Source organism: Spirosoma sp. SC4-14 (genome assembly GCF_037201965.1).
Lineage (GTDB): Bacteria > Bacteroidota > Bacteroidia > Cytophagales > Spirosomataceae > Spirosoma.
In genome coordinates this window covers 1,684,461-1,742,131 of sequence record NZ_CP147518.1, presented here as the reverse complement: position 1 = coordinate 1,742,131, position 57,671 = coordinate 1,684,461, and the positions used below count along the sequence as shown (strand labels likewise).

The window sequence follows — 57,671 nt, the reverse complement described above, 5'->3', positions numbered from 1 at the left end:
ACAGGCATTGTTACCGTCACCAACGGAATCCAAAGCTTTACGTTCGCGGCTACGGTTACTCCCTCGGCTACATTCACTGCTGTGTTTGATGGCCTTCTTTCCGATGGCAACAGCCATACAATTGTTGCCAGTTTACCGAATTGCTCTACACTGACAACAACTTATACGGCCCCAGGCAGTTGTACTCAGGTAGCAGGCTCACAGCTAAGCCTCTTCAAACAGGTCGACAAATCCAAGGCCTATATGGGCGATACGCTGTCGTATACATTGATTTTAACGAACATTGGCTCTACAGCAGCAACGAATGTAGTGGTTCGAGACTCAGCAACAACAGGACTGACGTATGTAGCCAATTCAGCAACAGCGCCTGTTGGCACTACCTTTACAACAGGAGTAACCACAAATACCTGGCTTATTGCTACCCTAAGCCCTGCACAAAGCCTCACCCTGACGCTGAAAGCAAAGGCCGATAGCACAGGTATTCTGCATAGCACAGCAACGATTCCTGGAGATACGGCAACCGTTTGTACCACCATACCAGTCAAAGTCTGCGCTGGCGATGAGTATCTCTACCGATTAACAGCACCGCTAGGATACGCTACCTACCAATGGTATAAAGATGGGCAGGCCATTCTGGGAGCAACCACCAATAGTCTTGACGTATCGACTCCAGGCTCTTATAGTCTGGCTGTTGATAATGCCATCGGCCAATGTCCTGACTTCAGTTGCTGTCCGTTTATCGTTGAAGAAGATAGTCTACCCACCTTCCAGGCTATAGCCATTCCGGCTACCTGTATCGGTAACAAGCCACAAACAAATGCTCAACTTGTTCTTAGTAACGTCCAGACAGGTTATACCTATCAGTACTCGGCAGGAGCCACATTCGACGAAGCAGCTCCTTTATCAGGATCGGCGCAGGTAATTCCGGTGGGTGGGACGATTGCCAGTAATCTACCTAGTCCGGCCGTAGCGCAGGCTTATACAATTCGGGTCTATAATTCGTCGGGCTGTTATACGGATGTAACAGTGCTCTTACAACCCACCGTATGTGGCTGTCCGGCCGAAATTTGTGTTCCATTCGTGATTCAGCAAACCAAACGCGGGCCCCGAATTGGCGATGCCCGATAGTAGTCGGCGCTGGAGTCATAAATTCACTAATACGTAAAGCCCGATTCCGGGCTTTACGTATTAAAACCGGTGTATTTTTTCGGAGTTTGATTTAACGTTTAATACCCGCTTACATTTTTATCAGCCAGCCTCCAATACGGCATAAGTTTTGATAAGGCTGTTTTCAATTTTCATAAACTTACCTTTATAAACTTAAATGGGTCAATGGAGTAATATATTAAACTTGGGAATAGGCATATCTGCAAATACACCTTAGTGGCATAGAACTTGTCATGGGCCATGCTATCAATAACGACATAGTCTGGTACTAATCAACCATGAGATCTCTATATCATCAACTAAGCCTAATCTGTCTTTTACTCATTGCGTTTCAAGATCAGGTATTTAGTCAGATTCAGTTAGCACAATACGCCAGTAATGCCATTTCAGCAACTGGCAGGCCTTTGGCCGAAGCCTTGCAGACAACGGCTACTTGTAGTATCTCGGCAGTAGCAGTGGCTGGCACCTGTGCCGCAACTACGAATATGTATTCAGCTACGGCCACTATTACGGTGAACAATCCAACAGAAGGTATACTCACCATTACCGATGGCGTACAAAGTCAGGTCTTTGCTACGACCTCGGGTGGATCTGCCGTATTTACAGTAATCTTTCACGATCTAAACTCCGACGGTGTCAATCATTCCGTTGTGGCTTCGTTGCCTGGTTGTGCAACAACATCGGCGAACTATCAGGCACCAGCCTCCTGTTCAACAGACCCAATTCACAGCCTCACCGCAACGGCCAGTATAAGCTCCTGCGATCCGGCAACAAACACATATTCAAATACGGTGGTTATTGGCATAACCAATCCAGTAACGGACATTCTTACCGTTACTGATGGCGTAAAAAGCTTAACCATGGCAACCACCCCTGCCAAATCAGCAACCTACACCGCCGTTTTCACCGGACTGCTTTCCGACGGCGGCCCGCACATTGTTACGGCCTCACTCCCAACCTGTTCGAGCACAACCGTTGGCTATACTGCTCCCGTGTCCTGTTCGGTGGTCTGTGTGCAACCCGTAGCCTCAGCAACTGCCGTCAGCCCAACCTGTAGTGCAACCAGTAATGTAGCCAATTCGAATGGTCAGCTACTGATCTCAGCCAGCAATGCCGACAAAATAGCCTTTAGTGTGGGGGGCAGTTTTTCAGGAACGTATGCATCGGCGCAGTCTTATGCAGCATTACCGACACGTGGTAGCGGAAAAGTGCTGGTATCAACCTTGAGTAATCCAGGTACCCCTCAACCCTATACAATTCGGTTCTACGGTACCGATTCAACTTGCTTTACGGACGTTGTAGTACAGCTACAACCCATAACCTGCACTTGTCCACCATCGGCCTGTGTGCCTATTGCCGTTAACCGAATTCATTAATCAGAACAAGAAAGTATACAGTTCGCTTCTGCTTCAACATTTCCATAAAACCATTATTGCGGCTCAGGACAGGTTAACGAATGTATCCTGAGCCGCAATAATGGTTTTATAGCTATACCCCTCTTTACGTTTGCGAACAATAAACGCAGGCACCCTCAACTTTTAAGTTGCCGATTTTGTTATCACCACAAGCCAGATACTATTTCATCTGTTATCTTTGCGGCTTCATTTAGCCGTCAAGCTATATTTCTATTATGTTATCGATCAGCAATTTACAAGCCTTTATTGGCGAGAAGCAAATATTAAAAGGCCTCGACCTGGAAGTCAATGCCGGTGAAGTTCACGCAATTATGGGCCCCAATGGGGCTGGCAAGAGCACCCTGGCATCTGTTCTGGCCGGTCGGGAAGATTATGAAGTAACGGGAGGTAGCGTATTGTTTGATGGCAAAGACCTGCTCGAAATGGCTCCTGAAGAACGGGCCGCCGAAGGTATTTTTCTGGCCTTTCAGTACCCGGTCGAAATTCCGGGCGTAAGCACAACCAACTTTCTGAAAACGGCTATGAACGAAATCCGTAAATATCGCGGACAGGAATCGCTCGATGCCGTTCAGTTTCTGAAACTCATGAAAGAGAAAATGAAACTGGTCAACATCGATCAGTCGTTGCTGAGCCGTTCGCTGAATGAAGGCTTTTCGGGCGGGGAGAAAAAACGGAACGAAATTTTTCAGATGGCCATGCTGGAGCCAAAACTAGCCATTCTGGACGAAACCGATTCAGGTCTGGACATCGATGCGCTGCGAATTGTGGCCGACGGGGTTAATAAACTTCGCTCACCAGAACGCGCAACCATTGTTGTAACGCACTATCAGCGCCTGTTGGATTATATCGTTCCCGACTACGTTCACGTCCTGTATCAGGGTCGTATTGTGAAATCAGGCCCTAAAGAACTGGCCCTCGAACTCGAAGAAAAAGGGTACGATTGGATTAAAGCCGAAGCACATGTATAGTTTTCAGTTTACAGTTTTTCTGTTTTCAGTGGCTGACGCGAGATTATTCTTGCGCTTCGCGCGCTGAAAACTGTAAACTGTAAACTATAAACCACAAACTGAAAACTTTCTGATACATGACTCCCTCCTACGCATCATATAACGACTTTAAGAACCAGCTTCTGGCCGCTTTTCGAACCAACGAAGAGCGTATGAATGGGGAAAGTAAAACTCCTCTTCATCAGCTCCGAAAAGCCGCCCTGAATCAGTTCGACCTATTAGGCTTTCCAACCATTCGCCACGAAGAATGGAAATATTCGAACGTTAGTGGCTTGTTTAAAGAAGCGTTCGTTCTCGACAGTGCGGCCAGCGTTACGGCCGCCGATCTGGCTCCGCTCGAAATTCCGAATCTCGACGGCAATATCCTTTATTTTGTTAACGGACGCTATCAGCCAGAACTGTCACATATTATAAGCCCTGCCGATCAGATCCAGATTACAAGCTTTGCCGAAGCGGTTAAAGCCAATCCCGATCTGGTCAATTCTCATTTTGCGCAATACGCCGATTTTAAGGACAATGCGTTTACGGCGCTGAACACGGCACTGGCCAGCGATGGCGTTGTGGTGAACGTGCCAGCCAACACGACCGTCGAACAGCCGATTATTCTCCGGTTCATTACCGACGCCCGCGATCAGAATGTTGCTTCGCAGCCCCGCAATCTGGTTATCGTTGGTAAAAATGCGGAAGTAATGATGGCTGAGTCGTACCGGACACTGGGCGAACGGGCCAGTTTCGTGAACGTTGTTACCGAAATTGTGCTGGATCGTGAGGCCCGAATGCAGTATTACAAAGTACAGAACGAAACCCAGCAGGCCTATCATATTGGCACTACCCAGGTAAGCCAGTCCGACAATAGCCATTTTTATTCGGCAACGGTAACGCTAAACGGTAATTTTGTTCGGAACAATCTGAACATTGTACTCAACGGCCAATATGCCGAAGCGTTTATGTACGGTCTGTATACGCCCAACGGCCGTCAGCATATCGACAACCATACGCTGGTCGATCATGCCATGCCAAACTCCTACAGCAATGAGCTGTATAAAGGTATGCTGGACGATACTAGCACGGGGGTATTCAACGGTAAGATTTTTGTTCGGCCCGATGCCCAGAAAACCAATGCCTATCAGTCGTGTAAAAACGTAGTGCTGTCGCCCGGTGCATCGATGAACACCAAACCGCAGTTGGAAATTTTTGCCGACGATGTGAAGTGTTCACATGGCACCACAACTGGTCAGCTAAACGACGAAGCACTTTTTTATATGCGGTCGCGGGGTATTCCGAAAGATGAAGCCCGGACGCTGCTGCTCTATGCCTTTTCGCAGGATGTTCTGAGCCAGATAAAAATCCAGCCCATTCGCGAATATCTGGAACGGGTCGTTACTGAAAAGTTAACGAAATAAATTTATTCTCCGCTCATAATCAGCCGGTCAGATTGTTTTTGAACCCTCTGACCGGCTGATTTGCTTTTGAATCTCCCCATTGAGCGTAATATGTACTACGTTCAACCGATGAAGGCAAACACACCCATCTGTTTTTTTAGATAGCCGCATTTAACCTATTTTAGCAATTCTTTTACTTGGTTTATGCGGACGTTTTTTCTCCTTTTACTTTTTGAATTCATTGGCACAGTAAGCCACAGCCAGTCTGTACAATTTTCCTTTGAAGGCGACTCAACCACTATCCCGCTGGTTCGCGATAGTTTACGCGGCATTTCGGGGCTGGAAATCATACCGGCCACCAACGAATGGCATCTGGTCAGCGACCGGGGCTGGCATTTCATATTTAGCAATATCCAATCCATCCGCGATCTGGGCGATAGCTCACATCTCCTAAAAGCCGAAAAAACACCGTTCTGGTTTGAGAGTATCCGCTTCAACCCACAAACCAGCACCTATTTCTGGACCGACGAATATGAGTTTACGACCTCCCTGCTTTTTGGCAAAGCCGTAAGCGATAGTACCCGACAGATTTTGCTAAGGATGCCACTCCCCGGCTCGAACAAAGGGCTGGAAGGCATTGCTCTCACGCCATCGGGCACGCTTTGGGTAGCGCCCGAAGCCGGTTGGGAAGGCGAAACCCGCATGAATCAGGACACCATTACCTTCTTTCGGTATGGCAACCCAACCGCCAGCGACCCGGCGGTCGAGCGGTATAAATACCCCATCGACCGCTGTGCTTTTGCACAGGGCGAAGAGCGGCTGGGCGGCATTTCGGAAATTCTGGCCGTCGACGATACTCGGCTGCTGGTGCTGGAACGGTGCTACGATGCCAGCCAGAAGCAGGTTACGGCCAACATTTATCTGGCCACGCAGCACGACGAAAATCATACGTTAGTGAAAGAACTGGCCTTTAGTTTCAGCCAGCAGTTTCCGGGCATTGTCTGCAATCTGGAAGCAATGGCCTGGGCTGATGCTCAACACCAAACCCTGGTGCTGATTGCCGACGACAACTTCCGCCGAAACCGGACGCTGAAAAATCAGATCATTGTTTTGAAGAGACGATAACGACTCAATTAGCGCCCAACACAATCTTTCGAATCCCGTTGAGGTCGCTTACGTAGAGAACGCCCTTCGAATCGAAAGCCAGATAACCCGGATAATTGAACGTAGCCTGATCGCCAGCACCGTCGCCCTTGCCGATCTTACCCGTTCCGGCTACTGTACTCACCACGCCATCCGGCGTAATTTTCCGAATAAAATGCTCATCGGTGATGTAAAGATTACCGGCCTTATCGACCACCGAAGCGTTCGGACTCCGAAACAGGGCCACATCAATCGGCCCGTCGACATGACCATAAATACCGGCACAGCCTGTGTAGCAATAATTAATGCCATCGACGGTTGAGCGGGTAATGCCTTTTTGCGCATCGACCACATAGAGGGCTTTCTGCAAGGGATTATAGGCGATGGAATTAGGGGACACTAACGGACTGGGAATATAAACCGTACTGTTAAACTTGTTGCCTAACAACAGGCGAACGGTTCGGTCGGGAGCCACTTTCCACACACTTTTTTGACCACCATTATGAGATGTAACGTATAGATTCTGGTTGTCGTCTATGGTCAATCCGTCAGGATTAATCAGACCAAGCGAATCATAGGAAATCAACCCAGCTTTATCGGGTGCTACCCCTACAACCGTGCTCACCCAACCATCGGGCGTAATTTTGCGAATGGCGCCGGGCTGAGTAACATACAAATTACCGGCCGCATCGAACGCCAGTGCATCGGGCCCACCAAACACCGCTTCGGTTCCCAACCCATCTCTTAATCCTTCCTCCCCCGAACCAGCAAACGTGCTGACAACCCCATCAGGCGTTACCTTACGTATACGATTATCCCGATAGTCAGCGACATAGAGATTGTCAGACGCATCAAAGGCAATTCCCCATATACTTCTAAACATTGCTAAATTAATAGTAAGCGTACTAACCTGATTTAAACTAGCAGGCACCACAGGTTCAGGCTCGTGCTTTTTACAGGAGCTGAGACAAATAGACATAGTGAAGAAAAGAATCAGAATTCGTCTCCATCTGTGTATAACCAATAAGGTGTTACTTTTCCTCCATAGCTCAGTAACGCCCTGGGTGGTTAAATAAACGTTCATAAGATTGATGGCATGAGATTAACAAACACTCAAGTATATATCAAAACCACTTTTATGAATACACTTTAAGCGAAGTTTAATATCTATTATAACCTTTTTAGTATACAACAAAAGAAGACTCTTCTGTAAACACGCTGTCTGCCACCATCTTCTGCCCTACCCGAACCTAAAGCCCCTTTGTTTGCGTTTTCAACATGACCGTATGGTCAGCATTGATTTTAATGACCTCTTACCTCATGCAGTCGGCTTTAGAACGTACTCTCGATATACAAAAAATTCGCCGGGACTTTCCGGTTCTCGATCAGGAAGTCAACGGGCGTCCGCTGGTTTACTTCGACAATGCCGCGACGAACCAGAAACCACTGCCGGTTATTCAGGCCTTAACGCATTATTACGAAGGCTACAATGCCAATATCCACCGGGGTATTCACCATCTGGCCGAGCAGGCAACAGCCGCTTTCGAAGCGTCGCGACGGGCTATGCAGGCATTTCTGAACGCCAAACACTGGCAGGAAATCATCTTTACCTACGGCACTACGGATGGGATCAATCTGGTAGCGCAGACCTACGGCCGCCGGTTTCTGAACGAGGGCGACGAGATCATTATCTCGACTATGGAGCACCACTCCAACATTGTGCCCTGGCAAATGCTCTGCGAAGAAAAAGGCTGTGTGCTGAAAGTCATTCCGATCAACGACAAAGGCGAACTGCTGCTGGACGAATACGAAAAACTGCTGTCGGAACGGACTAAATTCGTCTCCTGTGTACACGTATCCAACGCGCTTGGCACAATCAACCCGGTCAAGACAATCATCGACAAAGCGCACGAAGTTGGCGCCGTAGTTCTGATCGACGGGGCACAGGCCAGTTCACACCTCGACCTCGACGTTCAGGCGCTCGATGCCGATTTTTATGTACTCTCAGCTCATAAGCTCTATGGCCCAACAGGAATGGGCGTTCTTTACGGGAAGAAAGAAATTCTGGATTCGATGCCTCCTTATCGGGGTGGTGGCGAAATGATTAAGGAAGTTACGTTTGCCAAAACGACCTACAACGATATTCCCTATAAGTTTGAAGCCGGTACGCCGAACATCGCCGATGTGATTGCAACAAAAACGGCGCTGGACTATATGGCTGATCTTGGCAAAGAGAACATAACCGCTCACGAAAACGACCTGCTTCAGTATGCCACCGAGCAATTGAGCGAGCTGGATGGCTTACAGATTATTGGGCAGGCAGCCGAAAAAATCAGCGTTATTTCCTTCATAATGGAGGGCATTCATCATCAGGACATTGGCGTTATTCTCGACCAGCAGGGCATTGCCGTTCGTACGGGGCACCATTGCACCCAGCCGCTCATGCAACGTTTCGGCATTACCGGAACTACGCGGGCTTCATTTGCGGTTTATAACACCAGAGATGAAGTCGACCGGCTTATTCAGGGCCTGCGCCGGGTGCAGAAAATGATGTTGTAACCGGCCTAAAAGCCAAAACGGACTTAAATGACAATTAACGAAAAACAGGACGAGATCATCGATGAATTCGATTTGTTCGAAGACCAGCTCGACAAAACGCAATACATCATTGACTTAGGTAAAAAATTACCGCCCATGCCTGAATCAGCCAAAACCGACGAAAATCGGATTATGGGCTGCCAGTCGAAGGTATGGGTGGATGCCGAACTGAAAGACAACCGATTGTATTTTTACGGCGACAGCGAGCCAACCGCCCAGATTTCGAAAGGGCTGGTTAGTTTGCTGATTCGTGTTTTATCGGGTGAAAAGCCCGAAGATATAGCCAACGCCGACCTTTATTTTATTCCCAGGGTTGGCATGGGCAATTTAATTACATCGTTGCGCGCCGGTGGGCTTGCGTCGATGATCGAACGAATGAAAGCCTTCGGCCGGGCCTATTCGCAACAACAAACGGTTTAACCAAATAGTAGCTACTTTCAAAACGTCTTTCAATGATGACCGACGAAGAATTAAAAGAACAGGTTGTGCTTGCACTCAAAGGCGTGTATGACCCCGAAATTCCGGTGGATGTCTACGAGCTGGGCCTGATCTACGACATTAAGATATTTCCGGTCAACAACGTCTATATTCTGATGACGCTGACCTCGCCTTCCTGCCCATCGGCAGGTTCTATACCGAGTGAGATTGAAGAAAAAGTTCGGGCTATCGAGGGCGTCAACGACGTAAGCGTCGAACTTACCTTCGATCCGCCCTACTCCACTGAACTCATGTCGGAAGTTGCCAAGCTCGAACTGGGCTTTATGTAATCGAACTAAAAACTGTAAACTATAAACGTTAACTTATGTATCCTCCTCATTTGCTTGTTCCCATGCGGGAAGACCTGACGAGCGTTGGGTTTGAAGAGCTCACCACCGCCGAAGACGTGGTGAACACAATGGAAAATGCGCAAGGCACCATGCTGGTTGTTGTGAACTCAGTATGTGGCTGTGCGGCTGGTGCAGCTCGTCCGGGTGTTAAAGCAGCGGTGGCCGCCAGCCCCGTTAAGCCCGATAAAATGGTGACGGTATTTGCCGGTGGCGACCAGGAAGCAACGGCAAAAATGCGGGAATACCTGCTACCTTATCCGCCGTCGTCGCCTTCAATTGCTATTTTTAAAGATGGCGAGCTGGTTCATTTCATTGAACGGCACCACATCGAAGGTCGGTCGGCGCAGATGATCGCTCAGCACCTCGAAATGGCGCTGGAAGAATTCTGCACGCCCGCCAACGCTTAAGCGGTTATACCCGCATTTACGTCCGAGGTACTGAAAGTCGGGTTGTTTGCTTCGCTCTACAACCCGGCTTTCGGTCCTCGGTCTTTTTTTTCTCGACTAATACTATCTCCCACCATTGCCTTACCGCCCTCTTTTTTTACGGTCCTTCGTTGGTCATATCGGCTAACTTATGTTTCTTACCCGAGAGTTTTACGGTTTCTGTTAGCTTCACAGGCATTTCAATCAATAGCCTCCCCAAAGAACTTCGCCAGATCAATTACACTATCAATTGTTGATCAATTACTTTCTTCCACACTCATCTGCAACCCATCAAAACAGGCAATGTAGCTGCGCTATCGACGCGGTCCTCAGCCATCCAGGATAACCAGCAAATTCGGGATCAATGGTGCAAGTGGCTATCTATAAGTCCCGCAAACCAGGATGCATATGACCCAGACGTGTTTTTCTCTCATTTAGTGTGCTCTTGCAGCTTCTTAACAGAAAATGCGTCCTTGTTTTGTGTCATCGGCTGGCAGCGGCCAATTGCACGAAACAACTAATCGTTCATCATGCTCACAACACGCAAACGCTTTCTTTGCTTCTCATTTCTGCTTCTAGTATCGTTCTTCAGTAAGGCTCAACAAACAGCAAGTACAAAAGCAGCCGACGAAACCAGCCCCTATAACATCCAGGATAGTGTCCAGATCACAACCCGAGATGGAGCTATAATATCGGCCATAGTGGTTCAAAAGAAAGGCATAACACAGCCGTTGCCCGTTGTTCTACAGTTTACCATTTACGTGCGCGACAAAGGGCGGGATCTGAAATCGTTGAAAGAATCGGCCGACAACGGGTATGTGGGCGTTATTGCCTACACACGCGGGAAACGGTTCAGCCCCAACGCCATCTACCCGTATGAGTATGAAGCGACTGACACCTATGAGGTAATCGACTGGATTAGCCATCAACCGTGGTGCAATGGAAGCGTGGGTATGTTTGGTGGCAGCTATAATGGCTTTTCGCAATGGGCGGCCTGTAAGAAAATGCACCCTGCCCTTAAAACCATCGTGCCCTATGTAGCCAACCGGCCGGGCATGGGCTTACCGATGGAAAACAACGTGTTTGTCAACCCCAATTACGAATGGTCGTTCTACGTCAGCAACAACAAATACCTCGATACCCTTGTCGGCAATGACCGAAAGCGATTTCGGAAAGTAATGTTCGACTGGTGGCAAAGCGGGGTAGCTTATAACAAGATGGACAGCCTCGACGGAACACCCAACCCGTGGTTTCAGCGCTGGATCAGCCATCCCGACTTCGACCGCTACTGGCAGAAAATGGCCCCTTATGAACGTGATTTTGCCCAGATCACCATTCCTATTCTGGCGTTCGACGGCTATTACAACGATTCTCAAAACTCAAGTCTGTATTACCTCAGAGAGTTGCAGAAGTATAGTCCTCAAACGCCCTGGTATCTGGTTATTGGACCCTATGGGCACTTTGGAACGCAGATTGGTGGCGAACACGTGATTAACGACTATTCCGTTGATTCCGTCGCGTTGTTCGACATTAAAAAAATAACCTATCAATGGTTTGATTACATCCTGAAACAGGGCAAAAAGCCGGACATTCTGAAAGATAAAATCAACTACGAGGTTATGGGTGCCAATGAATGGCGCAGTGCCCCGTCGCTCGACAAGATGCACAATGGCTTTTTAACCTTTTACCTGAGCGACCAGAAAGTAGACACGGTTTATGCCTTACGTTCTAAAAAGCCATCCGCAACAGGCTATTTGTCGCAGCAGGTCGATTTTGCAGACCGCCAAACCAGCAACAACAACTACTACCCCGATCCCATCGTGCGAAAAGAAATAGACACCAGCAATGGCTTTGTCTTTGTCAGCGAACCCCTGTCAGAATCAATGCTCGTGAACGGTTCTTTTCTGGGCCAAATGAACATCAGTATCAATAAAAAAGATGTAGACATCGGCGTTACGCTATACGAATTGACACCGACCGGCGATTACTTTCATCTGTCGTACTACATCGGTCGGGCGAGTTATGCCAGCGACATCACGAAACGATCCCTGTTGAAACCCGATAAACAAACGACCATTGATTTTTCAAACACGCATCTGGTCAGTAAACAGCTTACTAAAGGTAGTCGGCTCGTGGTAGCTGTCAACGTGAATAAAAACCCGTTCTCCCAACTGAATTATGGAACCGGAAAAGAGGTAAGCACCGAATCTATCCTGGATGCAAACGAACCGCTACGCATAAAATGGTACACCAATAGCTACCTCCGTGTACCAGTCTGGCGCTAATCTATCCTACCATAAATCTCACGCAAGCTCGTCCGCAATTGCATCGCGGATGCACGAGGTTCACGCATGTTATGCAATTCATTCTTGCATCGCAGACGCAAAGTTAAACCATCCGCGATGCAATCGCGGACGAGCAGTGGAGCAGAGAAAAAGGCTCAATTATTACGGTGTTTCGATGCCAATAACGTTCTGAATTCGGCCGGGTTCAATATAGGTATAGGAAGAAAAAGGTCCTTGATTTTTCGGAGGTCAAGTATATGTTTATCCGGCCGTAACGAGATAATCAACATTTGCGCCAATAGTACAGTCCACAAATTTGTTATCGTCAGGATCAGCGTCAATTAGATCAGCGTCAATTAACTGATACTTGTAGGTTGGCTCAAATCGTCGTGTGTTTTCGGCAATCAGCAGTATTGATGTGATGATTTTCGCAGTTCGTTATACTTACAGCAGAGCATCTCCGTATACTCTGTCATTATTTCATTGCTGAATACCCAGCAAAATTCTCCATTAGCGAAGCTGCCATAAACCCAGCGGGTTTCACCAACTTTTGCGATAGAGGATAGCAGCACATTGGTGTTAATGACCGCCTGAATCATATCTTCTTGCGAAGCCGTTGCCGGTGCTCGATCCGATTTTCAAAGTGTGCGTCTAAGGCTAAATCGTTTGCGGTTATTCCTTTTTCCTTCACTACCTTGTTCATCTCCTCATCTAATTCTGTATTCAGGTGCTGAAAAAGCTCCAGCAACACCATTTGTGCTTCGTTTAGTTTAGCTGGCGTTTTTCCTGTTTGTATAGTACCTGATAAGTAGGGTGTCTTCTTTCAAAGATTCACCATTTATCACAATTTACAAAAAAACGTTGCAACAAGATGACCTCAAGAGCGTCTTGTTTATTCAACAACCCTATTAGATCGTCCCCTGCTCGTCGGCGATTGGATCGCGAATGAACAGCCAACAGCATATAAAACTTTAGTAAAAAAACTTGTGTAGCCAAATAACTACATATATATTTGTAGTCAAATGACTACACAATGAACTTACGACGAGACGTATTCCAGGCCATTGCCGATCCAACCCGGCGGGCTATCCTGCTGCTGGTAGCCACGCAGGCCATGACGGCTGGTGCCATAGCTGCCAACTTCGACACCGCCCGACCGACCGTTTCCAAACACCTGCATATCCTCACTGAATGCGAATTGCTGAAACAGGAGCAGACCGGGCGGGAAATCTATTATCATATCAATGCCCAAAAGATGAAGGAAGTCGCTGACTTTATCGAGCCGTTCCGCCAGATGTGGGATGACCGATTTAACAAACTGGAAGCTATCATGAAGAACTATCAAGCCAAACCCTAGAGTCAGATGGAACGAAAAACCAGCGTCCATGCCGAAGACGGAAAACAGGATTTAGTGATTACGCGGGAGTTTGATTTACCGCTGGAATTACTGTTTAAGGCGTATGTTGAGCCCGGCATTGTGGAGCAATGGATGGGCACGAAAGTGCTGAAACTCGAAAACAAAAAGCACGGTAGCTGGCAGTTTGAAACTACTGACCCAAAGGGGAATAAACACGGGTTCAGTGGGGTTTACCATGAGTTTATACCAAATCAGAAAATCACCCGAACCTTCGAAATGGAGAATGCGCCCTACGGTGCCCAGCTTGAATTTCTGGAGTTCGAAGCTCTCACCGACCACACCAGCAAACTGACGATGCAAGTGGTATACCGGTCGGTCAGCATCAGAGATCAGGTGTTACAACTACCCTTTGCTAAAGGCATCAACATGGCGCATAATCGTTTGCAGGAAACCATAATAAACTTATTCCCTCATGACAAAGCGCAATAGAATCATTTACTGGGTAGCTACCCTTTGGCTGGCTCTGGGAATGCTGTCGACCGGAGTCGCTCAGCTAGTAAACGCGAAAGAAGGACAGGGTGGTGTCGACATGATCACGCACGAGGGCTATCCGGTATATCTGTTACCCCTGCTGGGCATTTGCAAAATTCTCGGCGTTGTCGCTGTACTTATTCCTGGTTTTCGGTTGGTAAAAGAGTGGGCCTACGCTGGCTTCTTCTTTATCATGTCGGGCGCTATTTTTTCGCATATCGCGTCCGGTGATTCGATCAGTTCAATATTACCTGCCTTGTTACTTCTGGTCCTGACGATGGTATCCTGGTACTTCAGGCCTGAGAGTAGAAAACATAGTTTCGTTAATCAGTAAGCAATATGAGTTCTATAAAGCAATTGTCGCCCGAACAGCGGGACGGGCTACTCAGTGGGTTAAAAGCCCGTTTTGAGAAGAATATGAGCCGCCATACTGGCCTCAACTGGGCGGCTGTACAGGCAAAGCTGGAAGCCAGTCCAGAAAAACTGTGGTCGCTTCAGGAAATGGAAAGCACCGGTGGTGAACCCGATGTGGTTGGTCGGGATGCCCGTACCGACGAATACATTTTTTACGATTGTTCGGCCGAAACGCCCAAAGGCCGCCGAAGCATTTGTTACGACCGGGAAGCGCTGGAAGCGAGAAAAGAGAATAAACCGGCTAATAATGCGCTGGATATGGCAGCTGCTATGGGCGTTGAACTGTTAACGGAAGAGCAATATCGGGAGTTGCAGACACTGGGGAAGTTCGACCAGAAAACGTCGAGTTGGATTAGTACCCCTCCGGCTATCCGAAAGCTCGGCGGGGCTCTCTTTTGCGACCGTCGGTACGATACGGTTTTTGTGTACCACAATGGTGCCGAATCTTACTATGGCGTTCGGGGTTTCCGGAGCTCGCTTCGGGTATAATTCAGGATTAGGCATAGAGGTTTTAAAAACTTCTGTGCCTAATCCTATAAACTCTAACTTCCAGCAATTGGCGACCCGAAGATACCCACTGCAAGTTCTGCCCAGATCAGGAACAGCGCCAGCAGAATAGCCCCCAAAAGTGCAATACGATACTCCAGCTTACGAACTTTTCTTAATACAAACTCACACATCAGACCCGTACCGAGCAGCAACGTACCCGCTACGACAAAATCAAACAGGCTCCAGTTCACTTCATTGGTGAACTGCATGGCTATAAATGGAATCGATAAGAGGATGACAACCGCCAGTAAAATACCCGTAAGTCTTGTGTTCTGAGTGATCATATCTGTTCTGTTTACATTGTAATGGCAAAATTATCAAAGAACTTTGTAAAGCAAAGTAAATGAAAGAAATTTTTATCTGATTTATTCCTCTGCTTTGGACATACGCTATTGGTAGCTGGTTATGCAATTGCACATGCTAACATGCTACAATCACCGGAGAAAATTGCATAGTTGACAAGGGATTATTACTATTAATTTTGGCTTTTATGCTATTCGTTTGTCATGCACCTTAGCCGAACCCACATCCAATATATCGTACTGGTTGCTGCCCTTACCTCATTCTCAACGGGTTGGGGCCAGACAAACGCACTTGTCAATACCTCAAAAAGTAAGTTTGCCCGGCTGGAAAGCACGGACCTCAACGCAGTGAAATGGACGACGGGCTTTTGGGCTGACCGGTTCGCCGTTTGCCGCGATTCGATGGTGCCGCACCTGTGGGATACCTACACCAATCCGAACGTTAGTCATGCGTTCCGCAACTTCGAAATAGCAGCTGGTCTGGAATCGGGGAACTTCAAAGGGCCTTCGTTTCATGATGGGGATTTTTACAAAACGCTGGAGTCCGTGGCGAGTATGTATGCGCTCACGAAAGATAAAAAGCTGGACGAGCAGATGGATAAAGCCATTGCCGTGATTGCCAAAGTGCAGGCTCCCGACGGCTACGTATACACTAAGGCAATTATCCAGCAGAAAAAAACGGGTGAAACGAAAATGTTTGATGGGGCGGCCTTCCGTGATAAGCTCAGCTTTGAAGCCTACAACTTTGGCCACCTCATGACGGCGGCCTGTGTGCATTACCGGGCAACGGGTAAAACATCCCTGCTGACCATTGCTAAAAAAGCCACCGACTTTCTGATTGGTTTTTACGACAAAGCCAGTCCTGAACAGGCACGTAACGCCATCTGTCCTTCGCACTATATGGGTATAACGGAGATGTACCGCACCACCCGCGATCCGAAATACCTGGCTCTGGCCAAAAAGTTGATTGATATTCGGGGCATGTCGGAGGGAACAGACGACAACTCGGACCGGGTACCGTTTCGACAGATGAAAAAAGTGATTGGCCATGCCGTTCGCGCCAATTATCTGTTTGCCGGAGCCGCCGATGTGTTTGCCGAAACCGGCGATAGTACGTTGCTAACGACGCTTGATCTGATGTGGGATGATGTGGTTAACCGTAAGATGTACGTAACGGGCGGCTGCGGAGCACTCTATGACGGCGTTTCGCCGGAAGGAACGTCGTACAAGCCCGATACAGTGCAGAAAATCCATCAGGCTTACGGCAAGGCTTACCAACTGCCCAATCACTCGGCGCACAACGAAACCTGCGCTAACATTGGCAACCTGCTCTGGAACTACCGGATGCTCCAGATTACGGGGCAGGCCAAATACGCCGACGTAATGGAGCTGGCACTCTACAACAGCATTCTGTCGGGAATTAGCCTGGGCGGTACCCGGTTTTTTTACACCAATCCCCTGAGCGCGTCCGACGACTATCCGTATCAAATGCGCTGGATGGGCGGTCGTCAACCCTATATTAGCCTGTCGAACTGCTGCCCGCCGAATACGGCACGTACTATGGCTGAAGTCAGCAGCTATGCCTACAGTATTTCCGATAAAGGGCTGTGGCTGAATCTGTTTGGAGGCAGTCAGTTGACGAGTGTCCTCAAAGATGGCTCGTCCGTTCGCCTGACCCAAATCACAAACTACCCCTGGGACGGTGCCGTTAATCTTCAGTTGGAACAGGCTCCAGCAAAACCCTTCTCAGTTTTTGTGCGCATTCCGGGCTGGTGCCAGGGTGCAACAATCAGGGTAAATGGCGCAGCTTTATCGGTTCCTGTCCGGTCAGGCGAATATGCTGAGATCAATCGTACGTGGAAAGCGGGTGATAAGGTTGACATCAATCTGCCAATGCCCGTAAAATTGATCGAATCGAACCCGCTGGTTGAGGAGAACCGCAATCAGGTAGCCGTTAAACGCGGACCCATTGTGTACTGCCTGGAATCGGTCGATAATCCGAAAACGAAGCTGACCAACGTGGCGCTGTCGTCGAAAAATGATTTAAAACCTACGGCTGTTACGATTAATAACGCTCAATTGATGGCATTAGAAGGTGACGCCAATCTGTTGAACGAAGGTAACTGGACCAACCAGCTTTACCGGGAAGTATCGGACAAAGCTCCTGCTCCGACCCGTGTGCGGCTGATTCCATACTACGCCTGGGCCAACCGTGGTCACTCAGAAATGGAAGTCTGGATTCCGTTTATTCGGTAGCGTCTTTTTTCGACAGGATTTACAGGATTGGATAACAGAAAAGATCCTGTTCATCCTGTAAATCCTGTCGAAAAAAGAAACTGTCCAGACACCGTTACATACTATTGACGCCGGGCCGGGAACAGTTTACCCATAAAATTGCTTAGCTACTACATTGAAGCAGCCGTAGCAATTGATGGAACATATACTGGACAATCCAGCCTGGAACGCCTTCTTATCGGGCAATCAACATTTAAGTAATGGTACCGACAAGGTAAAGTATTTTATGCCTGAGGTCTCACCCTTCGTGGCGGTATATGAAAACACAGACCACGGTCTTCAGTTGCTTGATCAGGCCATTCCCTTCGACAGTCCGATTGGCGTAATTACGACCGTTCCCTTGTCCATACCCGACCCCTGGAGGCTTTTACAACGGGTCGATGGGGTTCAAATGGTCTACGAAGCCATAGCCGAGCGACCCTCTGGCAATTTGTCTATCAGGCCGTTAACGAACGATCACATTCCTGAAATGATCGAATTAACCCAACTGACCCGACCCGGTCCATTTTCGTCCAGAACGATAGAATTTGGGCATTACGAAGGGATATTCAGTGAAAATAAACTGGTGGCAATGACGGGGCAACGCCTGCATGCCTTTCACTATGCCGAAGTCAGTGCCGTTTGCACGCATCCCGATCATCTCGGCAAGGGCTATGCCCGACAACTCATCGCCAGTCAGCTCTACCGAATTCAGCAGGAAAACGGTATTCCTTTTCTGCATGTACGCTCCGATAACATGCGGGCCATTCAGATTTATGAAGCGATGGATTTTACGGTCAGAACCGAAATCTATTTCTATTTTATCAGGAGAAAGTAACCCGCCGTGCTTTCGCCCGTATTGATTGTCTGCTACGTAGGCTATCTTTCAAGCTTATCAGATTCCGCTAATATCCTACAACTTCCAGAAAAAATGATGGAGGTTGGCCGGAGACGAAGTCAATACATTTGCCTCATTACGGTCTGTTTTCACGAGATAGTCAACTTCCCGAAAGTTTCAGGCATTGGGAAAGTTTTGTGCATAAGAATTTCTACATCCCATGTATCGAAATACCCTCGTTTCGGCCCTTTTTGTGCTGCTGTCATTCACTTCGATAGCACAAAAAGCCCCTAAAAAAGATACGTTGATTACCCTTGTCATTCCGGCATCGGCCCATGCCCGCATTAGGTTTGGGGCCGAGAAACTGAAACAGGCCTTAACAAAAGCAGGTTATCAGGCCACCATTGTGCAGGGCAGGAAGGCCACCGGCAGTCAGCAGATTCTGGTCGGTTTATGGTCAGATGAGGCTGTCAGACAGCTAGCGGCTACGTATAAACTTACACCAGAGAAAGACCCCGGAAAAGAAAGTTTTTCGATCCGCAAAGCTGACCGGAACCCATTTCTGGTAGCCGGAGCCGATCTGTCCGGGGTGTTGTATGGCTGTCTGGAGCTGGCGGACAAAGTCAAGGAAACAGGTGAACTGCCCGACACCATCAACCTCGCCGACAAACCCGAAATGGTGCTTCGCGGTACGTGCGTGGGCGTTCAGAAACCAACCTATCTGCCCGGCCGCACGGTGTACGAATACCCTTATACGCCCGAAACGTTTCCCTGGCTGTATGACAAAGCGCTGTGGATTCGGTACCTGGATATGATGGTTGAGAACCGCTATAACTCGCTGTATCTGTGGAACGGTCACCCATTTGCGTCGCTGGTCAGGTTGAAGGAGTATCCGTATGCGGTGGAAGTGGATGACGCTACGTTCCGAAAAAACGAGGAGATTTTTCGATTTCTGACTACAGAGGCCGATAAGCGGGGGATCTGGGTGATTCAAATGTTTTACAACATTATTGTCTCGAAACCCTTTGCCGAACATCACAACATCAAAACGCAGGACCGGAACCGCCCCATTATTCCGCTGATCGCTGATTACACCCAAAAATCGATTGCTGCTTTTGTGCAGAAATACCCGAACGTCGGTTTGCTCATCACGCTCGGTGAAGCGATGGAAGGCGTTGGTCAGGACGATGTCGACTGGTTTACCAAAACCATTATTCCGGGCGTGAAGGATGGGTTGAAGTTGCTGGGCCAAACCACCGAACCGCCTATTGTGTTACGTGCCCATGATACTGACGCTCCCCGTGTGATGAAAGCTGCTGTACCGCTGTACAAAAATTTGTACACGATGGCGAAGTTCAACGGCGAAGCCCTGACGACCTACACACCACGCGGCAAATGGGCCGACCTGCACCGAACGCTCAGCAACATTGGTACGGTTCACGTGGAGAATGTGCATATTCTGGCCAATCTGGAGCCGTTTCGCTACGGTTCTGCCGATTTTATTCAGAAGTCGGTGCAGGCCATGCACAGCGTTTATGGCGCCAACGGCCTGCATCTATATCCCGAAGCTTCGTACTGGGACTGGCCCTATACCGCCGACAAAACCAGCCCGCGGCTGCTCCAGCTCGACCGCGACTGGATGTGGTACAAAACCTGGGCGCGTTACGCCTGGAAAGCGAATCGAAATCGTTCGGAAGAAATCACTTATTGGGGAACGCAACTAGCCAATCAATATGGCCTGACCGTTGGCAAGGGCAAAGACATACTCGAAGCGTATGAACAGGCGGGGGAGATAGAACCTAAATTATTACGGCGCTACGGCATCACCGATGGCAACCGGCAAACACTGACGTTGGGTATGCTCATGACGCAGCTCATCAATCCGTTTCGCTATGGGCTTTTTACGCTCATGTATGAATCGGAAGCGCCTGAAGGCGAAATGATTATCGACTATGTCGAGAAGGATTGGAAGCAAGACCGTCACATTGGCGAAACACCGGTTCAGGTAGCCGACGAGGTAGTTGAACACGGTAAAAAAGCCGTAGCCGCCATCGATAAAGCCGCTGGTACCGTCACGAGAGACAAGACCGAATTCGACCGACTGAAAAATGATATATATTGCCAGAACGCGCTGGCCAATTTCTACGCCCAGAAAGCCCGGGCAGCTCTGGCTGTTCTCCGTTACAAATACTCCAGCGACGTTCGCGATCTGGAAAAAGCCGTGCCGCTACTCGAAAGCAGTGTGAAGCATTTTACCGATCTGACGAATCTCACGAAAGACACGTATCTGTATGCCAACAGTATGCAAACCCAGCAGCGTAAAATACCAATGCGCGGTGTCGACGGAACGTATAAAACGTGGGGAGAGATGCTGCCGGTGTATCAGAAAGAGTTAACTCGATTTAAGCACGTGCTCGACTCATTGAAGTCCGCTCCGGCTGCCGTTGCCAAACAGCCTGTGCCGCTAAAACCCGCTACCGTTACGTGGCAAAGTCCGCAGGTGGAACGGTATTCGCTCGAGAAAGGGCAGGCTGTTTTTGCCGATACGCTTGCTACCATCAGCGAGCTGGCTCCCGAATTAAGGCTCTTGAAGGGCTTGAAACTGGCTAAAACAACACTGCAATCGGAACGTACCAGTCTGACGTTTACGACGACCCAGCCGGTAAAACTGCTGGTAGGCTTTTTCAACGAAAAGAAACCCAACTACCTGCCTGCTCCCGAACTGGAAACGGATGCCAGCGCCAACGACTACGGTCAGTCGGAAATCAAAATCTCGAATGCCATTCTGGTAAATGGGTTGCCACCCGTCAATGTCCACACGTATTCCTTCAAATCTGGTCATCACACGCTGAATCTGGGCAAAGGTGCCTGTCTGCTGCTCGGCTTCATGGATGGAAATCAGGAAATACCAGCCTTCGATGCGGGCCTTGCCGGAAATAAAAAGAATATTGACTGGTTGTTCGAGTGATATTTTTTCTGGCAGGATTTACAGGATTAATTATCAAAAAAACCTGTCCATCCTGTCAAAAGAAAAGTATCACTTACGTAGCAAGGATCAGCTCAATCTCATTATCATGAAACACCTGCTTGTGTTTTTCTTCGATACCCGCATCCGTAATGATGTAATCAATCAGCGATAGGGCTCCCAGGCTGGCGAAAGCGCTTTTACCAATTTTGGTTGAATCGGCGACCAGATAAGTTGTATCGGCAGCGTCGATCATGGCTTTTTTAACGACCAGATCGCTGATACTTGGGTAGGTTAAACCCGATTTGAGGGATATGCCTGCCGTGGCCAGAAAGAGCTTCTGTACATTGATTCCCTTGAAAAAATCGGCGGCTTTCTGACCCGTTAACGACAACGTTGGCGGTTTGAATTCGCCACCCGTCATGATCACTTCAATGCCGGGTTCGGCTCCCAGAATCAACGCGATGTTCAGGGCATTGGTAATGACGGTCAGGTTTTTATACCCCCGCAGTTTTTTGGCTATTTCAGTGGTCGTCGACCCTGAATCCAGAATAATACTGTCGCCACTTTCGATGAACTCCAGGCATTTAGTGGCAATGACTTCTTTTTTATCGATGTTCTCCTGATTTCCCAGCGAAAACGTGCGTACCTGATCTTCCACGTTTTTCAGGTAAGCCCCACCGTGTTCTTTGATGACCAGGCCATCTTTTTCCAGCTTTTCCAGATCCTGCCGAATCGTTACTTCGGTCACTTTAAAGATCCGGGCCAGATCAATAACCTTGGCAGAGCCATCTTCCTTTAATAATTCAAGTATTTTATCCCGGCGTTGATTCGGCAGCATACTGACTTCGTTCATCTCGAAAACCGTCAAAAGTAAAGAAAAGAATCATTCACTTCTGAAATACGGCTCAAGCCATCGAAGTAAAGTCTGCTTAAATGCCTCTCCCTTCTTTATCAATGTTGCATAACGACCTGCCGAATACCGTAAAACAGCATTCAGGTTGATAAAATCATACAAACCGCCGAAAAAATCATACAAGTTACCAGGCCCGAAAATCTCATTCTTTGTGCATGGTAAACCCATCGTTTAAACACACATTTTTTGCCGGATGTTTACTGGCAATCAGTATAGCCTGCAATTCTGAAAAAAAAGCGTCAGAGATTGATCCTAACCGACTTTCTGTATCCGAAAACGGGCGATTTCTGACCATGGGTGACCATAAACCGTTCTTCTGGCTGGGCGATACGGGCTGGCTGCTTTTCAATCGACTGACGCGCGAGGAAGCCGAAACATACCTCGAAAACCGGAAACAAAAAGGCTTCAACGTTATTCAGGTGATGGTGTTGCACACGCTCGCAGCCGCAAATGTTTACGGCGACTCTGCTCTGATCGGCAAAAATATAGCAACACCTAAGCTTACAAAAGGGGAATCCGTCAGCGACTCAGCGCAATATGATTTCTGGGATCACGTCGATTTCGTGGTCGATAAGGCGGGCGAAAAGGGTATTTATATGGCGCTGGTTCCGCTCTGGGGCAACAACGTAAAGACCAAACACGTCAATCAGCAGCGGGCGAAAACCTACGCCGACTTTTTGGCGAATCGCTATAAAAACCGGCCAAACATCATCTGGCTGGATGGGGGCGACATCAAAGGCAGTGATTCGCTGGAAGTCTGGAAAACCATTGGCCGGACTATCAACCAGATCGATTCAACGCACCTGATCACGTTCCATCCGCGCGGCCGGACGTCTTCTTCGGAGTGGTTCCATACTGAACCCTGGCTGGATTTCAACATGGTACAGTCAGGCCACAAATCGTATGCGCAGGATACCTCGGCGAAGGATGAACAGCATTATGGCGAAGATAACTGGCGGTATATGCAGGCTGATCTGGCGCTAAAACCGACCAAGCCGGTTATTGATGGCGAGCCGTCGTACGAACAGATTCCGCACGGCCTGCACAATCCGGAAGACCCGCGCTGGACGGCCGATGATGTGCGACGCTACGGCTACTGGTCGGTGCTGGCGGGAGCGTTTGGGTACACCTACGGACATAACTCGATCATGCAGTTTTATAAAAAAGGCGATAAAAAGAGTTCGTTTGGAGCCATCGACGACTGGACAAAAGCCATCGATGCGCCCGGTGCCAGTCAGATGATTCACCTGAAAAAGCTGATGCTTGCGCATTCGTTTTTCGACCGTGTTCCCGATCAGTCGCTGATTGCCAATCAGGGAAACCGCTATGATTATCTGGTAGCCAGTCGCGGTCCCGATTATGCGCTGGTGTATACGTACACGGGCCGGAACATCAGGCTGAACATGGGTAAAATTCCCGGCGATAACGTAACGGCTTCGTGGTTCAGCCCGCGCGACGGCAAAACGACCGCCATTGGCGACGTACCAAACACAGGTGTTCAGGAATTTAACCCGCCTGCCGACCCCAAAAACGGAAACGACTGGGTATTAGTCATTCAGAAGAAATGAAGACGCGTCATAGAGCTCCCCAAACCCCTAAATCCCCTAAAGGGGACTTTGCACGAACTTGTACTAAGTCACCTTTAGGGGATTTAGGGGTTTTTAAACTGAAGAATAAGTTTGTCGGGCTTATTCTTCTCCCTTTTTTTTTAAGCTCCTGCTCAAAAGACGTTTACTTATTCAGCTCGTTTCATGAACCGGCTAATGAAGGACTGCGCTTTCTCTACAGTTACGATGGCTATAAATGGACCGATCTGAACCGTACGTTTTTGAAACCCGAAATTGGCAATCAGAAAGTGATGCGCGATCCGTCGATTGCGCAGGGGAAAGACGGTACGTTCCATCTGGTCTGGACGAGCAGATGGCGGGATGATAAAGGGTTTGGGTATGCCAGCTCGAAAGACCTGATTCACTGGTCGCCGGAGCGGTTTATTCCGGTGATGGAACACGAACCCACCACCGTAAATGTCTGGGCGCCCGAACTGTTCTATGATGACCAAGCCAACGAGTTTGTGATTATCTGGGCGTCTACCATTCCCGGGCGATTTGAGCGGGGGGAAGAAGAGGAGAAGAATAACCACCGGATGTATTACACCACCACGAAGGATTTTCAAACGTTTGCCCCGACAAAACTCTTTCTGGACCCGAAATTCAGTGTGATCGATGCCGTCATTATAAAACGTAACGCATCGGATTACGTGCTGGTGCTGAAAGACAATACCCGTCCCGAACGGAACATCAAAGTCGCCTTTGGCACTAAACCAACGGGGCCATTTACAAACGTATCGAAAGCGTTTACGGAAAAATTCACCGAAGGCCCATCGGTAGCCAAAGTGGGCGATGACTGGCTGATCTACTTTGACTCGTATCAGGCGAAAACCTATGATGCTGTCAGGACGCGCGATTTCAAAACGTTTACGGATGTGAAGTCATACATATCAGTTCCCGAAGGCCACAAGCACGGTACGATTTTTAGGGCTAAGAAGAAGATTTTGAACGGGTTGTTGAAAGGCAATCCCGAAGGGATGAAAGGATTATAGAAAATGGGGCATCTCTCCATTTGAGCCCCGAAGGGGTGAAAGAGTGTCGCCCCTTCGGGGCTCAGAGGCTATTGTGGCTTTGTTTCTCTACAATCCTATCACCCCTTCAGGGTTGAATACTAAACTTAACCAGCCTTTCCTTTGTGGTTGGCCCCTGGACGACTAATGCCAATAATGAAATACCATTTTTTAACCCTCTTCATCCTCTCCCTCGGTCAACTCGCTTTGGCCCAGCCGACCGAACGGCGTTACCTGTCGGGAACGGGGAATTATCGTACCGTAAACTGGCAATTCTACTGCACGGCCGGTCAGAATTCGGGCAAGTGGACGACCATTCCAGTACCGTCAAACTGGGAATTGCAGGGGTTCGGAAAATACAACTACGGCTTCAATAAAGACTCGGCAAAAGGAAAGGAGCAGGGCTTGTACAAATACGAATTTCAGGCACCCATGGCCTGGAAAGGCAAGCGCGTGAACCTTGTGTTTGAGGGAGTTATGACGGATGCCGACATAAAACTCAACGGCAAATCCGCCGGGCCGATTCATCAGGGTGCATATTATGCATTTAAATATGACGTAACGAATTTGCTCAACTACGGCACCAGTAATCTACTCGAAGCTACCATCTCGAAACACTCGGCCAACCCATCCGTGAATGAAGCCGAACGGAAAGGCGATTTCTGGATTTTTGGCGGCATTTTTCGACCTGTCTATCTGGAAATTCTCCCCGCCGACCACATCGACCACGTAGCTATCGACGCCAAAGCGAACGGTACGTTCAGGGCGCAGCTTCAACTGAATACGAACGGAAAACCCGCCGACGTAACCGCACAGATTTTGACGGTTTCGGGACAGAAAGTAGGCACACCGTTTACCACCAAAGTCGGCTCGGGTAATCCAACCGTTACGTTGACAAAAACAATCGCCAATCCGATGCTGTGGACGTCGGAAACCCCGAATCGCTATAAAGTTGAGTTTCGGCTACTACAGGCTGGAAAACCCGTTCACGTCGTCACGCAACCGTTTGGATTTCGAACCGTTGAGATTCGGCAGCGGGATGGCATCTACGTCAATGGTACAAAGATCAAGTTGAAGGGGGTGAACCGGCACTCGTTCTGGCCGTCGTCGGGGCGGGCGCTGAGTAAAGGCGTGAGTGTACTGGACGTCAATCTGATGAAAGACATGAACATGAACGCCGTCAGAATGTCGCACTACCCGCCCGACGATCATTTTCTGGATGTCTGCGATTCGCTGGGGCTGTTTGTGTTCGATGAACTGGCGGGCTGGCATGGGCATTACGATACCCCGACTGGTACCAAACTCCTGCACGAACTGATCCGGCACGACCTCAACCACCCGTCGGTCATTCTCTGGATCAACGGCAACGAAGGTGGCCATAACCGCGACCTAGACCCGCTTTTTGCGAAAGAAGACCTACAAAAACGGCACGTACTTCATGCCTGGGAAGGTTTCAATGGCTTCGATACGCAGCATTACCGCGAATTCAACTACGGCATTGGCAATTATAATCTCGGGCATTCCATTACGCTGCCGACCGAGTTTTTGCATGGCATGTACGATGGTGGCCACGGGGCGGGGCTTGAGGATTACTGGGAAGCGATGTGGCATGAACCCCTGGCCGCCGGTGGTTTTCTGTGGGACTTCGCTGACCAGGGCGTGGTACGTACCGACCGGAATGGCGGCAAAGGATTGCTCGATACCGATGGCAATCGTGGGGCTGATGGAATTGTAGGACCGTACCGCGAAAAGGAAGGTAGCTTTTTCACCATCAAAGAAGTCTGGTCGCCAATCCGGCTGGAACGTCGGGAAATTACGCCCACCTTCGATGGTACGTTCCCGATTGAAAACCGCTACCATTTTACCAATACGGCTCAGTGTTCGTTTACCGGGAAGTTAGTTAAAGTCGGAGGCTCGTCTGGGGCGGGAAGACCATTTTCGGTTGTGGCCCCAACTCTGAAACCACTGGAAAAGGGTGTCCTGAAAGCGGCTCTTCCCGCCGACTGGATGGACTACGATTTGTTATACATCACGGCCACTGACCCGTCCAAACGCGAGCTGTTTACCTGGAGCTTTCCGATTACGTTACCGGATCAGTTTGCGGCCAAAATGGTCAAAACCGAAGGATCGGGCAACGTAACGCTCACCGAAACCGATTCGCTGTATAACGTAACGGCCAACGGGATTCAGCTGTCGATCAGCAAACGTAACGGGGTTCTGCGTCAGGTTTCGAACGCTAACGGGAACGTACTGCTGACAAATGGCCCGATTTTGCAGGAAGCCGTCAATAATTTCAGCCACTTCACCCAGCGTACTGAAGGCAAAAACCTTATCATCGAATCGGCCTTCGACCGGAAAACGGCCTACAATACCTTGCAGTGGACAGTTTATACGTCGGGCTGGGTAAAAATGCGGGTGCGTTATTTCCCCAATGCCTATTTTACGTTTATGAACGGGGTCAATTTTTCATTCCCGGAAGACAAAATAAAGGCCGTCAAGTGGATGGGGAAAGGGCCGTACCGCGTCTGGAAAAACCGGTTAAAGGGCGGTACGCTGGGTGTCTGGAGCAAAGCCTATAATAACACCGAAACGGGTGAGCAGCCGCTGGTTTATCCCGAATTCAAAGGCTATCATGCCAACCTGTACTGGTGCCGGTTCGAAGCCGACAATCCGTTTATCGTTGCGACCGAGAACGAAGATGTATTTTTCCGGCTGTTCACACCCGCCTGGAAAACCGACCAGTGGCACAACTACGAACCCATTTTCCCGTCGGGCGACATTTCGTTCATGCAGGGCATTCCCAGCATCGGCACCAAAACACAGCGGAACGAAACCACCGGGCCGATGGGACAGAAATACGCGTTTTACGATTACGAAAAAGAGCCCGCCCGCGCCAAAGAACTGACACTGTACTTTGACTTTTCTGGACGATGAAGACACCCCCAACCCCCTGAAGGGGGCTTTCCTTATACTCAACCAAAGCCCCCTTCAGGGGGTTGGGGGTATTGACACTATTCGAACAAAATGAAACGAACCATCGCTACGTTACTCCTTGCCTTTATTTCTACGCTCACTTTCGCGCAGCAGGCTGAAATCTGGATTGCACCGGGTGGGTCGGATGCCGGTGCAGGAACGAAGGAGAAGCCGCTGGCCAGTTTACAGATGGGGCTTCGCAAGGTTCGCGAACTCCGTCGGTTGAACGATCCGGGTATTTCGCAGGGAGCGCATATCTATCTGAAAAAAGGCTTGTACGCTTTAAGTGAGCCTGTTTTCATTCGGCCGGAAGATTCGGGAACGCCCTCCAGCCCAACCATTATTGAAGCGGCTCCGGGAGAGAAACCCATTTTGAGTGGGGGCGTAGCTATCACAAACTGGCAGAAGCTGAAAGGCACCGTAACGGGTTTGCCCAAAGATGCCATCGGCAACGTATGGGTGGCCGATGCACCAAACGTGGGCGGGCGATTGCTGGAATTTCGACAGTTGTGGGTCAATGGCGAGAAAGCAATACGTGCCAAAGACACACCCTATCCGCTGATGAACCGGATTCTGTCGTGGAATAAACAGGAGCAGACCTGCTGGATTCCGGCGCCGAAATTCGGTGATCTGTCCAAAGCCGCCGGGCTCGAAATGCTTATCCATCAGTGGTGGGCCATTGCTAATCTACGTATCAAACGCATTGATGTACAAGGCGATAGCGCCAGGCTCTGGTTTCATCAGCCCGAAAGCCGGATTCAGTCGGAACATCCGTGGCCTGCGCCCTGGCTATCGAAAGAAACGGGCAATTCAGCGTTTTACTTAACCAATGCCATTCAGTTTCTGAACCAGCCGGGCGAATGGTTTCTGGATGCCAAAGCCGCAAAAATCTATTACATCCCGCGCCCGGACGAAAACCTTGCCACCGCGCAGGTCATTGTGCCCGCACTTGAAACGCTGGTACGTATCGCCGGAACGATTGACCATCCGGTTGCGAACGTCCTGTTCAAAGGTATATCGTTTCAACATACGGGCTGGCTGCGGCCGTCTCAACAGGGACACGTACCGCATCAGGCGGGACTGTACATGCTCGATGCCTACAAGCTCAAAATTCCGGGTACGCCCGACAAAAAATCATTGGAGAATCTGGCGTGGGTGGGTCGTCCGGCAGCGGCTGTGGAAGTCAATTTTGCCAGTCAGACGGGTTTCGAGACGTGTCGATTTGAGCACATGGCGGCTACCGGACTGGACTATCACAAAGGTGTTCAGGACAATGTGATTCGGGGAAATCTGTTCAAAGACATTGGCGGTACGGGAATTATGGCGGGCGTTTTCGCCGACGAAGCCACGGAAATTCATGTGCCCTACAACCCAACCGATGAGCGGGAAATATGCAGCAACCTGACCATCAGCAACAACCTGATCACCAACGTAACGAATGAAGACTGGGGTTCCGTAGGCATCGGTGCGGGTTACGTTCGGGGCATCGTCATCGCGCATAACGATATCAGCGAAGTGGGCTACAGCGGCATCAGCCTGGGCTGGGGCTGGACACGGACCATCAACGCCATGCGCAACAATCGGGTGGTGGCGAACCGGATTCATCAGTATGCCAAGCATATGTACGACGCTGCGGGTATCTATACGCTGTCGGCGCAGCCCGGTTCCAGCCTCACAGAAAACGTCATTGACAGCGTATACAAAGCGCCTTACGCGCACTTACCAGCCCACTGGTTTTACCTCTACACCGATGAGGGTTCATCGTATTTTACGGTAAAAGATAACTGGACACCCTCGGAAAAATACCTGCAAAATGCCAACGGCCCGAACAACGTCTGGGAACACAACGGCCCACAGGTTGCCGACAGTCTTAAAGCAAAAGCGGGTCTTGAAACACCCTATCAATTTTTGCTTCGCGAAAAAGCGCCTGCCGATCCACAATGGCGTATTAACAAGGAAAATCCGGTTATTGTCGAACTCACGGGCAGCGAAGCGCAACCGATTGATCGTGAGCAGCTAAAGGAAGTAATGGCCCGCAGTAAGGTTCGTCCGGAAGCGCTCTATCAGTGGCAAAACCACTACGTCATTTTCGACAAAGTACAGGATGTATTTGTGCTGAGCGAACGCCTGAAGTCGGCTTTCCCAACGTCGACCGTCAAAACGTATTACGATCTTTTCTACGAATTTAACCGAAGTCGTTGCGACACCGGGCCCGTATCGGGCGAGTGGAGTCATACGATTTTAACCGCCAATCTCGTAGCGGATGCCAAACTCCAGAACGAGTATCTGACCTATCACGCTACGCAGTTTGAGAAGTGGCCAGAAGTGGCCAACGGATTTTGCAACGCCCGGTTTCAGCAACTCCTGCTGTATCGAAATGGTCGGCAACTCATGCTGGTGATCAGCGTTCCGAAAGGCGAAAGCCTGGACAAACTCAACCCGAAAACTACCGAAAACAATCCGCGGATGGATGTGTGGAATGTCCACATGAAAAAATACCAGGAAGGTATTCCGGGCACCAAACCGGGCGAAGTCTGGGTAGAATTTAAAACTGGTCAATAGTCTTTGGTCAATTGACTTCCAAAACATTATAATTACCGGGCCGGTAAAGACGAAGGCCAGGTACTCGTTCGAAATGTTTTTGATTCAGCGTGAAATCGGGGATCTCAAACTATAAACCGACTCCAATTGTAAAGCAATCGCCAGGTCCGGTAGCTGGATAAAGTCAACAAACCTCTGTAGCCAATTCGATGCAATCTCCAGGATTTAATTGCACGTGCTTGAATTGCTTACGAATAGCATCAAACTCATTCCTGGTAATTGGATCAACTGTGCGGCCCCGAATATTAACCCGCCATCGCATCAATTCAATATACACACTGGCGGAAATGACAGGAACGGCAGTTGTCAATAGCTCATTATACGCTGCCACAATTTGGAGCTTTTTCAGAAAGAAACGGCAAATAATTCTGGTATCTACCAGCACAAACGAATTACGAAGAGAAGGAGTCATTCGGGCAGAAAAGACGTCAACTTTATATCTTTATGTTTGGCTAGTATTCGCTGAATGGCCAGGATCTTCAGACGAAATCTCCCCGTCAGGAATTGATCCTTCAATAATTTTACCCATTGCATTACGTCCGCGTATCACCAACTGGGCCAGATCATTTTTTGCTGTCTTAGTAGTTATTTTTTTCTATCCTTCCCTATTCTAACAATAGTTAAACCATTTGACAATCATGCAGCAATAATTTCGCTCGTTCAGAATACTATCGCGGACGAGCAGCGTGCATCATACGTAAATTTTGTAGAGTGATTGGCTAAAAACCTACAAGTTCTGAAATGACTTATAGGTTTATTTTTGGCATGCTTATGAAAATTTCCCGCTTCCTGCTCCCGGCTCTTTTTCTGTTTCTCAAAACGCAGGCGCAAACTCCTGCCCGTCAGCATCTTACGCTGTGGCACAACCGGCCGGCCAATCAGTGGGTTGAGGCCTTGCCGATTGGTAATGGCCGATTGGGCGGTATGGTATTCGGGGGTGTTCAGGACGATCATATTCAGTTCAACGAAGCAACCCTCTGGACGGGTGGGCCGCGTGAATACCAGCGCGAAGGAGCGGCTCAGTACTTACCTCAGATTCGCCAGTTGCTTGCCGACGGCAAACAGGCCGAAGCCGAAAAACTGGCGCAGGAGACGTTCATGGGGCGGCAAAGCAACGAAACGGATTATGTGCAGAAAAAGGAAGCCTGGTTGACACGAGTACGTAACCTAAGTACCGTAGCGGCAAATCCCACGGTTGCTACGTTCGATGATCGTGACTGGAAAACCATGCAGGTACCCACTGCTGAAGGATGGGAAAAAGCGGGGCTGGAAGGGCTGGATGGCGCCGTCTGGTTCCGTACGACGTTCGATCTGCTCGAAGCCTGGGCAGGTAAAGACGTAATCCTCGATATGGGCCGCATCCGCGATCAGGATTTTACGTACCTGAATGGTGAGTTGATCGGTTCTGACGAGGGCATTGCGAAAAATCGGCGCTACAAAATTCCGGCGGCTAAACTACGTACTGGCAAAAATCAACTCGCCATTCAGGTGATCAATCTGTTCGATAAAGGTGGGTTTATCGGGGTCAAAACCAGCCAGCCAACGTTAGTTGTCTACCCTGTCGGTCAGCAACCCACCGATGGCGTACCACTTCGTCGGCCTTTCCACTACTGGATTCAGGACGGGAATCCACCCGCATCGCCCCGGTATCAAGCCGATTATCAGCCCTTTGGCGATCTGTGGCTCCACGTTAAAGACCAGGAACAGGCGACAAACTACCGCCGGGAACTGGACCTGACAACGGCCCTTTCACGCGTTTCCTACACAGTCAAGGGCGTACGTTTCACCCGCGAGTATCTGGTCAGTGCCCCCGATCAGGTGATGGCGGTTCACCTGACGGCCAGTCAGCCCGGTAAAATCAGCTTCGAGGCTTCGCTGGATAGCCCACACGCTGGTTCGTCGGTCCGGCAAATTGACAATCAGACTATTGCGCTATTGGTCCAGGTCAAAAACGGGGCGCTACGTGGCGAAAGTCTGTTACGTATCCAAACCAGGAAAGGCCAGATTCGCGTGTCAGCCGGCAAACTGATTATTTCGGGAGCCGATGAAGCCACCTTGTATCTGACGGCGGGGACTAATTTCAAAAACTACAAAGACGTTTCGGGCGACCCGGCTACGATGAGCCAGCAGCCGTTGCAGGCCTTACGTACCAAACGCTTCGACACGGTCAAAGCCGACCATATCCGCGAATACCAATCTTATTTTAATACCCTTTCGCTGGATTTAGGCCATTCACCAAACGAGCAATTACCCACCGACGAGCGGCTTCAGCAGGTTGACCAAACCCCCGATCCGGCCCTGGCGGCTCTGTATGTGCAATATGGCCGGTATCTGCTGATTTCTGCTTCGCGTCCGGGCCGCACCGGTGTACTGGCGCAACCGGCTAATTTACAGGGCATCTGGAACGATCTGCTGACCCCTCCCTGGGGCAGTAAATACACCACAAACATCAACCTCGAAATGAACTACTGGCCTGCCGAAATGCTGAACCTCCCGGCCTGCTACGAACCGCTGTTTACGGCTATAGACGAGTTGGTTGAGTCGGGACGGAAAACAGCGAGGGCTCATTACAAGGCCCGTGGCTGGGTACTCCATCACAACACCGACCTATGGCGCGGAACGGCACCCATCAATGCGTCGAATCACGGTATCTGGGTGAGTGGGGGTGCATGGCTGTCGCATCACCTCTGGGAGCATTACTGCTACACGCAGGACCGGACATTTCTGCAAAAGCGAGCCTATCCGATTATGAAAGAGGCCGCTCAGTTTTTTGTCGATTTTCTGGTCAATGACCCCAAAACTGGCTGGCTGATCAGTACGCCATCGAATTCGCCCGAACACGGCGGTTTGGTTGCTGGCCCAACAATGGACCATCAGCTTATCCGCGATCTGTTTAAAAACTGCGTGGCCGCCAGTGAACTACTTGACACGGATGTCGCCTTTCGGGATACGCTCAAAACCATGTACAGCCAGATTGCCCCGAATCAGATTGGCAGGCATGGTCAGTTGCAGGAATGGCTTCAGGATATCGACGATCCAAACGACCACCACCGGCACGTATCGCACCTTTGGGGCGTCTATCCCGGTACTGATATTAGCTGGGATGAAACGCCTGAGTTGATGAAAGCCGCCCGGCAGTCGCTGCTGGAGCGGGGCGACGAAGGAACGGGTTGGAGTCTGGCCTGGAAAATCAACTTCTGGGCCCGCTTCCGCGATGGTAATCATGCCTATAACATGCTCAAACTACTGTTCCGGCCAGCTATATCGCCCGAAGGCACAACGGGCGGAGGCTCATACCCCAACCTGTTCGATGCACACCCTCCGTTCCAGATTGATGGCAATTTTGGGGGAGCAAGCGGCATTGCCGGGATGATGCTGCAAAGTCAGGACAAGCGGGGTGCCGCCCAGCGGGGTGCCGCCCAGCGGGGTGCCGCGCAACTACTTGATCTGCTTCCCGCCCTGCCCTCCGCCCTGCCCACCGGATACATCAACGGCATCTGTGCGCAGGGCGGCTTTGTGCTGAACATTCGCTGGCAAAATGGCCATCTGACGGGTGTTGATGTTACGTCGAAAGCGGGCCAGCCCTGCGTTCTTCGCTATGGCGATAAGCAAATCAACCTGACAACCGAAACAGGCAAAACGTACCGGTTCAATGGCGATTTGAAGGTGCTGTAGAGTCAATTGGGTAGTGCCTGACAGGTTCTATCCAGCCCTAAAAAACGAATTCCCCAAAGTTGATCGCTTTGGGAGATTCGTTTAGATTGTTCCCGTGATGATGAGCCTATATTACAGGGATTTCAACTTAATATTCCGAAACCAGACACTGGTATTCCAGTCCTGTAAGCCAATTCGACCCGAAAATTTGCCCTTGGCGAAGGGAACATCTTTTAGCTTGCTGGCACTCACGCGTTTTTTCCAGTCGGCACTCGTCACATCGTGTTCCTGAACCACATAGCCATTGATGGTGACGGTCAGCTTATTCTTTTTTAGCATAACCTCCACTTTATTCCAGCTTCCAAGCGGCTGGGGCTCCTGAATACGGACATCCGCTATACCAAACAGATCACCGGAACTATGCGGATGCTCCACGGCTTTCTGATACAGCACATCGTCGCCCACCTGAACCTCTAATCCAGTAGTATAAACCTTCTCATTCTTAGGCGCTTCTTCCACAAAGAAAAAGAAACCGCTATTGGTGTATTTTTCAATCTTAAACTCCGCTTTGAAGTCAAAATCACCGGATATGACCGCATCGGTCACCAAATCGCCACCGTCGCGAACGGTACCAGTTGCCGTTTTAGGCACATCCAAATGCAAAACGCCCTGTTCCACTTTCCAGGACGAAGGCACTCCTTTGCCATTGTATTTATGCCAGCCTTTGAGGTCGTGGCCATCAAACAGCAATTTCCATCCCTCTTTTTTTTCCTGCGCCGATAAGGTGTTGAGCGGCTGCGCCTGCACACCGGCAAAAGCCAGCCCCATTAATAAACTGAAAACAGATCGTTTCAAAAACATAGTGATTAGGATTGAATCAATATAAGCAAATCATCCAGCTAAACTCCTCATTATGCGCTTATGTACATTGCTTTAGACCAGCCGGCGTAGCTCATTCTAAAGATATTGCCAGTAGGACCGGGCAACTATGTGCATTTTAAGCTTGTTAAGCCTACTGGTAAGGTTGAGAATATATAAGCCTTAGGTTGCCCCTACGTAGCAGATGAAAATATTACTGGTTGAAGACGAAATTAGTCTGGCTTCTTTTATTCGAAAAGGAGTCGAAAGCGAGGGGTACGAAATTGATTTGGCATATGATGGCCTGATGGGACAGCGGATGTTTGCCAATAACAGCTACGATGTGGTTGTTCTGGATATTAATTTGCCACACATCAATGGATTTGAGCTATGTCGGCGTATTAAGCAGGAGTCGCCCCGACAGCCCCTATTGCTGCTGACAGCACTCGACAGCCTGTCGGATAAGGAGAGCGGCTTTGGAGCCGGTGCCGACGATTATCTGGTTAAACCATTTGAATTTCGGGAACTTATCCTGCGAATCAAAGCGCTTGCCCGCCGAAACAGCAGTTTTACGGGGATAAAAACAACACTTCGGGTTGCCGATCTGGAACTGGACACAGAAGCCCATTCGGTTACTCGTGCCGGACAACTCATTGAGCTGACCGCCCGCGAATATGCGCTGCTGGAATACTTAATGATCAATCGGGGAAGAACCGTCAGCCGGGTCGATATTGCCGAAAAGGTGTGGGATCTGCATTTCGACACCAACACCAATGTGATTGAAGTGTATATTAATTACCTGCGCAAAAAGATCGACAAAAATTTCAACCCAAAACTGTTGCATACGGTTGTTGGTATGGGGTATGTTTTACGAGGCTAGCCATGCAGATCAAACATAAACTGATTCTGTGGTTTTCGTTGCTGGTTGCAGGCATTTTGCTTATTTTTTCGGTCTATGTTTATAACACATACGCCAGTTTCCGGCAAAAATCCATTGAAGACCGACTTGAACGAAAAGCCCGCATAACCGAACAACTGCTAACGCTGAAAGGAGCCGTAGCAGGAAACGTTATTACGTCGATGCCTGAGCAGGTCGAGTTTGTCTACTCGCCAACCGACAGTCTGATTTATGCCAGTCAGCCCACGAATGATTTCATACCAAACCACGCCTTTCGGCAACGAGTCCGGCGCGAACGGCTGGTGCGGTTTCGGTATAATAGCCCTGGCCATACTTACCCTAAAGATGGAATTGCGCTGACCTATGCGGGTCTGTTGCCCTCTCCCGATGGGCACGAATACGTAGCCATAGCAACTGCCTATGACCAGGATGGCTATCAGCGTCAGAACGATTTACGCGACCTGTTTATCGTTGGGAATGCTGTTGCTATCGGCCTGGTTGTTTTGCTTGGTTATTTCTTCTCCAGGCAGGCCCTCAAGCCACTAAATAGCCTGATCGATCAGATTCAATCGCCCCCGGCCAGCACAATGGCATTCCGGCTGCGGGCAACTACTCCACAGGACGAGGTAGGTGTATTGGCCAAAGCATTCAATGACCTGTTAAACCGGCAGGAACGGCTGGTCGACAACCAACGTTCCTTTATTGCCCAGGCTTCGCATGAGTTACGAACACCCCTTACCACCATTAAGGGATGGCTGGAAACGTCAATACTCTACGACAACGACCCCGATAGCCTCAAGCGTGGAATGGTACAGGCAGTAACTGAACTCAACAAACTAACTACGCTGGCAAATGGCTTACTGCAACTGGCTCGCATCGACACTGTAGATGGCCAGATTGATCGCCAATCGCTCGAACTGGTTGAAATTGTACTGGATGCCGCCGACACGCTCGGCCAGCAACGTACCGGACAGGCTTTATCCGTTCAGTTGAGTGACGGTGTTCTGGAACAGCCTACACCTGTTATGGTTCTGGGGAATGCATCGCTGCTCAAAACAGCATTACTAAACTTATTAGACAATGCCGCCAAATACTCCAACGGCCAATCCATTGCCCTTTATGTTGAAATGGATACTGAAGAGCGCGTACGTATCCGAATTGAAGACAAGGGCATTGGCCTTACACCGGGCGAAGAAGAGCAGATTTTGTTGCCGCTGGTACGAGGTTCCAATGCGCTGTCAATTGGCGGATTTGGCATTGGATTAACCCTGGCCCATCGAATCATTACCCTGCATCAGGGAAAGCTACACCTGCATCCACGCCCTGAAGGAGGAACAGTTGTGGTAGTTATTTTGCCTCTACAACCGGCCTGATCGGCAACACTAACGAAAAATAGACAGCAACGTTTGTTTTCGTACAGCTAGTTCATTAAGCCGCCATTTGGAGAGGCAGGCGACCTGGCCCCAAAAATGAGAACCAACCAGATTAACTGACTTACCTATCGATTTTGAAAAGAAATCTCCGAAACGATCAAAATTCAGTCATTATTCATCAATAGCCACGTATGCTTTATAACTATACCGCTGCAAAATTGCATTACCATCCGACTAACCATAACATAGATATTAACCTTTTTAGAATAGGGTCTTTACTGACCATTTTTTTTAACGCAAAAAGTGTCAAAAAGACACTTTTCACCAAAGGCATGCTGGCGAAAGTACTGGTATTAGGGCTAAAAATGAAACTATAAACTTTTGCAAATCAGCAAATATCCTAAACACTGTTCATCCTAAGCCGAAATTCGGCTATCCGAATGCAGAGATACCTTTGCTGACGTGATCAGGCAAAAGATTTAGAGTATGAGCCTGTTCTAAATGTATCATAAAACTTCCCATAAACGTATCGTTGCCAGGCAACATAGCTCTTCCGTTTAGAAAGATATATCAGCCACTTGCCAGCGATTTCCAATAAATCACTCATGAAAAATAGACTGCGGCTATTCATTTTTGGGGCTTTATGCCTACTATTAAGCCAAACAACGTTGGCTCAGACTACGCTCGTAAACCCGATCCTGACGGGCTTTTATCCTGATCCGAGTATCGTGCGGGTGGGGCCTGATTATTATTCGGTGCATTCTACGTTTTCGTATTTCCCGGGCTTGCCGATCATGCACAGCCGCGACCTGAAAAACTGGAAGCAAATTGGCAATGTGATCAATCGTCCTTCGCAAATGGATTTTATGGGCGAGCGGATGACGCGTGGGCTGTTTGCCCCGGCCATTACGTATTACAAAGGGACGTACTACGTGACGTGTACGGACATTGACCACGATGGAAATTTTGTCGTAACGTCCAAAAATCCGGCTGGTCCTTACAGTAACCCGGTGAAAATTCCGCAAGTACGCGGAATTGATCCCTCCATTTATTTCGATGAAGAAACCGACAAAGCATACATCATTTATAACAGCGATGCGCCTGACCGCAAACCGCTGTATTCGGGTCACCGCACCATCCGAATGTACGAGTTCGATTATAAGAATTTGACAGTATTGGGTGAAGAAAAACAGTTGGTGAATGGTGGTGTAGATCTGTCTAAAAAACCCGTTTGGATCGAAGGCCCCCATATCTTGAAGCACAACGGTTGGTATATCCTGTATGCGGCCGAAGGTGGAACCTCCGTCAATCACTCGCAGGTGGCCCTGCGCAGCAAAGATATTTGGGGGCCTTATGTACCGTTTGAAGGAAATCCGGTGCTGACGCAAAGAAATTTGCCCGCCGACAGACCCAACCCAATTACGTCGGCCGGGCACGCTCAATTTATCGAAGGTCCCGACGGAAATTGGTATTCGATTTTCCTAGCGGTACGTCCCTACGAAGGCGATTATTACAATACTGGCCGTGAAATGTTCATAGCTCCACTGACGTGGGTAAACGATTGGCCGATGATCGAACACGGTGAAAAAGCCATTGAGTATCAATACAAAACAAACATCAAAGAAGTAAAACAGAAAGAAGCTTTGCCGCAAAGCGGCAACTTTGGGTATACGATGACGTTCGACAAAGGGCTTGATCTGTCGATGCTTTTTTTGAGAACAGTGGATAGCAGTTCGTTTAAAACGTCGAAGGCCAATGGACTAACACTTACCCTCAAACCGGAAACAATTTCAGAAATGGGAAATCCTTCGTTTGTGGGTAAGCGACAACAACACTTATACAGCACTGCCGAAACCGAAGTGACCTTTTCGCCAAAATCAGATAATGAAAAAGCGGGTTTGGTGATTTTTCAGGACGAACGCCATTTCTACTTCGTGGCCAAATCAAAAAAAGAAGGCAAAGACGTGATTCAGTTGTTCAAGAGCAAAGACAAAGCCCTGGAATTGGTAACTGAAGTGCCTTTGACTTCATCCGCTGCCAGAGTGAATTTTAAAATACAATCGGAAGGTGCCTTGTACAGTTTTTACTACTCGACTGACGGAAAAAACTGGAACGTGCTAAAAGACCAGGTTGACGGCAAGTTTTTGAGCACCAAAGCGGCCAACAGTTTTATTGGCTGCGTGTATGGCCTGTATGCTACGTCATCAGGCGAAAAATCCGAGAATTCGGCTTCGTTCAAGTACCTGAAATACAAAGGCGACGACCCGATGTATAAGTAGTAATTTGTCATCCCTCATTCTTCGGGATGACAAAAACACAACATAACGTTACCCTTGAAAAAGCCCATACTCCATATCGCCCTCCTCTTTCTAACCAGCGTTTCAGCCCTGGCTCAGATGCAGCCGTTTACGTTGCAGGAAGTAAAGCTAACAGGCGGGCCTTTTAAGAATGCGCAGGATGTTGACCTGAAGTATATCCTGGCGCTGAACCCGGATAAACTGCTGGCGCCCTACCTGATTGATGCCGGGCTGCCGGTGAAAGCTCCGCGCTACGGTAATTGGGAAAGTTCGGGGCTGGATGGGCATATCGGTGGGCATTATCTGTCGGCGCTGGCGATGATGTATGCCTCGACCGGGAATGCTGAACTGAAAAAACGGCTCGACTACATGGTCGATCAACTGGCTCGCTGTCAGGCTAAAAATGGCAATGGATACGTTGGTGGCATTCCGCAGGGAAAGGTGTTCTGGGAGCGTATTCATAAAGGCGATATCGACGGCAGCAGCTTCGGCCTGAACAACACCTGGGTGCCGCTCTACAACATTCACAAGCTGTTCGCTGGGCTGCGCGATGCTTACGAATACGCCGGGAACAAGCAGGCTAAACACGTACTGGTCGGCTTGGGCGACTGGTTTATCGACCTGATAAAACCCCTGTCCGACGAGCAGATTCAGCAGGTATTACGTACGGAACATGGCGGCATCAACGAAACCTTTGCTGACCTTTACATCCTGACCAACGACAAAAAGTACCTCGAAACAGCGCAGCGGATTTCGCACCGGGCGCTGCTGAATCCGCTGCTGGCGAAAGAGGATAAACTAACGGGACTACACGCCAATACACAGATTCCGAAAGTGATCGGGTACGAGAAAATTGCTACGTTAACCGGCAAGAGCGACTGGTCGGAAGCGGCCGTGTATTTCTGGCAGAACGTATCGCAGACCCGCAGCGTGGCTTTTGGCGGAAACAGCGTGCGCGAGCATTTCAACCCGACAACGGATTTCAGTCAACTGCTACGTTCGAATCAGGGGCCGGAGACCTGTAATTCGTTCAATATGCTGCGCCTGAGCAAAGCGTTGTTTCTGGATAAGAACGACCCCACTTACCTTGACTTCTACGAACGGACGCTCTACAACCACATCCTGTCGAGTCAGCATCCCGAAAAAGGCGGATTCGTGTATTTCACTCCCATTCGCCCCAACCACTACCGGGTATATTCGCAGCCCGAAACCAGCATGTGGTGCTGCGTCGGGTCGGGGATCGAAAACCACACCAAATACGGCGAACTGATCTACAGCCATTCCGCTAACGACCTATTCGTCAATCTGTTCATTCCGTCGACGGTAAACTGGGCCGACAAAACGATCAGGCTGACCCAGCGTACCGGATTTCCGTATGAAAACGGGTCGGAACTGGTTGTAGAAACAAAAAAGCCACAGGAATTTTCGCTGAACATCCGCTACCCGAAATGGGCCGGTGATTTTGTGGTTCTGGTCAATGGCAAGGCGCAGACCGTTGAGGCAACCCCGTCGAGTTATGTCGCCGTGCGCCGGAAATGGAAATCAGGTGATAAAGTAACCATCCGGTTCAAGACCTCGACGCAACTGGAATATTTGCCGGACGGCTCCAACTGGGCGGCCTTTGTGAACGGCCCGATAGTGCTGACGGCCAAAACGTCGACGAACGACCTGACGGGGCTTTTTGCCGATGACAGCCGGATGGGTCACGAAACGAAAGGAAAACTATACCCACTCACCAATGCCTATGCGCTTGTGGGTGACCCGGCAACGTACCTGAACACCCTCAAACCCATTGACCGGCTCCGGTTTAGTCTGGACTCGCTGACCTTACAGCCGTTTTATGAGGTACATGATGCCCGCTACCAGATGTATTTTCAGACCTTTTCCAAAGCTGCTTTTGACGAACAGAAAGCCCGGTTGAAACAGCAGGAAGCGGAGGCAATCGCCCTGCAAGCCAGCACGGTAGACAAAGTGAATTGTGGCGAACAGCAACCCGAAGTCGACCACCAGTACAAAGGCGAAAAGAGTGATTCCGGCTACGATGACGAGCGGTTCTGGAGACGTACCCATTCATACATCGCCTATCAGTTTCAGAACAAAAATCAGACGGGTAAATACATTGACATTCGTGCTTTAGACGATATCAAGCTGGACAATGTAGACTTCCTTATTAATGAAAAACCAGCCGAACTTATTTCATCTGAGGGAAAAACGATACGGCTTAGAGCAGACAGCCAGGAGGTGATTTCGCTGAAAATCACGGCCCGAAATGGGAAAAGTACCCCTCGATTCAATCAAATCAGACTTGTAACGCAGTAACGTATGATTCGCTTCAACAGGAACAAATGGAAAATAAATACCTATAAAAGTGTCAAAATAACACTATTGGTGTTTGGGTGTGTGCTGAACTCGCTGGCGCAATCTAATTTCACCAGCAAAACCATTGGTATCGGGGTCGTAGTGGCCGACCTCGAACGCTCGCTGGATTTTTACGTAAATGGGATCGGCATGGTCAAAACCGGCAGTTTTACCATCAGCGAAGACTTCGGCAAACGTTCTGGATTATCTAATGGCGTAGCGACGAACGTAACCATCCTGAAGCTCGAAAACAGCCCCGAAGCCACCGACTGGAAGCTGATGAGCTTCGGCAAAAAAGCGTCGCATCCGAAGCCCAGCCACATTCAGGATGATACGGGTATGCAGTACATCACCATTCAGGTGAAAGCACTACAACCCATTATTGACCGGCTCAGGCAGATGAAGGTGCCGTTTCTGGGCAGTACGCCCACACCTCTGAACGACAAAGCACAGTTTGTTTTTGTGCAGGACCCCGACGGTACGTTCATTGAGCTAATCGGTCCAATGGAGTAAGCGTTTTTCTGTCATCCCGACGGCAGGAGGGATCTTCGGTATAAGAATTTTTTGTATCGCCCGAAGATCCCTCCTGCCGTCGGGATGACAAAAAAAGGACGCATAAGTAGCTAATAATAAAGTACTTATATGAAAATCCTCCTTTTTCGTTCTGGTTTATTGGCCTTAGTATTGCTACTGACACAGTTCTGGGCAACAGCCCAACTGGCGCAGAACCCGGTCATTTTTGCCGATGTACCGGATATGGCTATGATTCGGGTGGGTAACACCTATTACATGAGCAGCACCACCATGCACCTGAGTCCGGGGTTGCCGATTATGAAGTCGAACGACCTGATCAACTGGCAACTGATTGGCTACGCCTACGACACGCTCACCACCACAGACGCTATGAGTCTGACCAACGGCAAAAGCACCTACGGTCGGGGTTCGTGGGCCAGCAGCTTACGTTACCACAACGGACTTTATTACGCAACGACCTTTGCGCAAACCAGCGGCAGAACCCACATCTACACCACTAAAAACATCGAAAAAGGCCCCTGGAAAGAAATCTCATTCAAGCCATCCTATCACGACCACAGCCTTTTTTTTGATGACGATGGGCGAACGTACCTGATCTACGGGGCGGGTAAACTCAAACTGGTCGAACTGACGGCCGATGCGTCGGGGGTGAAACAAGGAACCACTGAACAGGTTCTTATCGAAAACGCCAGCATTCCATCGGGCACGGGCGGTGGCTTACCCGCCGAGGGATCGCAACTGTTCAAGGTGAATGGCAGGTATTACCTGTTCAACATCACCTGGCCCAAAGGCGGAATGCGAACGGTGGTCATACACCGCGCCGACAAACTAGCTGGCCCCTGGGAAGGCCGGGTAGCCTTACAGGATTTGGGTGTCGCGCAGGGCGGACTGATCGATACGCCTGATGGAAAATGGTACGCCTACTTATTTCGTGATTTTGGTGGAGTTGGTCGGATTCCGTATCTGGTTCCCGTGACATGGGAAGATGGCTGGCCGGTGCTGGGCGAAAACGGTAAAGTGCCCCAAACGCTCAACCTGCCCGCCAGCAAAGGGCTTATTCCCGGCATCGTGAACTCCGATGAGTTTACCCGCAAAAAAGGCGAACCCTCCCTGCCGCTGGTCTGGCAGTGGAACCACAATCCCGATAATAGCCTCTGGTCGGTGACAGAGCGAAAAGGTTACCTGCGGCTGAAAACCGGGCGTACCGATACGTCGTTCGTGATGGCCCGCAACACCCTTACCCAGCGTACCATCGGCCCGGAATGCACAGGCGCTACGTTGCTCGATGTGTCGAACCTGAAAGACGGCGATTTTGCGGGATTGAGTCTGTTACAGAAAAATTACGGTCTGGTCGGTGTAAAGCGGGAAAATGGACAAAATGCCATCGTGATGATTAGTGCGGCTACCGGAAAGCCAGTCGAGGTACAGCGCGTTCCGCTGAGCCAGAAGACGGTCTATCTGAAAGCGGAATGTGATTTTCGTGATCGAAAAGATACAGCCCATTTCTTCTATAGCCTCGATGGTAAGTCATGGACACCGATTGGCGAACCGTTGAAAATGCCCTACACCATCCCGCATTTTATGGGCTATCGGTTCGGACTGTTTACCTACGCCACCCAACAACCAGGCGGTTTTTCCGACTTCGATTATTTCCGGATTACTAACCAAATCGCAGCGAAAGAATGAGAGCGATGAGGGGAGTGCGCCGTTTTTGTCATGCTGACGAAGGAAGCATCTTCGGGTGCAACCTTTACCCAGCCTCCGAAGATGCTTCCTTCGTCAGCATGACAAAAGTGTCGCTTAAACCTACTGATCTTTATTATATGACTATGCATAGAATCTGTTTACTGGTCCTCTTTGCCTTTATCGGATTTAGAGGATACGCACAGGACAAAAACTTTTACATTTTCCTCTGTTTCGGTCAGTCCAACATGGAGGGCAATGCCAAGATAGAACCGCAGGACACGGTTGATGTGAACAGCCGGTTTCAGGTGATGGAAGCCGTTGACTGTCCCGATTTAGGCCGGACGAAAGGAAATTGGTACACGGCCGTTCCACCCTTATGCCGCTGTAAAACCGGCCTGACCCCCGCTGATTATTTTGGTCGCGAACTGGTGGCCAACTTACCCGAAAAGGTCCGGGTGGGTGTGATTAACGTAGCAATCGGCGGTTGTAAGATCGAGTTGTTCGACAAAGACCATTACGAATCGTACGTCACGACGGTGCCGGGTTGGATGAAAAACTTCATCAGCCAATACGACGGAAACCCATACGCTCGCCTGGTCGATATGGCGAAACTGGCGCAGAAAGATGGCGTCATCAAAGGCATTCTGCTGCATCAGGGCGAGTCGAATACCAACGATACGTTGTGGACCCAAAAAGTGAAGGTTGTGTACGACAATCTGATGAACGACCTGGATCTGAAGCCCAGAAAAGTGCCGTTGCTGGCTGGCGAACTGGTCAACGCGGATCAGGATGGCAAATGTGCGAGCATGAACAGGATTATTGCTACGCTCCCGCAAACGATCAAAAATGCACACGTGATTTCGTCGGCGGGCTGCACCGATTCGGCCGATAACCTGCATTTCAATGCCGCCGGATACCGGGAATTGGGCAAACGATACGCTGCGGAAATGCTGACGTTGCTGGGGTATAAACCGAATTAAAAAAGGCGTAAAGGTTTTATTGAGAAGACGTTTGAGTAATCAACCTTACCCCCGACCCCCTTTAGGGGTCGGCTGTTAAGCTCTAATCCCGAAGGGATGACAGGATTATAGGACAAAGATGCCTTGTATCCTTTTAAGCCCCGAAGGGGCGAAATTATATCACCCCTTCGGGGCTTAAAGGGTCGTTTACTTAGCTGCTTTGCTATAAACATGACACCCTTTCAGGGTTAATAATCAAGCCTTAACCCCCTTCAGAGGGCTAGGGGTTAAATGCCAGAAAAACCTGAGAAAACGATGCGTTTAAATTTGTTACGATCACCAAATGCCACTTGGATTATAGGCATAAAACCAGCGATCATAGCTATAGCTATGAGCCTGTTAGGATTTGCTCCGCAACGCACAACCGCTCAGGAAATCATTTCGTTGTACACTGCCGAGATACCTAATTCAAAAGCGTCAGAGGTACAGGAGTCGGGGGCGGCAACGGGCGTTTTGAAGGGCATTACCAAGCCTACGCTGGAGTATTACAAACCTGCAGCTGATAAAGCGTCTGGTACGGCTGTCGTCATCATTCCAGGCGGGGGCTATGGGGTTGTGGTGTATCAGGGAGAAGGCATAAATATTGCCAAAGCCTTTGCCGAAAAAGGAGTGGCGGCATTCATCCTGAAATACCGATTGCCCAGCGATGCCATCATGCCTGATAAGAAAATTGGTCCGTTGCAGGATGCTCAGCAAGCTATAAAACTGGTTCGCGAAAGTGCTGCCAGATGGGGAATCGATGCTGGCAAAGTTGGGGTCATTGGTTTTTCGGCGGGTGGACATCTGGCATCTACAGTGGCTACGCATTTCGAAAAACCATATATCGAAAATAGCCAGAACACCAGCCTGCGCCCCGATTTTCAGATTCTGGTCTATCCGGTCATTAGTATGCAGGATAGCCTGACGCACGGGGGCTCGCACGACAACCTGCTGGGTAAAAATCCGTCGCGGCAGGATGTCGAGCTTTTCTCCAATGAGTTGCAGGTTCGGGCCAATACGCCACCCACGTACCTGACCCACGCGGCCGACGACAAACTGGTCGATGTAGACAACAGCATCGTCTATTTCGAAAAACTCCGGCACCAGAACGTACCGGTCGAAATGCACATTTACCCCAAGGGCGATCACGGGTTTATTTTCCGGCATCCCGGCTGGATGGAGCCCCTGTTTGCCTGGATGAAACAGAATAACTGGATCAAAGAATAGTCTGCCGACTGCACAGAAGGAGCGTCATCGCTATGCGTAAAAGCAGATCATCTTAAACAAATTAGTAAAATGAGGCAACAACGTTTTAGCCTGTGGCTGGCCCTAAGTCTGGTTTTTCACACAATCGGATTTTCGCAACCTGTCCCGCCAAAACCCGTTGGCCCGCTTCCGAGCGAGAACCAGTTGCGCTGGCAAAAGATGGAATACTACGCGTTCATCCATTTTTCGATCAACACCTATACGGATATGGCCTGGGGGCTTGGCAACGAAGACCCCAAACTGTTTAACCCGACCAAACTGGATTGTCGGCAATGGGCCCGTATTTGTAAAGAGGCCGGGATGAAAGGCATCATTTTTACGGCCAAACACCACAGCGGATTCTGCCTCTGGCCCTCGAAATACACCGAATACTCCGTAAAAAATGTGCCCTGGCGGAATGGGAAAGCCGATGTTGTGCGGGAAATGGCCGATGCCTGCAAAGAATATGGGCTGAAGTTCGGGGTCTATCTGTCGCCCTGGGACCGCAACCATCCCGACTACGGCAAGCCGGAATATATCACCTACTTCCGCAACCAGTTGACGGAGCTGCTGACCAACTACGGTGACGTTTTCGAGATCTGGTTCGATGGCGCTAATGGTGGGTCAGGCTATTACGGTGGAGCTAACGAAACCCGCAAAATCGACGCGAAGACGTATTACGACTGGCCGACTACCTACAAACTCGTGCGGAAGCTCCAGCCCAACATCGTTATCTGGAACGACGGGGGCGACCGGGCCGATCTGCGCTGGGTAGGTACCGAAGCGGGCTATGTAGGCGAAACCAACTGGAGTTTGTTAAATGCGACCGGTGATGTGCCGGAAAAAATGCTGCGGTATGGCGTGGAGAATGGTGATACCTGGGTGCCGGGCGAAGTAAACACCTCTATTCGGCCGGAGTGGTTTTACCACGAGCGGGAAGACCGAAAAGTAAAGACCCTGCCCCAGCTAATGGATATTTATTACAATTCCATTGGTCGAAACGCTACGTTGCTGCTCAACTTTCCAATCATGCCCAATGGCCTGATTCACGAAAAAGACGAAAAAACTGTTCAGGCTTTTGCCAAAGCGACGAAAGAAGCGTTTGCTGTAAATCTGGCCAAAAATGCCCGTGCCACAGCCTCGCCAATACGCGGAAAAAGTGCAGCTTATGATGCCAGTAAGGCCATTGATGATGATAAGGAAAGTTATTGGGCGACAGACGATGTTGCTCGTAGTGGATCGCTGACCCTACAGTTTGCAAAACCCACCGCGTTCAACCGGTTTCTGGTGCAGGAGCCCATTCGGTTGGGTCAACGGGTTAAATCGTTTACGGTAGAGGCTCTGGTCGATGGCACCTGGAAAGAAATTGCCAAAGAAACGACCATTGGCTATAAACGTATTCTGCGGTTTCCGACCGTCGAAGCCACCCAACTGCGCCTGAACATTCTGGACGCCAAAGGTTGCCCGTTGATTTCAAACCTTGAAGTCTATAAGGCACCCCTGATTCTGACGCCCCCCAGCTTCATTCGCGATCAGGCGGGCGACATTCACATCAAATCCGGTGATACTGAATCGGAAGTCTATTACACCCTCGACGGAAGTACGCCAACGGCACAGTCGAACAAATACACGGCTCCCATAAAAACCAGCGCGGGTAAAGCCGAAATAAAGGCGATAGCTTACAATCCATTTACGAAGCAAGGCAGCATCGTCAGCGACGAAAAATTCGACATCGCCCACAGCAACTGGAAAATTGTGAATACGGATGCCAAGTCGGCCAATCAGGTGCTGGATGGAAATCCCAATACGTCGTGGCACCAACCCAAAAGTCAAATGCTGCCCGCCGACCTGGTCATAGACTTGGGGAAAGACGAAAATCTGGTCGGTTTCCGGTATTTGCCTGCCCAGAACTGGTGGGAGGAGGGAAGCATCATCACCCATTATCAATTTGACGTATCCGACGATAACACGAACTGGAAGCGGGTGAGTGAAGGCGAGTTCTCAAACATTAAAAACAGTCCGTTCTGGCAAACCAAACCCTTTGAACCTGTCAAAGCCCGATACATTAAACTCCGCGCTTTGAAAAATACACAGGAGGGTTCGGCTCCAGGCTATGCCGAAGTTGATGTCATTACCAAATAAAGGTTTTTCTGACAGGATTTACAGGATGAACAGGATTTATTGTTCATTAGGAATCTTGTTCATCCTGTAAATCCTGTCAGAAAAACCTTGAAATCCTGTCAACAACTAACCGAGTAATTCCTAAACCTTAATCACCTATGAATCAACAAGTAATCAGTCGATTGTGGCTCGTATGGGTCCTGTTCTGCCTATATGGTGGGGCGCTGGCTCAGCCTCCCCGAGGCCCACTGGTGGTATCGCCCCAGGTGAACGCCGATAAGTCTGTTACGTTCCGGTATCTGGCTCCGCAGGCCAAAGACGTGCAACTAAGCGCGCAGTTCGAAAAAGGACCTGTGCCGATGAGTAAAGATGCGCAGGGTATCTGGAGCGTAACGGTAGGCCCGGTCAAACCCGATATTTACCCCTACAGCTTTCGGGTGGATGGCGTAACGGTGATGGACCCTGCTAACGTAGCATTTTTCCCGAACGAGCGATTCAAAGCCAGCCTGGTCGATGTTCCCGGCGACACACCACTGGTGCACTCAATGAAGGACGTACCGCACGGTTCCATCAACTACGAATATTACCCGTCGGTGGAAGGGACAACGGGCTCTCTGGTTGTGTATACGCCACCGGGTTACGACAGGAATCCAAAACAAAAATACCCGGTTTATTACCTCATCAGCGGCACGACCGATACCGAAGAAACCTTCTTTAAAGTCGGCAAAACCAATCTGATTCTGGACAATCTGCTGGCGGAAGGCAAGGTTAAGCCCATGATCATTGTCATGCCCTACGGCAACATAGCCGCGCGGGTGGCCGAACAGAAAGGAGGGTCCAAACCCGCCGACCCAACCGTTCGGGATGGGGCCGATGCGGTGAAACGGGCCAACGATTTTGCGACGGATCTGGTGAGCAACGTCATTCCGTATGTCGAGAAAAATTACCGGGCCATTGCCAATCGGGAGAACCGGGCCATTGGCGGTTTCTCGCGCGGGGGTGGACAAACGCTACGTACAGCCTTTAGCAACATGGACAAATTTGCCTGGGTGTGTGCCTATAGCTCATACCTGTCGCCCCAGGAAATGGACGGCAACTTCAGCCAGATCGTGGCTAAACCCGAACAGACCAACAAGCAGCTTAAATTGCTGTGGGTCAGTGTGGGAAGCGATGATTTCCTGTATAAGGGTACGGTGGAATTTATGGACTACCTCAAAGCGAAACAGGTGAATTTCAAAAGCCTGATTACCGACGGGGGCCATACCTGGATGAATGTCAAGAAATACGTTGCTGCCACCACTCCGCTACTTTTCCAACCCTAATTCCTGCACCCATGAAACGCATTTTCTTTTTGCTACAATCCGTTCTGTTGTCGGGTGTTACGGTGCTGGCTCAGCAACGGCCACCGGCCATCAGTTCCCCCGATGTACATCCCGATCATAGTATTACGTTCCGGTATTTTTCCCGAAATGCAAAAAAAGTGATGCTGTCGGGCGAGTTTCTAAAAGCGCCGGTGCCCCTGACCAAAGACACCTCAGGCATCTGGAGCGTTACGGTGCCGCCGGTTAAGCCCGATATTTATCCGTACAGCTTTATGGTCGATAGCGTATCACTGGCCGACCCGAGCAACACCTACATCTTTGCCAACGAGCGGTTTAAACGTAGCATCGTCGACATACCCGGCGATCAACCGCTGGTACACTCTCTACAGAACGTACCGCATGGTAAAGTCAGCTACCGTTATTACAAGTCCGGTACGCTGGGCACCACCCGTCAGCTTCTGGTATACACCCCGCCGGGCTTCAACCCGAATGGCAAAACCAAATACCCGGTATTGTATTTGATTCACGGCGGCTCCGACACCGAGGAAACCTGGACGAAAGTGGGCCGCGCCAACCTGATTGCTGATAACCTGATTGCGCAGGGCAAAGCGAAACCCATGCTGATTGTGATGCCCTACGGCAATGTTCGTCCGGCTCCCATGCCCGACTTTACTAAAGACATGGTCAATGACATCGTGCCGTTTGTGGAGGCTAATTATCCGGTCATCGCCGAGAGCAAAGGACGGGCCGTAGCGGGTTTTTCGGTAGGTGGTGGTCAAACACTGAACATTGGACTGACCAACCCCGATAAATTCGCCTATGTATGCTCGTATGCGCCGTATACGGCTACCGAAGAGTTTCAGAAAAACTTCACAAACTGGTCGCCGGATGCCAACAAGATCAATAACCAACTGAAACTGTTCACCATCAGCGTGGGCACCGAAGACTTTCTGTATGAACCCGTAAAAAAGAACATCGCCATGTTCGAAGAGAAGAAAATTAAGCTCGAACCGCTGATTGTGCCGGGTGGGCATACCTGGATGAACTGCAAACTGTATCTCGCCACTACGTTGCCACAGCTTTTTAAATAGAATACCCCCAACCCCCTGAAGGGGGCTTTCTCCGGCGTCAGCCAAGCCCCCTTCAGGGGGTTGGGGGTAAAGTCAACACATTCAAATTTTTCTAATATAACCCCTTACCCAAATGACTTTCAAAACAATTGCTGCATTCGTGGTAGCCACGTTAATCAGCGTGAGTAGTTATTCACAAACGGCATCGGCCATTGCGGAAGATTTTAAACCATCATCGCTAAATCAACCGGGGCAGGAATTTCCGCAGGTAAATTCGCAGGGATATGTACGGTTCCGCATTAAGGCACCCCTGGCCGATAGTGTCCGGGTGAGCCTGGGCCTGGGTGGACGGGGCGGTACCATCCTCACCAAAGGGGAAGACGGCTACTGGACCGGCACGACGGCGGGCCCGCTGGACGAAGGATTCCATTACTATCACCTGACCATCGATGGAGGGACTTTTAATGATCCGGGTACGTTGAATTATTACGGTTCCGTTCGTTGGGAAAGCGGCATTGAGATACCCGCCCACGATCAGGAATTCTACGCATTAAAAGACGTACCGCACGGTATGGTGCAGCAGATTCTGTTCACCTCCAAAAGCACGGGTACATCGCGTCGGGCGTTTGTGTATACGCCACCGGGTTACTCAACAGAAAAGTCAAAAAAATATCCGGTGCTGTACTTGCAACATGGCTGGGGTGAGGACGAAACGGCCTGGAGCAACCAGGGACATGCGAACCTGATTATGGACAACCTGATTGCGGCCGGTAAAATCAAGCCGTTCCTCATCGTGATGACCTACGGCATGACCAACGAAGTGAAATTTGGCAAGATCAGAGAGTTCAAGATCGACCCGTTTCAAACCGTGATGATCGACGAACTGATTCCGTACGTAGATACCAATTTTCGTACGCTTGCCAACCGCGACAATCGGGCGATGGCGGGCCTGTCGATGGGCGGCATGGAAACCAAAATGATTACCCTCAACAAGCCGGATGTTTTCGGGTATTACGGCCTGCTCAGCGGTGGTGTGTACGCGCCGGACGACCTCAGCGGCAAAGCTAAACCGAAGCTTGTTTTTATTAGCTGTGGCAGCAAGGAACGGCCCGATGGCGTTAACAAATCGGCCACTGACCTTAAAGCCGCCGGGTACAATGCGGTTTCCTATGTTTCGGATAAGACAGCCCACGAATTTCTGACCTGGCGTCGGAGTCTGCACGAACTTGCCCCCTTGCTGTTTAACTAAACGATTACTTTTTCGACAGGATTAACAGGATTGACAGGATTTACCAGATAAAAGGGACTGCGCTCGTCTTCGATACAATCGGGGATGAGCGCAAGAATAAATCATGGTAATCCTGTAAATCCTGTCAAAAACCTTTAAACCATGATGAACAGTTTATTCATAAAAAGGTCGTATGTATTCATCGCTCTGATGATGGGATCAACGGCCTATTCGCAAACCATCGAAAAGGAAGCCCCGAAAGGCTTTGACCAGCTACGTTCGGGCATCGCTACGGGCAAACTGGACTCGGTTCAGTATGCTTCGAAAACCGTTGGCACCACCCGGAAAGCATTGGTATACACCCCGCCCGGTTACAATAAAAAAACGAAATACCCGGTCTTGTACCTCTTGCACGGCATCGGTGGGGATGAAAAAGAATGGCTGAATGGCGGAAAGCCACAGGTCATTCTCGACAACCTGTATGCCGAAAAAAAGCTTCAGCCCATGATTGTGGTGATGCCCAATGGCCGCGCCATGAAAGACGACCGGGCCATCGGTAATATCTTCGACAAAGACAAAGTAGAAGCGTTTGCTACGTTCGAGAAAGATTTGCTGAACGATCTGATTCCGTTTATCGAGAAAAAATATTCCACACTAACCGACCGCGAACACCGCGCCATTGCCGGACTGTCGATGGGAGGAGGGCAGTCGCTGAACTTTGGGTTGGGCAATCTGGACAAGTTTGCCTGGGTAGGTGGTTTCTCATCGGCGCCCAATACCAAACGGCCTGAAGAACTGGTACCGAACCCGGAACTTGCCAAAAAACAGTTGAAACTGCTGTGGATTTCGTGCGGAGATCAGGACGGGCTCATTACCTTCAGCAAACGTACCCACGATTACCTGTACCAGAACGGCGTACCGCATGTGTATTACGTCGAGCCGGGTGTCCACGATTTCAAAGTCTGGAAAAATGGCCTGTACATGTTCTCGCAGTTTCTGTTCAAGCCGGTCGATGTTGCTTCGCTGTCGAAATATACCGTTCTGGGTACGCCAGCGGCCACCAACGCCCGCAACGCGAAATACCCCCAGATTTTACCCGACAACCGCGTCGTGTTTCGCGTCAAAGCGCCCGACGCCCAGAAAGTGCAGGTCGATCTGGGAAAGAAATACGACATGGTGAAAGATACCAGCGGTTTCTGGACCGTCACCACCGATTCCATCAGCCGGGGTTTTCATTATTACTCCCTGTTGATCGACGGTGTAGCCCTTGCCGATCCGGCCAGTGAAACCTTCTACGGCATGGGACGAATGGCCAGCGGCATCGAAATCCCCGACAAAGACGGTGCTTTTTATGCCATGAAGGACGTACCGCACGGCGACATTCGTGTAAAACGATACCTCTCCAAAGCGACCAATACCTGGCGCGAGATGTATGTGTACACCCCGCCGGGCTACGACAAATCGACGGAAAAATACCCCGTGCTCTACCTGCTGCACGGTGGTGGCGAAGATCAGCGGGGCTGGGCTACGCAGGGTAAAACGGATATGATTCTGGATAACCTGATTGCCGAAAACAAAGCCAAACCGATGATTATTGCCATGCTCGACGGCAACGTAGGCAATGCGGGTGGTCTGGCGGGTTTCAACGAAAACGTTCTGAAAGCGTTTGAAAACGAACTGAAACTTGGCGCTATTCCCTTTGTCGAAAGCAATTTCCGGGTTGAAACCGATGCCAAAAGTCGGGCACTTGCGGGCCTGTCGATGGGCGGGTTGCAGACCTTGTATGCCGGTATCAAAAACAACAATATGTTCTCATCGCTGGGTGTGTTCAGTTCGGGCTGGTTTGCCAACAATCCCAAACTGTCTGACCCGCAGTATGAATTTATGAAAGCCAATGCCGCTACCATCAACTCGAATCTGAAACCGCTATGGATTTCGATGGGCGGGAAGGAAGACATCGCCTATCAGAATTGCCAGGTGATGATGAAAAAGTTCGACGAGATGGGCGTCAAATACCAGTACAGTGAGTATGCGGGTGGTCATACCTGGCCGGTCTGGCGGCATGACCTGTTCCAGTATGCGCAGGTGCTGTTTAAATAGCCGTTACGACCAAAGTAGGTACACCCGTTTCAGTGCTGGCCACTAGATTTTGGCCAGCACTGAAAAATAACCGCTATCGTATACGCCAACCCACTCATACTAACCATCAGCTATTTACCAGCAACAATTCAATCATCTTAATCGTATTCTAATAATCTCTAATTTTATTCTAATTTCACTCTAATCTCCTCTTAATAGCTTTGGTTTCTCTCTTAACCAATGCTCATGTACAGACAGAGGAATCAACGATTAGGACTTTTCATCACGCTGGTCTGTTTATGGACCCAGGCAGGCTTAGCCCAGTCGGTCAAGGGCACAGAACCAACCCTGATCGACAAATTAACGCTCCCTAAAGCGCTGGAACTGGCCAGAGCAAAGTATCCCGGCCTACGCAGAAAATTAGCTCTTATCAAAGCGGCCGAAATCGATGCACAGGCGTTAAATGTAGCGCTGATGCCCCAGGCGGGTGTTCAGGCACAGGCGCTGAATGCGACCTCGAATCAGGTTCGCGGAGCTTATGTTTCGAATGGGGGGCTGCTACTTCCCATTTCGGGCGTGCGGACCGATGGCTTCAATAGCCAGGCTACCTGGACCAGTGGCGTTTCGATGCTTGTCGATTGGGAAGCCATTACGTTTGGTCGTCGGCAGATGCGTCGCGATCAGGCCAAACTAGCTATCGAGCAGACCCAGGCCGATTATGAAGGCGAACTATTTACCCATCAGGTACGCGTATGCGACGCCTACTTACTTGCCCTCAATGCCCAAAAAGCGGTAGCTCTGCAAACGGCCAATCTTCAGCGAACGCAGGAACTGCAACGAATTATTCGGGCCAGTACGGCCGATGGTCTCCGGCCAGGCATCGACAGTGCCGTTGCCAACACCGAAGTAGCCCGCGCTCAGCTACTGGTGCTGGAAAGCCAGCAGGCAGCCCAGCAACAGGTGCTCCGGCTTACCGAACTGATTGGACAACCCGATCCAACCATGCAACTGGACTCGATGGTTTTTTATAATCAGCTTCCACAGTTACCTCTTCATCCCCGAAACAATCCAGTTGTTCATCCTCAGCTACTGCTTTTTCAGAAGAATATAGAATTGGGGAAAGCCAGTGAATCGCTTCTGAAAGCGGCTGCACTGCCTTCTGTTTCGGTATTTGGTTCGCTTCAGGGGCGCGGTTCGGGCATTAGTGAACGCGCCCAGCCAGACGGCACCTTCCGGATCGATCCTTCACTCGGAGCTGGTTTACCACTGCGTGCCTACAACTACATTGTGGGATTAACAACCGTATGGCGGCCCAGCGATTTATGGCGTAGTAAATATTCGGTATCTGCCCAACGGGAACGAATTAATGCCAGCCAGCTAGCCTACGACCAACAGGCCCTCGAACTTCAGGCTGCCAGCCAGAATGCTGTTTTGCAACTGGCGCAGGCAATGGCCCGCGCCCAGCAGGCTCCACTCCAACTCAATGCTGCTAAACAGGCATACATCCAGGCCCAGGCCCGGTATGAATCGGGTCTGGACAATATTCAGGCACTAACTCAAACGAGTGCGTTATTGAATCGGGCGGAAGTCGATCAGGCACTAACCACCAGCAGTGTCTGGCGTGCCTTACTCCTCCGTGCGGCTACGGCAGGCAACCTGGATTCTTTCCTCCAACAACTTCCTCATTAACTCAACTGTCATGATTAAAGCAGCCTTAGCCAAACCTATCACCGTAATTGTAGCACTGGCCGGGATCATCCTGTTTGCGGTTCTGGCTTTGCTTAAGATTCCGGTAGACATTTTTCCCCGGCTCAATCTTCCTACTATTTACATTGCCCAGCCCTATGGCGGTATGACACCCGCCCAGATGGAAGGGTTTATTGCTACCCGCTATCAAAACCAGTTGCTGTATGTATCGGGCATCAAGAATGTTGAGGTAAAAAACATTCAGGGGCTTTGCCTGGTCAAATGTACCTTCTACGAAGATGTCAACATGGCCCAGGTATCGGGCGAAGTGGCCAACCAGGTCAGCCGGGTTATGAACTACCTGCCGCCCGGAACCGTCCCCCCTACTGTAGTTCGGTTCGACGCGTCGAGTCTGCCTGTAGGTCAGCTCGTATTCAGCAGCCGACGGGCATCGCTGGGCGAGATGCAGGACCTGGCCTCTACGCGCATTCGTCCGTTGTTTTCCCAGATTCCGGGAGCTTCGGCCCCGCCCCCATTCGGTGGTAACGAACGAACAGTGGTGGTGAAGGTCGATCCCGAGCGGATGCGCAGCTACGAACTAACGCCCGACGAAATTGTGCAGGCCGTGGTTAAAAATAACCAGATTTCGCCAGCGGGTAGTGTTCAAATGGGCGATTATACCATTATGACGCCCAGCAATACAGTGCTCGACAAGGTAGGCGAGTTCATGAACATTCCCTTACGAAAAGGCGTTGGCCCCACGGTATTTCTGCGCGATGTGGCTACCGTAGAAGACGCTACCGATATTCCCGTCGGCTACGCATTGGTCAATGGAAAACGGTCGGTGTATATCCCCGTCACCAAAAGTGCCGATGCCTCTACGATGAGCGTCGTTAGTGCCTTGAAGGCCAAATTACCCGAAATGAAAGCCCTCCTGCCCGACGATGTGCAGCTTACGTACGAATTCGACCAGTCGGTATACGTCATTCAGGCTGTTCATAGCCTGGCCGTTGAGGGAGGTATGGGAGCCATTCTGACGGGTTTGATGGTGCTTCTCTTCCTGGGCGACTGGCGCAGTTCGCTGATTGTGATCCTTACGATCCCAATCTCCATCTTATCGGCAATTCTGCTGCTTAATCTTACGGGGCAAACAATCAATATCATGACCCTGTCGGGTCTGGCGCTGGCCATCGGGATTCTGGTCGACCAGGCAACCGTAGTGATTGAGAATATTCACCAGCACCTTGAAATGGGTAAAACCAAATCGCGGGCTATTCTGGATGCCAGCCAGGAAATGTCGTTTCCTCTCCTGCTCATTACGTTGTGTATTCTGGCCGTGTTTGCCCCGGCTTTTCTGATGAATGGCGTACCACGGGGTATGTTTCTGCCCTTGTCGCTATCGGTTGGTTTTTCCATTCTGGCGTCTTATGTGTTGTCGCAGGTTTTTGTTCCTGTTGTTACCAACTGGTGGCTAAAAAACCACGAACATGCTCATCCTCACGACCTGAGCCTGCTGCCCGATCTAACTAATCAGCAGGAAATTCAACAGGAAGATTACGAGGAAAAACACCCCGAAAACGTGACGGGTTTTGAGCGATTCAAGCTGGGGTATCTACGATTGCTCGACAAGCTGATGGGCCGACGCGTGCTGGTTATTGGCGTTTATGGGCTGATCTGT

At 49.8% G+C, this 57,671-nt stretch carries 42 protein-coding genes (2 of these 42 cut by a window edge); 37 read left to right on the top strand and 5 right to left on the bottom strand.

Annotated features, from left to right (window positions below):
* The 5 genes from WBJ53_RS06985 to WBJ53_RS06965 form a co-directional block, all read left to right on the top strand.
* Window positions 1-1,128, top strand: partial view of a putative Ig domain-containing protein gene (locus tag WBJ53_RS06985; RefSeq protein WP_338875350.1) — the 3' end only. 8,298 nt of this gene lie to the left of the window's left edge; only the last 1,128 of its 9,426 coding nucleotides appear in the window; the start codon falls outside the window, past its left edge; it ends in the stop codon at window positions 1,126-1,128.
* 317 nt (window positions 1,129-1,445) lie between these two features.
* Window positions 1,446-2,543, top strand: a complete 1,098-nt coding sequence (locus WBJ53_RS06980; RefSeq protein WP_338875349.1) for a hypothetical protein — start codon at window positions 1,446-1,448, stop codon at window positions 2,541-2,543.
* A gap of 254 nt (window positions 2,544-2,797) precedes the next feature.
* Window positions 2,798-3,550 (top strand): Fe-S cluster assembly ATPase SufC, encoded by a 753-nt coding sequence (sufC, locus tag WBJ53_RS06975; protein ID WP_338875348.1) that lies wholly within the window; start codon window positions 2,798-2,800, stop codon window positions 3,548-3,550.
* 116 nt (window positions 3,551-3,666) lie between these two features.
* Window positions 3,667-4,992 carry a Fe-S cluster assembly protein SufD gene (sufD, locus tag WBJ53_RS06970; protein WP_338875347.1) on the top strand — a complete coding sequence of 442 codons (1,326 nt, stop codon included), beginning with the start codon at window positions 3,667-3,669 and terminating at the stop codon, window positions 4,990-4,992.
* 183 nt (window positions 4,993-5,175) lie between these two features.
* Window positions 5,176-6,096 carry an esterase-like activity of phytase family protein gene (locus tag WBJ53_RS06965; RefSeq protein WP_338875346.1) on the top strand — a complete coding sequence of 307 codons (921 nt, stop codon included), beginning with the start codon at window positions 5,176-5,178 and terminating at the stop codon, window positions 6,094-6,096.
* Window positions 6,097-6,100: 4 nt separating this feature from the next.
* On the opposite strand, the gene WBJ53_RS06960 is transcribed toward WBJ53_RS06965, so the two are convergent.
* Window positions 6,101-6,997: a hypothetical protein gene (locus WBJ53_RS06960; RefSeq protein WP_338875345.1), complete on the bottom strand. Its 897-nt coding sequence runs from the start codon at window positions 6,995-6,997 to the stop codon at window positions 6,101-6,103.
* Between the two features lie 437 nt (window positions 6,998-7,434).
* Between WBJ53_RS06960 and WBJ53_RS06955 the strand changes: the two genes are divergently transcribed.
* The 9 genes from WBJ53_RS06955 to WBJ53_RS06915 all read left to right on the top strand — a co-directional run bounded on the left by WBJ53_RS06955 (window position 7,435) and on the right by WBJ53_RS06915 (window position 15,040).
* Window positions 7,435-8,673, top strand: coding sequence for a cysteine desulfurase (locus WBJ53_RS06955; RefSeq protein ID WP_338875344.1), 1,239 nt, complete (start codon window positions 7,435-7,437; stop codon window positions 8,671-8,673).
* 27 nt (window positions 8,674-8,700) lie between these two features.
* Window positions 8,701-9,132, top strand: coding sequence for a SufE family protein (locus tag WBJ53_RS06950; RefSeq protein WP_338875343.1), 432 nt, complete (start codon window positions 8,701-8,703; stop codon window positions 9,130-9,132).
* Window positions 9,133-9,167: 35 nt separating this feature from the next.
* The gene (locus WBJ53_RS06945; RefSeq protein WP_338877166.1) at window positions 9,168-9,479 is read left to right on the top strand and encodes a DUF59 domain-containing protein; all 312 of its coding nucleotides are present in this window, start codon (window positions 9,168-9,170) and stop codon (window positions 9,477-9,479) included.
* A gap of 35 nt (window positions 9,480-9,514) precedes the next feature.
* Window positions 9,515-9,946: a BrxA/BrxB family bacilliredoxin gene (locus tag WBJ53_RS06940; protein ID WP_338875342.1), complete on the top strand. Its 432-nt coding sequence runs from the start codon at window positions 9,515-9,517 to the stop codon at window positions 9,944-9,946.
* 548 nt (window positions 9,947-10,494) lie between these two features.
* Window positions 10,495-12,249, top strand: coding sequence for a CocE/NonD family hydrolase (locus WBJ53_RS06935; RefSeq protein WP_338875341.1), 1,755 nt, complete (start codon window positions 10,495-10,497; stop codon window positions 12,247-12,249).
* A gap of 1,033 nt (window positions 12,250-13,282) precedes the next feature.
* Entirely contained in the window at window positions 13,283-13,606 is a 324-nt protein-coding gene (locus WBJ53_RS06930) for a metalloregulator ArsR/SmtB family transcription factor (protein ID WP_338875340.1), read from the top strand.
* Between the two features lie 6 nt (window positions 13,607-13,612).
* Window positions 13,613-14,095: an SRPBCC domain-containing protein gene (locus tag WBJ53_RS06925; protein ID WP_338875339.1), complete on the top strand. Its 483-nt coding sequence runs from the start codon at window positions 13,613-13,615 to the stop codon at window positions 14,093-14,095.
* Entirely contained in the window at window positions 14,079-14,471 is a 393-nt protein-coding gene (locus tag WBJ53_RS06920; RefSeq protein WP_338875338.1) for a DoxX family protein, read from the top strand. Before WBJ53_RS06925 ends, WBJ53_RS06920 begins: the two co-directional genes overlap by 17 nt.
* 5 nt (window positions 14,472-14,476) lie before the next feature.
* A complete protein-coding gene (locus WBJ53_RS06915; protein ID WP_338875337.1) occupies window positions 14,477-15,040 on the top strand; it encodes a DUF4256 domain-containing protein in 564 nt (187 codons plus the stop codon).
* Between the two features lie 53 nt (window positions 15,041-15,093).
* Here WBJ53_RS06915 and WBJ53_RS06910 read toward each other — a convergent pair whose 3' ends face one another.
* Window positions 15,094-15,384 carry a hypothetical protein gene (locus WBJ53_RS06910; protein ID WP_338875336.1) on the bottom strand — a complete coding sequence of 97 codons (291 nt, stop codon included), beginning with the start codon at window positions 15,382-15,384 and terminating at the stop codon, window positions 15,094-15,096.
* Between the two features lie 222 nt (window positions 15,385-15,606).
* On the opposite strand from WBJ53_RS06910, the gene WBJ53_RS06905 reads away from it, so the two are divergent.
* The 3 genes from WBJ53_RS06905 to WBJ53_RS06895 all read left to right on the top strand — a co-directional run bounded on the left by WBJ53_RS06905 (window position 15,607) and on the right by WBJ53_RS06895 (window position 21,482).
* Window positions 15,607-17,658, top strand: a complete 2,052-nt coding sequence (locus WBJ53_RS06905; RefSeq protein WP_338875335.1) for a glycoside hydrolase family 127 protein — start codon at window positions 15,607-15,609, stop codon at window positions 17,656-17,658.
* Window positions 17,659-17,833: 175 nt separating this feature from the next.
* A complete protein-coding gene (locus tag WBJ53_RS06900) occupies window positions 17,834-18,514 on the top strand; it encodes a GNAT family N-acetyltransferase (protein WP_338875334.1) in 681 nt (226 codons plus the stop codon).
* Between the two features lie 220 nt (window positions 18,515-18,734).
* A complete protein-coding gene (locus WBJ53_RS06895; RefSeq protein WP_338875333.1) occupies window positions 18,735-21,482 on the top strand; it encodes a hypothetical protein in 2,748 nt (915 codons plus the stop codon).
* Between the two features lie 73 nt (window positions 21,483-21,555).
* Here WBJ53_RS06895 and WBJ53_RS06890 read toward each other — a convergent pair whose 3' ends face one another.
* Window positions 21,556-22,320, bottom strand: a complete 765-nt coding sequence (locus WBJ53_RS06890) for a DeoR/GlpR family DNA-binding transcription regulator (protein ID WP_338877165.1) — start codon at window positions 22,318-22,320, stop codon at window positions 21,556-21,558.
* A gap of 230 nt (window positions 22,321-22,550) precedes the next feature.
* Between WBJ53_RS06890 and WBJ53_RS06885 the strand changes: the two genes are divergently transcribed.
* The 4 genes from WBJ53_RS06885 to WBJ53_RS06870 all read left to right on the top strand — a co-directional run bounded on the left by WBJ53_RS06885 (window position 22,551) and on the right by WBJ53_RS06870 (window position 30,547).
* A complete protein-coding gene (locus WBJ53_RS06885) occupies window positions 22,551-23,963 on the top strand; it encodes a glycoside hydrolase family 140 protein (protein WP_338875332.1) in 1,413 nt (470 codons plus the stop codon).
* Window positions 23,964-24,223: 260 nt separating this feature from the next.
* Window positions 24,224-24,994, top strand: a complete 771-nt coding sequence (locus WBJ53_RS06880; protein WP_338875331.1) for a glycoside hydrolase family 43 protein — start codon at window positions 24,224-24,226, stop codon at window positions 24,992-24,994.
* A gap of 174 nt (window positions 24,995-25,168) precedes the next feature.
* The gene (locus tag WBJ53_RS06875) at window positions 25,169-27,946 is read left to right on the top strand and encodes a glycoside hydrolase family 2 TIM barrel-domain containing protein (protein ID WP_338875330.1); all 2,778 of its coding nucleotides are present in this window, start codon (window positions 25,169-25,171) and stop codon (window positions 27,944-27,946) included.
* Window positions 27,947-28,036: 90 nt separating this feature from the next.
* Entirely contained in the window at window positions 28,037-30,547 is a 2,511-nt protein-coding gene (locus WBJ53_RS06870; RefSeq protein ID WP_338875329.1) for an L-rhamnose mutarotase, read from the top strand.
* Between the two features lie 163 nt (window positions 30,548-30,710).
* Here the strand turns inward: WBJ53_RS06870 and WBJ53_RS06865 are convergent, their stop codons facing one another.
* Window positions 30,711-30,998 (bottom strand): hypothetical protein, encoded by a 288-nt coding sequence (locus tag WBJ53_RS06865; RefSeq protein ID WP_338875328.1) that lies wholly within the window; start codon window positions 30,996-30,998, stop codon window positions 30,711-30,713.
* 359 nt (window positions 30,999-31,357) lie between these two features.
* On the opposite strand from WBJ53_RS06865, the gene WBJ53_RS06860 reads away from it, so the two are divergent.
* The gene (locus tag WBJ53_RS06860) at window positions 31,358-34,261 is read left to right on the top strand and encodes a glycoside hydrolase family 95 protein (protein WP_338875327.1); all 2,904 of its coding nucleotides are present in this window, start codon (window positions 31,358-31,360) and stop codon (window positions 34,259-34,261) included.
* A gap of 111 nt (window positions 34,262-34,372) precedes the next feature.
* Here the strand turns inward: WBJ53_RS06860 and WBJ53_RS06855 are convergent, their stop codons facing one another.
* Complete coding sequence (locus WBJ53_RS06855; RefSeq protein WP_338875326.1) at window positions 34,373-35,101, bottom strand: DUF1080 domain-containing protein; 729 nt, start codon at window positions 35,099-35,101, stop codon at window positions 34,373-34,375.
* A gap of 202 nt (window positions 35,102-35,303) precedes the next feature.
* On the opposite strand from WBJ53_RS06855, the gene WBJ53_RS06850 reads away from it, so the two are divergent.
* The 15 genes from WBJ53_RS06850 to WBJ53_RS06780 form a co-directional block, all read left to right on the top strand.
* Window positions 35,304-35,978: a response regulator transcription factor gene (locus tag WBJ53_RS06850; RefSeq protein ID WP_338875325.1), complete on the top strand. Its 675-nt coding sequence runs from the start codon at window positions 35,304-35,306 to the stop codon at window positions 35,976-35,978.
* 2 nt (window positions 35,979-35,980) lie between these two features.
* Window positions 35,981-37,369, top strand: coding sequence for a HAMP domain-containing sensor histidine kinase (locus tag WBJ53_RS06845; RefSeq protein WP_338875324.1), 1,389 nt, complete (start codon window positions 35,981-35,983; stop codon window positions 37,367-37,369).
* Between the two features lie 605 nt (window positions 37,370-37,974).
* Window positions 37,975-39,648, top strand: a complete 1,674-nt coding sequence (locus WBJ53_RS06840; RefSeq protein ID WP_338875323.1) for a glycoside hydrolase family 43 protein — start codon at window positions 37,975-37,977, stop codon at window positions 39,646-39,648.
* Between the two features lie 54 nt (window positions 39,649-39,702).
* Window positions 39,703-41,985, top strand: coding sequence for a glycoside hydrolase family 127 protein (locus WBJ53_RS06835; RefSeq protein ID WP_338875322.1), 2,283 nt, complete (start codon window positions 39,703-39,705; stop codon window positions 41,983-41,985).
* A 3-nt stretch (window positions 41,986-41,988) separates the two neighbouring features.
* Complete coding sequence (locus WBJ53_RS06830; protein WP_338875321.1) at window positions 41,989-42,537, top strand: VOC family protein; 549 nt, start codon at window positions 41,989-41,991, stop codon at window positions 42,535-42,537.
* 129 nt (window positions 42,538-42,666) lie between these two features.
* Window positions 42,667-44,244 carry a glycoside hydrolase 43 family protein gene (locus WBJ53_RS06825; RefSeq protein ID WP_338875320.1) on the top strand — a complete coding sequence of 526 codons (1,578 nt, stop codon included), beginning with the start codon at window positions 42,667-42,669 and terminating at the stop codon, window positions 44,242-44,244.
* 137 nt (window positions 44,245-44,381) lie between these two features.
* Entirely contained in the window at window positions 44,382-45,224 is an 843-nt protein-coding gene (locus WBJ53_RS06820) for a sialate O-acetylesterase (protein ID WP_338875319.1), read from the top strand.
* A gap of 369 nt (window positions 45,225-45,593) precedes the next feature.
* The gene (locus WBJ53_RS06815; protein WP_338875318.1) at window positions 45,594-46,469 is read left to right on the top strand and encodes an alpha/beta hydrolase; all 876 of its coding nucleotides are present in this window, start codon (window positions 45,594-45,596) and stop codon (window positions 46,467-46,469) included.
* A 198-nt stretch (window positions 46,470-46,667) separates the two neighbouring features.
* Window positions 46,668-48,629 (top strand): alpha-L-fucosidase, encoded by a 1,962-nt coding sequence (locus tag WBJ53_RS06810; protein ID WP_338877164.1) that lies wholly within the window; start codon window positions 46,668-46,670, stop codon window positions 48,627-48,629.
* A 137-nt stretch (window positions 48,630-48,766) separates the two neighbouring features.
* Window positions 48,767-49,930 carry an alpha/beta hydrolase-fold protein gene (locus WBJ53_RS06805; RefSeq protein ID WP_338875317.1) on the top strand — a complete coding sequence of 388 codons (1,164 nt, stop codon included), beginning with the start codon at window positions 48,767-48,769 and terminating at the stop codon, window positions 49,928-49,930.
* A gap of 11 nt (window positions 49,931-49,941) precedes the next feature.
* Complete coding sequence (locus WBJ53_RS06800; RefSeq protein WP_338875316.1) at window positions 49,942-51,021, top strand: alpha/beta hydrolase-fold protein; 1,080 nt, start codon at window positions 49,942-49,944, stop codon at window positions 51,019-51,021.
* Between the two features lie 112 nt (window positions 51,022-51,133).
* Window positions 51,134-52,249, top strand: a complete 1,116-nt coding sequence (locus WBJ53_RS06795; RefSeq protein ID WP_338875315.1) for an alpha/beta hydrolase-fold protein — start codon at window positions 51,134-51,136, stop codon at window positions 52,247-52,249.
* Between the two features lie 189 nt (window positions 52,250-52,438).
* On the top strand, window positions 52,439-54,328 hold the full coding sequence (locus WBJ53_RS06790; RefSeq protein WP_338877163.1) for an alpha/beta hydrolase-fold protein: 1,890 nt from the start codon (window positions 52,439-52,441) through the stop codon (window positions 54,326-54,328).
* Window positions 54,329-54,553: 225 nt separating this feature from the next.
* Window positions 54,554-55,996: a TolC family protein gene (locus WBJ53_RS06785; protein ID WP_338875314.1), complete on the top strand. Its 1,443-nt coding sequence runs from the start codon at window positions 54,554-54,556 to the stop codon at window positions 55,994-55,996.
* A gap of 10 nt (window positions 55,997-56,006) precedes the next feature.
* Window positions 56,007-57,671 carry the 5' portion of an efflux RND transporter permease subunit gene (locus WBJ53_RS06780; protein WP_338875313.1) on the top strand. The gene runs 1,599 nt beyond the window's last position, so only the first 1,665 of its 3,264 coding nucleotides appear in the window; its start codon is at window positions 56,007-56,009; its stop codon lies beyond the right edge, outside the window.

What these genes read in the sequence shown, in the direction of transcription:
- WBJ53_RS06980 (WP_338875349.1), top strand. Translation starts at nt 1,446, where the DNA reads ATGAGATCTCTATATCATCAACTAAGCCTAATCTGTCTTTTACTCATT.
- sufC (WP_338875348.1), top strand. Translation starts at nt 2,798, where the DNA reads ATGTTATCGATCAGCAATTTACAAGCCTTTATTGGCGAGAAGCAAATA.
- sufD (WP_338875347.1), top strand. Translation starts at nt 3,667, where the DNA reads ATGACTCCCTCCTACGCATCATATAACGACTTTAAGAACCAGCTTCTG.
- WBJ53_RS06965 (WP_338875346.1), top strand. Translation starts at nt 5,176, where the DNA reads ATGCGGACGTTTTTTCTCCTTTTACTTTTTGAATTCATTGGCACAGTA.
- WBJ53_RS06960 (WP_338875345.1), bottom strand. Translation starts at nt 6,997, where the DNA reads ATGTTTAGAAGTATATGGGGAATTGCCTTTGATGCGTCTGACAATCTC.
- WBJ53_RS06955 (WP_338875344.1), top strand. Translation starts at nt 7,435, where the DNA reads ATGCAGTCGGCTTTAGAACGTACTCTCGATATACAAAAAATTCGCCGG.
- WBJ53_RS06950 (WP_338875343.1), top strand. Translation starts at nt 8,701, where the DNA reads ATGACAATTAACGAAAAACAGGACGAGATCATCGATGAATTCGATTTG.
- WBJ53_RS06945 (WP_338877166.1), top strand. Translation starts at nt 9,168, where the DNA reads ATGACCGACGAAGAATTAAAAGAACAGGTTGTGCTTGCACTCAAAGGC.
- WBJ53_RS06940 (WP_338875342.1), top strand. Translation starts at nt 9,515, where the DNA reads ATGTATCCTCCTCATTTGCTTGTTCCCATGCGGGAAGACCTGACGAGC.
- WBJ53_RS06935 (WP_338875341.1), top strand. Translation starts at nt 10,495, where the DNA reads ATGCTCACAACACGCAAACGCTTTCTTTGCTTCTCATTTCTGCTTCTA.
- WBJ53_RS06930 (WP_338875340.1), top strand. Translation starts at nt 13,283, where the DNA reads ATGAACTTACGACGAGACGTATTCCAGGCCATTGCCGATCCAACCCGG.
- WBJ53_RS06925 (WP_338875339.1), top strand. Translation starts at nt 13,613, where the DNA reads ATGGAACGAAAAACCAGCGTCCATGCCGAAGACGGAAAACAGGATTTA.
- WBJ53_RS06920 (WP_338875338.1), top strand. Translation starts at nt 14,079, where the DNA reads ATGACAAAGCGCAATAGAATCATTTACTGGGTAGCTACCCTTTGGCTG.
- WBJ53_RS06915 (WP_338875337.1), top strand. Translation starts at nt 14,477, where the DNA reads ATGAGTTCTATAAAGCAATTGTCGCCCGAACAGCGGGACGGGCTACTC.
- WBJ53_RS06910 (WP_338875336.1), bottom strand. Translation starts at nt 15,384, where the DNA reads ATGATCACTCAGAACACAAGACTTACGGGTATTTTACTGGCGGTTGTC.
- WBJ53_RS06905 (WP_338875335.1), top strand. Translation starts at nt 15,607, where the DNA reads ATGCACCTTAGCCGAACCCACATCCAATATATCGTACTGGTTGCTGCC.
- WBJ53_RS06900 (WP_338875334.1), top strand. Translation starts at nt 17,834, where the DNA reads ATGGAACATATACTGGACAATCCAGCCTGGAACGCCTTCTTATCGGGC.
- WBJ53_RS06895 (WP_338875333.1), top strand. Translation starts at nt 18,735, where the DNA reads ATGTATCGAAATACCCTCGTTTCGGCCCTTTTTGTGCTGCTGTCATTC.
- WBJ53_RS06890 (WP_338877165.1), bottom strand. Translation starts at nt 22,320, where the DNA reads ATGCTGCCGAATCAACGCCGGGATAAAATACTTGAATTATTAAAGGAA.
- WBJ53_RS06885 (WP_338875332.1), top strand. Translation starts at nt 22,551, where the DNA reads ATGGTAAACCCATCGTTTAAACACACATTTTTTGCCGGATGTTTACTG.
- WBJ53_RS06875 (WP_338875330.1), top strand. Translation starts at nt 25,169, where the DNA reads ATGAAATACCATTTTTTAACCCTCTTCATCCTCTCCCTCGGTCAACTC.
- WBJ53_RS06870 (WP_338875329.1), top strand. Translation starts at nt 28,037, where the DNA reads ATGAAACGAACCATCGCTACGTTACTCCTTGCCTTTATTTCTACGCTC.
- WBJ53_RS06865 (WP_338875328.1), bottom strand. Translation starts at nt 30,998, where the DNA reads ATGACTCCTTCTCTTCGTAATTCGTTTGTGCTGGTAGATACCAGAATT.
- WBJ53_RS06860 (WP_338875327.1), top strand. Translation starts at nt 31,358, where the DNA reads ATGAAAATTTCCCGCTTCCTGCTCCCGGCTCTTTTTCTGTTTCTCAAA.
- WBJ53_RS06855 (WP_338875326.1), bottom strand. Translation starts at nt 35,101, where the DNA reads ATGTTTTTGAAACGATCTGTTTTCAGTTTATTAATGGGGCTGGCTTTT.
- WBJ53_RS06850 (WP_338875325.1), top strand. Translation starts at nt 35,304, where the DNA reads ATGAAAATATTACTGGTTGAAGACGAAATTAGTCTGGCTTCTTTTATT.
- WBJ53_RS06845 (WP_338875324.1), top strand. Translation starts at nt 35,981, where the DNA reads ATGCAGATCAAACATAAACTGATTCTGTGGTTTTCGTTGCTGGTTGCA.
- WBJ53_RS06840 (WP_338875323.1), top strand. Translation starts at nt 37,975, where the DNA reads ATGAAAAATAGACTGCGGCTATTCATTTTTGGGGCTTTATGCCTACTA.
- WBJ53_RS06830 (WP_338875321.1), top strand. Translation starts at nt 41,989, where the DNA reads ATGATTCGCTTCAACAGGAACAAATGGAAAATAAATACCTATAAAAGT.
- WBJ53_RS06825 (WP_338875320.1), top strand. Translation starts at nt 42,667, where the DNA reads ATGAAAATCCTCCTTTTTCGTTCTGGTTTATTGGCCTTAGTATTGCTA.
- WBJ53_RS06820 (WP_338875319.1), top strand. Translation starts at nt 44,382, where the DNA reads ATGACTATGCATAGAATCTGTTTACTGGTCCTCTTTGCCTTTATCGGA.
- WBJ53_RS06815 (WP_338875318.1), top strand. Translation starts at nt 45,594, where the DNA reads ATGAGCCTGTTAGGATTTGCTCCGCAACGCACAACCGCTCAGGAAATC.
- WBJ53_RS06810 (WP_338877164.1), top strand. Translation starts at nt 46,668, where the DNA reads ATGGAATACTACGCGTTCATCCATTTTTCGATCAACACCTATACGGAT.
- WBJ53_RS06805 (WP_338875317.1), top strand. Translation starts at nt 48,767, where the DNA reads ATGAATCAACAAGTAATCAGTCGATTGTGGCTCGTATGGGTCCTGTTC.
- WBJ53_RS06800 (WP_338875316.1), top strand. Translation starts at nt 49,942, where the DNA reads ATGAAACGCATTTTCTTTTTGCTACAATCCGTTCTGTTGTCGGGTGTT.
- WBJ53_RS06795 (WP_338875315.1), top strand. Translation starts at nt 51,134, where the DNA reads ATGACTTTCAAAACAATTGCTGCATTCGTGGTAGCCACGTTAATCAGC.
- WBJ53_RS06790 (WP_338877163.1), top strand. Translation starts at nt 52,439, where the DNA reads ATGATGGGATCAACGGCCTATTCGCAAACCATCGAAAAGGAAGCCCCG.
- WBJ53_RS06785 (WP_338875314.1), top strand. Translation starts at nt 54,554, where the DNA reads ATGTACAGACAGAGGAATCAACGATTAGGACTTTTCATCACGCTGGTC.